The following is a 57671-nucleotide window of genomic DNA, read 5'->3' as shown; positions in this document are numbered from 1 at the left end:
GAATGCTGAACAGGCATTATTGGCTGATGCTATTGGTACAGTTGCAGGTGCTGCTTTAGGTACATCTACAGTTACAAGTTTTGTAGAATCAACATCAGGTGTTGAAGTTGGTGGAAAAACTGGCTTAACTGCATGTACTACAGGAGTGATGTTCTTTATTTCAATTTTGTTTGCGCCAATTATCTTATCTGCTGTCACAAATGCAGTAACTGCTCCAGCATTAGTTGTTGTTGGTATTTTAATGGCACAGCAGTTAAAAGGAATTGATTGGGAAGATTTCGTATATGGTACAGCAGGATTTGTTACCATTATCGCAATGATCCTTACATATTCTATTTCTAATGGTATCGCATTTGGATTTATTGCATATACAGTTGCAATGATTGCTAGTGGAAAAGCAAAAGAAATTCATGTAACGGTATGGGTATTGATTGTAATCTTCGTTATCTACTTTGCTCTGCCACAATTGATGTAAAAAAATATTTAAAAAACATAAAAAAAATGATATGATATGTAAGCAAAACCGGTACTACAAAAAGATATAAGTATCGGTTTCTTAACGAAAAGGAGGATGTACATGGCTGATAAAATTATCGTACTGGACTTCGGTAGTCAGTACAATCAGTTGATTGCTCGTCGTATTCGTGAATTTGGTGTATATTCTGAACTTCATGCCAATACAATGACACTTGATGAAATCAAAGCATTAGGTGATGTAAAAGGTATTATTTTCAGTGGAGGACCAAATAGCGTTTATGATGAAGATGCATTTAAATGCGACCCTGCAATATTTGAGGGTGGTATCCCCATTTTAGGTATCTGTTATGGAATGCAGATGACACATTATATGAATGGTGGAAACGTCAAAGCCTGCGAAACAAAAGAATACGGACGTACAGAAATTACAGTAGAAACAGATTCTCCATTATTCAAAGGGCTTCCTAAGAAACAGATTGTTTGGATGAGTCATGGTGATCAGGTAGATCAACTGGCTGATGGATTTGTGAAGGATGCATATAGTGATACTTGTACATATGCAGCAACAAGCAATGATGAAAAGAAAATTTATACATTGCAGTTTCATCCAGAAGTTCGTCATACGGATTATGGAAATGATATCCTGCGAAACTTCGTATTTGAAGTATGTCATGCTGAAAATAACTGGTCTATGCATAATTTCATTGATATGCAGATTGAAAAGATCAAAGAAACAGTTGGCAATGATAAAGTATTGTTAGGTTTAAGCGGTGGTGTTGATTCATCTGTTGTTGCGGCATTATTACATAAGGCAATTGGTGATCAGTTGATTTGTATGTTTATTGATCATGGTCTTCTTCGTAAAGGAGAAGGCGAAAGCGTTATGGAAACATTTGGTCGTGAGATGAATATCAACCTTGTAAAGATTGATGCGAAAGATCGTTTCTTAAGCAAGTTAGCTGGTGTAACAGATCCTGAACAAAAACGTAAGATTATTGGAAATGAGTTTGTTTATACATTTGATGAAGAAGTAAAGAAGCTAACTTCTGGTGAAGATATTAAATGGTTGGCTCAGGGTACATTGTATACTGATGTAATTGAATCAGGAACAAAAACTGCTCAGACAATCAAATCTCACCACAATGTTGGTGGATTGCCTGAAGATATGCAATTTAAGTTAATTGAACCATTAAATACATTATTCAAAGATGAAGTTCGTGCATTAGGTAGTGAACTTGGTCTACCAGAAGAAATGGTATGGCGCCAGCCATTCCCAGGACCTGGTTTGGGTATTCGTATCTTAAGTGATATCACAGAAGAAAAACTGGAAATCGTTCGTGAATCTGATTATATCCTTCGTGAAGAAATTGCGAAAGCAGGACTTCAAAGAGATATCTGGCAGTATTTCACTGCATTAACAAACATGCGTTCTGTTGGTGTTATGGGTGATCAGAGAACTTATGATTATGCTGTCGCTATTCGTGCTGTTACATCTATCGATGGAATGACAGCTGATTGGGCACAGATTCCTTATGATGTGCTTGCGACAATCTCTAGTAGAATTGTAAATGAGGTTCCTCATGTGAACAGAGTTCTGTTGGATATTACTAGTAAGCCACCAGGAACGATTGAGTTTGAATAGTATACAGAACTAAAAAAATGCCTTTTTCAGGGCATTTTTTTGTGTTTGTGGGAGTTTTTGATACCATTTTGATACAATGAATATAGATTAGGATTTATGTTGTATTCTAACTTAATGGTATAGGAAAAATAAATATATTAAAATATGGTAGGATGAAGCCACGATATATTAAAAAAAATTATTGCATTATATGATAGGGTGTTGGTTGATAGAAAATGGCAAAGATATACTATAGAAGAATTAAAAAAAAGGAAATCAAATATTGTGGATAAAAGAGATGAAAAAAATAGATGCAGGCATAAATGAAATTATCTATGCTGAATATATTTACAATTGAGAGCGAATAAACTCTTTTTTCTTTAGACAGAAATAAAAAAATGACACAGATAGGTCATTTGGAATTTGTTCGATTAACTAAGTAATCAATAGAGGTATTATAATAATCGGCAAGTTTAATCAATATTTGAATAGGAATATCTCTACCGCCTGTTTCATAATATGAGTATGTTCTTTGTGAAACATTTAGAAATTTAGCAAGCTCCGCTTGAGAAAGGTCATGATCTTCTCGTAAATCTCGTAGTCTTTTATATGTCACTTCTATCACCTCAAAAATTATATATTAGAACACTATGTTCTATTTTTTTAGAACATTTTGTGCTAAAACTATATTGATTATTCAAGGAGGATGAAGATTGTATGAAAAAAGATAAAGAACAGTTCAAATGTTTTCACGAAAAGCTGAATCAATAGTGTGAATAGCCGAATTAAAAATGCGTAAAGCGAAATGATTCATATCAGATTGTAAACAATGAACAAGAGTAGCGTAAAGAATTACAGGAAAATCAGGATTGATTATGCCATCCAAAGATTTAAGGAAAGAAAAAGTAGAAGAAAGAAAATAATTAGCAGAATTATGACCTAAATTAGGAAACATGTGATATACTATTCATACAAGGACCTCCCTTATGGCTGGTCCTAAGGAAAAGTAACAGACCAGCCTTTGTATATATCTTCAATATCACTATAGCAGAGTTTGTTACTTTTTTCTATCTCATAACTATTTTACTGTATCTTTACAATATCCATACTTGCAAACCTCTACTATATATGATAGAATAATGAACACAATAAATCTACAGACAATAAGTAACATTAGCTAAAGGTGGTGATTAAATGGCTAAAAAGGCTATAAACAAGATTATATATTTTGATAAAGAGACCATTCGTAATATTTTGCAAGAAAGAGATCATGGTGAACTGTCGAAAGTAACCGATATATCTTCTACTGCACAAGCTCAAGCCTCTTTCGCTACAGAGGCATCGGCAAAATTGAAGTTAGAGGTGCCTTTGGTTTCACGAATATCTTTTCTGTTTACAGGCAAAATTGATGCATCTTATGTTATCAAGAGGGACAGCACGACAACAATATCATCAACAGAAATTTCTGAGTTTGAAAAGCTAAAGCCACTTCTTGTGTCTATTCCTAATGTCCAACTTTCTGACATTGAAAATTCTTCAACATCGCTTAGAGTTGCTGGAGGATATCTTAAAATCGTCAAAGGCGGCATTGAGGGCTTAGATACAAAAGAATTCAAAACTGTAATGGATAGCTACGATGGATACGATACTTATAAGGTTGATGAAAAACATTATGTCCGCTTTAATAATTCGGCATTTGTAAGTAACTATAAGAGGAACGATCTGCTCACAACAACCATGACCCTATATTGTATACCTGTTGGCAGTTTTGACAAAATGCGTTTCGATTTTATCCAGGAGATAAGTAAAATGGAACGCCTAATATCAACTGCTGAACAGCCTCAAACTTTAGCTGATTTGTATCCACCAGAAATTGAAATTAAGAGTAAAACGGACACGGCAAATTCTCAGAAAGAAATTGAAAATGTAACACTTTACGACGTTTTATATGCCTGTGTTACTGCGGAGGCATCAAATGGAGGATAAGCGAAAATATCATATAATTATCGGTTCCAAAGCTTATTTTGATGCCTCTCTACCGGATTTTTCCGAAGAAGACGAGGTGGATACTTTTCTGGAGCTCGTAAAGCTTTCGGATGCAGCAAAACAGAGCCGTTACACCTTCGATCAATATGCAAATACGTTGATTGTCAAAAACAACAACTATCATGGAATTGTAGAGGCAGCACATGATCGTTTGGGTCCTCTGATTGAAGACCTAACAGCTGATGATGCAGAAATTTACATTCACAATCCACCACGTGTTCTTAAAGAATACTTGGAAGATCAACATAAGCGTTCACTTATCGAGTTGGATGTTAAATCAGAAGAATATGGAATAAAGCGTGATTCTGAAATGTTTGTCGAGAATATCACAAGCATATCATCGAATTTGTTTGGACAGGAAAATGCGATTGCGGAAATAAGCAAGAGTCTGTGGTATTTAACAACAGTCAAACGAGAGAAGCCATATGTAATAATGTTGTATGGTAACAGTAGCTTGGGTAAAACCGAATTGGTGAGGGAGATTTCCAAAAAATTCTTTGGCGACAAGTGCTTAGAAAAGCATTTGTCGATGTTCAAAAACAACAATTATTCAGAGTATTTTTTCGGAGATGCCCCCAATCGTAAAAGCCTTGGTTTTGATCTGCTTGAACGTGAATCATATTTGATATTCTTTGACGAGTTGGACAAATGTCCGGAACACTTTTTCTCAGCATTCTATACGCTGTTTGATAACACTCTTTTCAAAGATGCGACATATGATGTTGATGTGTCTGGCATTGTAATTATTCTAACATCCAATTATCAAACTAAGGATGAAATGAAAAAACAGCTCGGTCTTCCCATTTTTTATCGTATTGACAAGATGATTCATTTTGATGATTTTGGTTGCGATACGATATATGCGATTGTTAAGAGTGAAATCAAAGCCAGAGAAAGCGAGTACGAAGACAAGCTATCTCCAGAAATGGTTTATGCTGCTGTAAGCTCCTTGGTATCCGCTACTGGCGAAAATGCAAGAACTATAAAATATAAAGTTCAGCAAGTTATTGAAGAACTCTTATTCCAAGAAGTCGTACAAAAGATGGCAAAAAACTGAAGCAATTAAGATGCCGTGTAGACAAGATTAACTTGTGTTTTATGGCAACAGAATGGTAACAAAAAATCAGATAGCCTCTACTATCCGAATAATGAGAACAATATAAATAATTCGAGCTAATTCCCATAAGCATTTCTGTTTAAGATTAAATTACAGGGAGCGAGTTTGAATAGTATCAAATGATTTATGGGTATCCTTTAATGGATGCCTTTTTAGTTTCAGTGAAATCTACGAATTCTTTCAATACTTTAAAATATTATTATTTTTGAAAGTAGAAATTCGCATAATAGCGATGTAATGATGTTTATTAAAAATACTTACTATCTAATAGAGTTTCTAGTAAAATGAGCTTGTACCTATTTTAAATTCAGCACAATTAATAGATTTATTAAAGAAGTGACCAGTTAGAAATCCTATACAAAAGAAGATTCCTAGGTATTTTTGAGTATACGACATGATTACTTAACAATGTTAAGTATTAAGAATATGTTATAAAACTAGAAGGAAAGAGATCAAATGGGATAGATACATTTTTTGATTATAATTATTGTAGAGCATAAATCAATATCTTTATATGAATTTATACTTGAAATAATTATACTTTTGTGTAATATTAATGAAATAGCGATAGTTTATGTGCGTAATAAGAGTAACAAACAATGGAGGAAGGTATAAGCTATTTAAACAAAAAGTATATGATAAGTTACTTTAATGGGAAAGGGAGTACAAAGTAAATATGTATGCATAATGGAATTCGCATATTGAGTTGGAAGAACATGATTGCAGAATAATTTGCGTGCAATGAATATAGATCATATCAATATGTACACTTGAAATTTTTGATGATATAACTCAACTTAGGCAAGAACAAAAAGTAAAAGGATTTAAGGAACCTTAATTTTATATTAATCTACTTATGAATAAAAGAAGTTAAAAATGAATTCAAGAGAATTTTGGTTTATCAAACAAATAAAATGGAGAATATTTAGTTGATGAATTTCATTTATTTCTGCAGCTTCTGAGGAAAGCAATGAATGAACAGGAAGTAAAATAAAATAATCAAGAAGAGAACAAAGAAAATCCTCGCCTAATGATAAGCGGGGATTTTCTTTATCTAATAACATCACTTTTTCCATGTTCCATATAATACAGAATATCCTGTTTTGATAACACAGGGCTGTCACCATAAGTTGTATGTCCCAATACACCACTACAGGTCGCATATTCTTCTTGTGTAGAAGCATCTTCCATATGATATAGCGCATGAATCATACCAGCAGCAAACGCATCTCCACCACCAATACGATCATAAACATCAAAAGTGTGGACACGACTTTGATAAAAACCTTTCTCATTTAACAAATAACCCTGTAAACTACCTGTATCTGTATTACGATGAGTACAATATTTTAAAAATAAATGTATCGTATCAAACGTTTGTATTATTTAGATGGAAAACCATATATCTACTTTACACACTATCTACCAGGAAATATTAAATTAGATCATATTGAGGATGATAATGCCTTTTCTATCTATATGCAGCTTTATAAAAACAAACAATTTATCAGTAATTTCCATGATGAATTTTATATTGAAGAGCCAGAGGAATATATCTTAAAAGCATTAGAATTGGAAAAAGGGCCATTACTAGGAAGAAAACGTATGACATATAATGAAAATGGGGAAGTGATTGAGGTATCATTTGCGCAATATAATACAAAGATACATCATTATGTCATTGATTATCAGGCATAGATCAGATAAAAAGCACACAAATTTGTGTGCTTTTTGTTTAGTTTTTCTGTGATGGCATATCCCATCCAAAATGATCTGTATGAAGAAGTTTTTCAGCCTTTTCACTTAATGGATGTTCCAGATATTCCTGATATAGTTTCTGGATATCTGGGTTTTCATGAGAATGACGAATGGCTTCATGTTTATCTAATTGATATAATGCATTTGCACGTACAGCTGCCATTTCCTTTCCATCATGAATTGGCTGGCCACCACCGCCACTACATCCACCAGGGCATGCCATGACTTCCACAAAATCATAATGTACATCTCCTTTGCAAATTGCTTCAATCAGTTTTCTGGTATTCCCGAGACCACTAACAACAGCACAGGATAAACGCTGCCCATTTATGATAAAGCTTTGCGCCTTACAACCCTCCATGCCTCGTACACTTTCAAACATATCCGCATCAGGATTATTTCCTGTCACAAAATAATACGCACTACGAAGTGCTGCTTCCATAACACCTCCTGTAGCGCCAAATATAACACCGGCTCCACTTGCATGGGAAACAGGCTGATCTAATGGTTCATCACACAATGTTTCAATGGCTACATGTTCTGCGCGTAACATTCTGACAAATTCTCGTGTTGTAATCACAACATCTACATCTTTACCAGCACCTGCGTCATTGATATTAGGGATATCACATTCATGTTTTTTCGCAACACAAGGCATAATGCTCATGACAAAAATCTTATCAGGATCCACGCCCAGTTTTTCTGCAACATAAGTTTTGATAATGGCACCAAACATCTGATGCGGAGATTTTGACGTAGATAAATGGGATATCATATCCGGATACTGGCTCTTAAGGAAACGAACCCAACCAGGACAACAGGAAGTAAACATAGGCATTTCATTTGAATCAGCCCTCTTTAATCGCTCAATAAATTCACTGGCTTCTTCCATAATGGTTAAATCAGCACCAAAGTCTGTATCAAATACATAATCTACACCCATGCGACGTAATGCACACGCCATTTTTCCAACAGTTGCTTGATCACGTGATAAGCCAACACTTTCTCCCCAAGCAGCACGGACAGCTGGCGCAATCTGTGCAATACAGATTTTATCCGGATCATTTAAAGCATCAAATACAATTTCTGTATCATCTCTTGTATGGAGTCCATTTACTGGGCAGTGGGTAATACATTGTCCACATAAGGAACAATCAGCTTCTTCAATCTTACGATTTAACGATACATTGACAGTAGTACGTGAACCTGTGGAGCATACATCCCATACATTTAGATTTTGTACCTTATCACATATCTGTATACAACGCATACATTTGATACATTTATTGCTTTCTCTTTGTAATGGGAAGGCTTTATTCCAAGGCGTATAGGTAACATCTTTTTCGTAATTTAAAGATGTAATACCAAGATCATTAGCAATGGTTTGTAAAGAACAATTGCCACTTCTGGAACAATACGCACATTCACAATCATGTTGGGATAATAATAATTCCACATTCATACGTCTTGTTTCACGGACTTTAGGAGAATTTGTATATAACACCATTCCTTCCTGCACCTGTGTATTACAAGAGGTTACTAATTTATCTTTGCCTTCTACTTCTACCATGCAGATACGGCAAGCGCCAATTTCATTAATATCTTTCAGATAACATAAATGGGGAATATTGATATGATTCTGTTTGGCAGCCTCTAAAATCGTGATGCCTTCACTTACTTCAATCTGGTGATGATCTATTGTTAATGTTACCATTTCGTTGTCCTACCTCCTTTGAATACGCCAAAACCGTAATGATCACAACGTAGACATCTACTACATTCCTGCATAGCTTCTTCTTTGCTCATACTAAATTCTATAGGTTCAAAATCTTTTGAACGATCAATGGTATCGCGCTCTTTCAATTGTATACGGCCACATTTTGGGCGATCAGCATAATTTGCCGCAGGTATTTCTATATTTGTTGTAATTTCGTGGCGGAAGCCTAAATATTCATCAATATTAGCCGCTGCTACTTTCCCTGCTGCGATAGCACGAATGACAGTTGCAGGACCAGTTACACAATCACCACCCGCAAAGATACCAGACATGTTTTCCACACCGGAATGATCTAATGCATCAATAGTACCATGTTTGATAGGAATACCTTCATCTTTAAAGTGAGCAGATTCTATACCTTGACCAATTGCTACAACGACAATATCACATGGAATGCGTTTTTCTTCTACATCAGCATTGTTAGGAGAAGGTCTGCCTTTACGATCCTGCATCCCTATGATTTGAGGCTGTACCCATAAAGCAGCCACGTTTTGATTTTCATCTAGTTCAATTCGTTTTGGAGCTTGTAATTCAAATAATTCACAACCCTCCGCAAGTGCGCCTTCTACTTCATCTGGCAAAGCAGTCATATCTTCTTTTCTTCTTCGATATGCAATCCCAACCATAGAAGCACCCAAACGTTTTGCACTACGGGCAACATCCATTGCGACATTTCCTCCACCAATTACACAAACGCGTTTTCCATGGAAATCAGGTAAGATATCATCACCAATATTACGTAGCATTGTTACAGCACTGATTACATGATTACCTTCTTCTCCAGGAATTCCTACTTTTTTATCCGTTTGTGCACCAATAGATAAATATAATGCATCATATTGCGCATCTAATTCACACATGGTTATATCTTTTCCAATATCAACTTGCATGTGTACTTCTACACCCGTATTTAAGATTACCTGAATTTCCTGGTCTAATTTTTCTCTTGGTAAACGATAATTTGGAATACCATAACGAAGCATACCACCCAGTTTCTTACGCTTTTCATATATCACAGCTTGATGGCCCATCTGTTGAAGATAATATGCGGCCGATAGACCACCTGGACCACCACCAACGATGGCGATTTTCTTACCAGTAGATGGAGCGTTTTCTTTAGCAGGAACTGCACCTGCCTGTTCAACTGCATAACGTTTTAATCCCCGGATATTGATAGAATCATCCAGCATATTTCTACGACATCTTGCTTCACATGGATGCTCACAAATATATGCACATACGGTAGGGAAAGGATTATCTTTACGGATCAAACGTACAGCATCTTCATTTCTTCCTTCTTTAATTAATGCAATATAACCTGGGATATCCACACCAGCAGGGCATAAGGCAACACATGGTACGGGTTGATTTAATGATTGTGTACAACGACCATGTAGAATATGCTCCTCATAATCATCACGAAATCCACGAATACCTTTTAATACCATTTCCGCAGCTTCAATACCAATAGCACAATCCGCAGAATTACGAATATTGACAGCAGTCTTTTCTATTAAATCTAAAGTTTTTAAAGTGGCATTGCCATCTAAAACACTGTCAATCATCTTTTGTAACTGACCTAATCCTACACGGCAGGGAACACATTTTCCACATGTCTGTGCATGGCATAAACGTAAGAATGCACTCGCCATATCAACAGGGCATAATCCTGGGGGACTGGCGATGATTCTTCTTTCAAGATCTTTATATAAATCTTCAATGACACGCTGGGATTTGGTTTCACTCATAATTGTTAAACGACTCATGATTGTTATCCTCCATCTTTTTAACTACTTTCAGTATAAAGCATTTTACTTTGATTGCCAATATATTTTTTAAACGCTTACAAAGAGTTGGCGCAAATGAAACTTTAATAATAAAAAATTATGTGAGAAAAAAAGCTTCAAGTTTATTTAAGAAATTAGAATTAGCATGAGAAATGCTTCATGTTTTCCAGTGCTTTCCCAAAAGAAAAGACTATAGAAATATCAATATTCTATAGTCCGTGTCTGTTAGTTTGCGCTAAATGCTAGTTCATCATCTAAAGCATCTAACATATTTAAAGAGTTGAATTTTTCAATCAGCTTTTCAACAGTCAGTGTTTTCTTTTCTTCCTTACCAATATCCATAATAATCTGTCCTTTATGAAACATCAATAATCGATCGCCATATGTTATCGCATGTTTTAAGTTATGTGTAATCATGATGGTCGTCATTTTCTTTTCTTCGATCAAACGTTTTGTAAGGGAAATAATCAAATCACTGGTTTTTGGATCAAGTGCTGCAGTGTGTTCATCTAACAATAATAAATCAGGACGAACGATGGTTGCCATCAAAAGTGATAACGCCTGACGCTGTCCACCGCTTAATGCACCAACCAATACATCCATTTTTGATTCTAATCCCAGCTCCATTTTTGTTAATTCTTCTTTGAATAATGGAATCAGTTCCTTATCTACACCACTGGTTAAACCAAAGTGCTTACCTTTGTTGTAAGCCATCGCAAGATTTTGAGTGATGGTCAGAGAAGGGGCAGTTCCTTTTTGGGGATCCTGAAACACACGGCCAATAAACTGAGAACGTTTATGTTCTGGAATCTTGGAAACATCTTTATCACGGAAGAAAACTTTTCCACTGTCTTGTAAGATATTTCCACTAACGACATTGAAGAAAGTAGATTTTCCACTGCCGTTGGAACCAATGATAGTCACAAATTCTCCTTCTTGGATTTCAACGTTTAAATCTGTATACAAAACAACCTCATTGGCACTTCCTCTGTTGAAGGTCTTTGTTACATGTTCTAATTTCAACATATTCTTCACCTAACCTTTCATAGAGCGATGGAAGAATTTTCCTAAGATTCCATTGCCTAAAACCAACACGACAATGAAGATGAGTGACATGACAAGCTTCATGTAATTTGGTGGAAGTCCCAAATTTAATGCAAGTGCAATCGTTAAACGATAAGTGATTGCGCCAAGAATCACACTGGTTGTAAAACCAAAGAATTTGATTCGTTTAAATACAGTCAATCCAATGATTACAGAAGCAAGACCCATAACAATCATACCAGCACCTAACTGTACATCAAAGTATCGAAGCAGCTGAGAAACAACAGCACCTGATACACCAGCATATCCATTACTGATTGCAAGTCCATTCATTTTGATGTGACCTAGATCTTGTCCAAGAGAACTGATCAATTGTGGATTATCTCCGGCAATACGCATTAAGAAACCATATTTGGTATCTAAAAACCAGTCGATCAATAACTTCATTAAAATAACAATTACAAGCAAGATAAAGATTGGCCAGAGTTTCTTGATCCATATCGCAAGCTCTCCACTAAAGTTTTGTGATATTTTATCACCATAAGTGAAAATTGTGTCGTAAGTGAATAATACAATTCGGCTTTGATCCTGTGCAACAGCAAGATTAATAGAATAAAGTCCTGTCATTACCAAAATACCACTTAACAGGGAAGATATTTTACATTTTACATGTAAGAAGCCCGTTGCATAACCAGCCAGCATACCAGCAAAGAAAGCAACGATCAAAGATAAAAACGGATTGATGTTATGTGTGATACACATAGCGCCGGCAGCAGCACCAAGAGGGAAACTGCCTTCTACAGTCAAATCAGCGTAATCTAGAACCTGATACGTCAATAAGACACCGATAGCCAGAATACTGTACGCAAGTCCCTGCGATACAACATCAATTGTGAAATTCAATATATTCATATGCCATCACCAGCTTATTCGCCATAGAATGTAGCGCGTTTTTCTAATTCTGCAGGAATTTTAATACCTAGTTCATCTGCGACTTTACGATTGATTATCAAAGAAGTTTCAGAAGCTGTTTCTATATCGAAATCACCAGCTTTTTTGCCATTAAACAGGATATCTTCAGCGATTGCACCTGCTTGTTCACCAAGCTTTTCATAACTGATAGAATCACTTGCCAGTAAACCTGCTTCCATTTGTCCATCTTCAGCGGCAAATACAGGAATTTTATAAGCGTTTGCTTTATCTGTGATAGATGCTGTTGCATTTACGATCATGTTATCTGTGATATTGTAGAAACAATCAACTTTTCCAGCCAGCTGTTCAGCGGCAGTCGCAACATCTGTGGAAACACTGACACCCTGGGTTTCAATTGCAAAGTTATATTTACCTGCCAGTTTCTTTACCTGTTCAACCTGAAGTTTACCATTTGGTTCTCCGGTATTATAAATCATACCAATGGTTTTTGCTTCTGGAAGCATTGTACGAATAAGTTCTAATTGTTTTTCCAAAGGTGCTGCATCAGATACACCGGTAACATTGCCACCTGGTTTTTTATTACTCTTTACGATTTTTGCATCCACTGCATCCGTTACTGCATTAAAGACAACAGGGATTTCTGTATCTAATGTCGCATTTGCGGCACTTAAGCCAGCGTTTGTTCCAATCGCATATATCATATCAACTTTTTCATTTGCGAACTGACTGGCAATCGTATCTGCTGTACCATTGTCGTTTTGTGCGTTTTTTTCTACGAATTTTACTTTGGTTTCATCATATCCTTTTTCTTTCAGATAATTCTGAAGTCCTTTACTTGCACTTTCCAGTGCAGGATGATTTGCGTAAATCAGAATACCTACTGTTTTTACATCATTTTTTGTTTCTGGTTCTTTACTACCACATCCACTCATAGAAACCATCATCAAACAGGCCAAAAGCCCTCCTAATAATTTTTTCATAATCTCTCCTCTTTTCATTATAGTATGTATTGATGATATCGTCTTTTTGGAAATAAATCAATATTTTTCATTGATTATTTCATAAATTTTGCATATAATTTTCATTGTATGAATAAAAATGTGTAAGAGTTTACATAATGAATACAAAAAGCATTTAGGAAATGGAGGAAATAATGATGGCAATTGCATTAGTAAAAGAGTATTTAAAAGCATATGGAAAAGATCAGGATGTTATTGAACTTGAAGAAAGCAGTGCAACAGTAGAGCTTGCCGCAAAAGCACTAGGGATTGAAGGTGCGCGAATAGCGAAAACTTTGTCCTTTATGGGAAGTGATGGTGCTTTGGTTGTCGTATGTGCAGGAGATTGTAAAATAGATAATCATAAATACAAGGAAACTTTTGGTGTGAAGGCAAAAATGTTAAAAGCGGAAGAAGTAGAAACATATACCAATCATAGCATTGGCGGTGTTTGTCCCTTTGCATTACCAAAAGATACCAAGATTTATTTGGATGAATCCATGAAACGTTTTGATTATGTATACCCAGCATGTGGCAGTTCTAATTCTGCGATTAAATTAAGTCTGGAAGAACTGGCATCCATGGTCCCATATATGAAATGGGTGGATGTTTGTAAAGGCTGGAAATAAAAAAAGCTGATTGATTCAGCTTTTTCTATGCTTATTTATCTTTATTCTCTAAGCGTTCTAATGCTTTTATTGCATCTTCATATCCATGGTCTGCAGCTTTATGATAATACTCCAGCGCTTTTTCCATATCTTTTACAATGCCCCAGCCATTTTCATAACAATAGCCTAAACTGTATTGTGCGATATCAATATCCATATCAGCTGCCTCTTTATAATATTTTACAGCCATACGGAAATCTTTTTTTACACCACGCCCATGTTCATAACAATCTCCAATATTACATATAGCGATGCCATTTCCAAGCTGTGCAGAGCGGGTATAGTACGTAAATGCTTTGTTGTAGTCAATTTCATCTTCAGGCACTTCATTTTCATAGATATAGCCAAGATTGCATAAGGCATCACTATCGTCTTTTTCTGCGATGATCTCATATAATGCAATTGCTTTTTTAATATCTTTTGCTACACCACGTCCATGGTGATAACAATATGCAATACCAAACTGACCTAGTGGATATCCCTGATTGGCACACTGTTCATATAATTCAAAGGAACGTTTTTCATCCTTTTCAGCACCAATGCCACGCGCAAGATTCCATGCTAGATTATATTGTGCTCTGGCAAATCCCTGTACAGCACTTTTTTCAAACCACTCATTTGCCTGTTTATGATCTATTTCTACTCCAATACCATTATCGTAACAATAACCTAAGTTACATTGTGCACAATCATCTCCCTGATCTGCGGCCGCTTTATAAAGTTCTATTGCCTTCACAAGGTCTTTTTCTACGCCAATGCCTTTTTCATAAAATAAACCTAGATTACATTGTGCCCGTGGATAATTTTTATCTACTGCTTTTTGATAATAGGCGCAGGCAAGGGGAATGTTTTCTTCTACACCAATACCGTTTTCATAGAAATAAGCGATATTGGATAAGCCTCTGGGATACCCCTGATCGGCAGCTTTTAAGTACCAGTATGCTGCTTTTTCTTTATCCATTTCTGTGGCAATGCCACGTTCATAAAAATAACCCAAATTACATTGTCCGCATGGATCATTCTTTTCAGCGGATAGCTGATATAAGGAAAAGGCTTTTTGTATATCCTATTCTACACCCATGCCATTTTCATAATAGTATCCAAGTGTACATGCAGCAGCGCCATGTCCCTGGTCCGTGGCTTTTTCAAAATATTGGGCAGCCTGTGTTTCATCTTTTTCAACACCAATCCCATATTCATATAAATAACCAATTTCATATTGGGCATTCATCAGTCCCTGATCAGCAGCCAGCTTATAATATTTTGCGCAGGAATACGCATTGCGCTGTACACCAATTGCTTTTTCAAAACAATATCCTGCATAATATTGTGCCATCATATGACCAGCATCAGCAGCTTTGATAAACCATTGTGATGCATTGTAATTATTTTTTTGGAAACCATACATTCCATGGTAATAACATAACCCTAGTTGATACATGATTTCCACATTTCCTTGCTTAGCATCTTTAATCATTTGATTAACATCAGCGCCTGAACGTTTATATGTTTTTAAAAAATTATCTCTCATAACAAGCTCCATAAACATCCCCCTCTCACTGTATCCTTATATAGCCTTATGATAACACGTTTCAGGAAATTTTCAAGCAGCGTTACTGCTTTGTATTAGATTTTGTAAAGATTATTTATCTTTTTTATCTAAGCGCTTTAAAGCATCTATCGCATCTTCATATCCATGGTCTGCGGCTTTGCGATAATAAGCGATTGCCTTATTGATATCTTGTGCAACACCCCAGCCATTTTCATAACAATAACCTAAGCTGTATTGGGCAGAATCTACATCTTGATCAGCTGACATTTTGTAATATTCCACAGCTTTTTTATAATTTTGGGTTACACCATTGCCTTTTTCATAGCAGTCACCAATATTGCATAATGCGACAGCATCACCAAGTTTTGCGGCTTTCTCGTAATATGTAAATGCTAAATCATGATCAATGGCATCTGCTTCTAAATCATTACCATAAATATATCCTAGATTACATAACGCTTCTGCGTCATCTTGATCAGCCAATTCTTTATACAGAACGATTGCTTTTTGTAAATCTTTTTCTACCCCATGGCCATAATGATAGGCGTAAGCAATACAAAATTTCGCAGATGCATGTCCCTGCTTAGCTGCTTTTTCGTATAATGCAAATGCTTTTTTATAATCCTGTTTGGCACCGATTCCTCTTTCCAGATTCCATGCAAGATTATATTGTGATATAGCAAATCCCTGATTTGCACTTTTTTCATACCATTCATTCGCTTTGACAGGATCAAGAGCCACACTAATACCATTGTCATAATAATAGCCAACATTGCATTGTGCAACTTCATCGCCTTGTTCTGCGGCTTTTATGTATAACGCAAAAGCTTTATCAACGTTTTTTTCAACGCCATGCCCATTTGCATATAAAATCCCCAGGCAGCGCTGTGCACGAGGATAATTTTGTTTTGCAGCTTTCTTGTAATAGAACATCGCTAGCGAATAGTTTTGTGGAACACCTTTTCCATTTTCATATAAATGGGCAAGATTGCATTGTGCTCTTGCATACCCTTGTTTGGCAGCACGCTGGTATAGCTTTCTAGCTTTATCGAAATCTATTTCCACATGTATTCCATATTCATAAAAGTATCCTAAATTACATAAACCACCTGGATCATTACGATCTGATGCAAGCTGATAATACTCTACAGCTTTTGTTAAGTTTATAGGTACGCCAAGGCCTTTTTCATAGAAATATCCCAGACTACAGGCTGCTAGAGGATGTCCCTGATCACTGGCTAGTTGAAACATTTCCGCAGCTTTTTTTTCATCTTTTTCAATTCCAATACCATATTCATATAGATATCCCATTTCATATTGGGCATTCATAAAACCTTGTTGTGCCGCTAATCCATAATATTTTGCACGTTGTACAGCATCGCGAGGAACACCAATTGATTTTTCAAAACAGTACCCTGTATAGTATTGTGCTATCATATGACCAAGATTTGCGGCTTTGATAAACCAATCGAACGCTGTTTTATTGTTTTTTGGTACCCCATAATTGCCATAATAGTAACATAAGCCAAGCTGATACATCGCATTTTCATCACCGAGCACAGCCTTTTGTTTTATGCTATCCAAAAAAGAACTTTCTCTTCTATAGGTTCTTAAAAATTGATCTTTGATTGATTCTTCCATAAATATCCCCATTTCTTTTTGTCTTTCTATTATTATACATCATTCATCAATCAAGATGTGCACTCATTTTCTTCTCTTTCTAAATCTGTATGATCATAATCTTTTGAAAGCTTAACTTTTATGGTAGATATATTTTTTACTTTGCCTATTTTATCATATATATTTTCCTTATGTTGAAACATGGAAAGCATCGCATCAAATACATAGAATAGATAAATGGCAAGATATAGTGCAAATCCAGCATACCATACATATAACAAAGGGGAATCAACCTTCATAAAAATAAGGATAAATGCCAAAACAATATAAGGAAAAGGAAGAATCAATAAGTATGTTGGAAGAAAATGAAGCAGGTACTGATACCATTTTGCGTTCTGATTCTGAAAGTTTACCAATCGTATTTTTACCATCATTTTTCCCAGAGTCCTGCCTTTACTCAGACAAGGTACAATGAAATACAGCAGCAGTATTATGATAAGATAACCATAGAAATGAAAGCGTAGAGGAAGCAGGAAACTAATTATAATATAAAGAATTAAAGTTACGATAATATCGATTGCGAACGCAAACATTCTGCGCATCGCACTTACCCGCATTCCTTTATGATAACTTCTTTCATCCAGTTTTTCTCTGCTTGGTAGAAAATGAGCTACGATTGGTGTCAAGCCATATCCAATCACACCGCCAAGTGTATTCGTTATCAAATCATCTACATCAAATAATCGATAAGGACGAGGATAGATAAAGAATAATCCACTTAACTGCAGACATTCAAAAGATAAGGATAATAAAAAGCTGCACAGCATCGTTTTCTTAAAGGAATATTCAAAATAATAATGTAGATAGATTCCAAATGGTATAGTCATAAAAATATTAAACAAGACCTGTAATACGCTAAATTCATTTAATGCTCTCAGATATGTAGTAGGATCATCCCACACAAAAGAGGTGGTTAAGGAGATATCTTTTAAAGAAGCAAAAGGAATCAGCTGCATTTTTGGTGTTGTATAATGGGCAACTTCTTCAATTGGAGGCAATGGTAATGATACCAAAAAGTAACAGCATAATAAGTAAAAAATAAAAGAGAATACAATTAATATACGAAGTGGCAGGGTGGCGCCATAATGACGATATTGGTGTAATATATAAGGAATCGTCAGGATAACTGCTAAGATTGGAAATACAAATAATGCAGTTTGTATCGGTATCAGATAAAGTGACATATGATCATTTCCTTTCATTTATGGGTTTATTATATCATGGAATCTAATGTGCATTCATAATCTTACAAAAATGTTTGATAAATGATAGAAATTATAAATTTTCAAAGGAAATAACAGAAATAAAATGAGAAATCATCAAAAAATTCAATTTTTAAATACAATTTGATGATTTTTTTTACAAATTTTCTATTTTATGTTAAAATGCTTATGTTACATCAGATAAGACACGCATTTCGCTACGTGCCTTTTTTATGTCTTTTTCTGGTATAGCGGCGTTTAAAACCGTAAAACTATAGAAGGAGTGATGATTATGCATGAAGTATTATCATGGTTAAATGAATTTTTATACAGTAATATTTTATTAATATTATTGGCAGCAGCAGGGATATATTTTTCAATACGTACAAGGTTTGTACAGATACGTTTATTGAAAGAAGGTATTGTCTTATTAAAGGAAAAAGCCCACAATGAAGATGGCGTTTCTTCTTTTCAGGCATTGATGATATCTACAGCGAGTCGTGTTGGCACAGGGAATATTGCTGGTGTTGCGACTGCACTTGCGGCAGGTGGCGCTGGCGCTATTTTTTGGATGTGGGTAATGGCATTTGTTGGTGCTGCCAGTGCTTTTGTGGAATCCACACTTGCACAGATTTATAAAGAACGAGATGGAGAAGCGTTTCGTGGAGGGCCTGCTTACTATATTGAAAAAGCGTTAGGCAGTCGTTTTTTGGGAATCATCTTTGCGTTGTTATTGATTGCATGTTTTATCTTTGGTTTCAATGGCCTTCAATCTTATAATGTCAGCAGTGCACTGGCTTATTATTTTGATGATCAGCATTTAGCAGGTCTGCTTGTTGGTTGTATATTGACCATTGCCTCTGCGGCAGTTATCTTTGGTGGTGTTCATCGTATTGGTATCATTAGTTCTACAATTGTGCCTATTATGGCTGGTTTGTATATTATTTTAGGTATCTATATTACATTATCCAATGTTTCACAACTGCCTTCGATTTTTCAAATGATTTTTCAAAATGCATTTGATGTACAGGCAATCTTTGGTGGCTTTGCGGGATCTTGTGTCATGCATGGAATCAAACGTGGCTTATTCAGTAATGAGGCTGGTATGGGTTCTGCGCCTAATGCCGGAGCAACTGCGGATGTATCCCATCCAGTAAAACAAGGACTTGTACAGGTGATTTCAGTATTTATTGATACCATACTGGTTTGTACGACAACAGCATTTATTCTTTTAAATTATGGCATTGAAGATGGCTTGACTGGTATGCCTTATGTACAAATGGCAGTAAGTAAAGCATTTGGTGAATGGGGAATTCATTTTATTACCATTTCGATTTTCTTATTTGCGTTCAGTTCTTTAATAGGTAATTATTGTTATGCAGAAGGAAACTTAAAATTTATCAAAAATAATAAAACCTTATTATTTGTATTCCGTATCGTAACCTTGCTAGTGATCTTCTTTGGCGCACAGGCAGATTTTTCACTTGTATGGGATCTTGCGGATGTACTCATGGGATTTATGGCACTTATGAATATCATTGTGATATTATTGCTTGGAAAATATACTTTTATCGCTTTAAAAGATTACCAGAAACAGAAAAAAGAAGGGAAGGATCCAATATTTCATCCTGAACAACTGGGTATTCCAAATTGTGAATGCTGGGAAGAATTTGACGAAGATTTAAAATAAGGGACGGAAAACTATGCGATTTGCATAGTTTTTTAATTTCTTTTCAAAAAAACAAACTATTTCTATGAGATAATCGTTGTAATAAGTGTGATGGTGAGGAATAGATATGAATGAAAGATTTTTAGTATTAAAAGCAAAAAACGGAAATCAGGAAGCTTTGGAAGAATTGATAAAACTGAATTATCAATCCATTTATAAATATTTTGTAAGGACATGTGGAAATAGCGCTACCGCACTTGATCTTACACAAGATACCTTTATAAAGCTTGTACAGGCACTTCCAAATTATCAACCTTATAAAGATTTTTGTGCATACCTTTATACCATTGCATACCATGTAGGCATAGATTATTTAAAGAAGAAAAAAGAAATACTGTTAGAAAATGAATATCCTTTTGAGATGCAGGCTGCACCAACACATGAAAAAGATGAAAATTATTATCGTATGAGAAAAGTGCTTTATAAGATTCCAGAAAAACAACGGGAATGTTTGATATTGTATTACTATCAGGGCTTAAATTATCGCCAGATATCCACAATATTATCCATCCCAATATCAACCGCTAAGACCCGTGTACGCATTGGTTTACAAAGATGTCGTGATCTTTGGGAGGAAACGAAATGAAAGATATATTATCTTATTATGAAGTTGAAGATGCAGAAGAAAAACATGTGCAAGATTTAATACAACATTTACCTAAAGTAAAAAGAAAAACAAATGTATTTGCCCAAGTATATCTTCAATGGAAAATCACACCGTTTTATTTCTATATCATTTTTCTATTACTATTATGTGTTTGTATCACTCTGTTGCAGGGATATGATGTTAAAAAGCAAATTTTTAATATATATTTTACCATGTTTTTATATATGACATCTAATGTTTTATTGATGATTCCAGAAATGATGCGTAGCCAGATATATCAATGTACAGAAATCGAAAAAACATGTAAATATAATATGATACAGATTTTATGTTATCGTCTGATCTTGTTTACAACAATGCTTTTAGTTTCTGTATGCATGATTACATTTTATACTTCAAGGATATATCCATTATCATTTATCCGATTATTTGCTTTAATGATCTGTAACCTACAATTAACATTATTATTAACGGTTTGCTTATATTTGATGTGGAAAATAAATGATGTAAAAATAATGATATTAATTTATACAGGATGTTCATTACTCATTTCTTGTTTGATATTGCCAAAACTCATTATTTCATCAATATATGGAATTACTTTTTGCTTAATCATCAGTTTTATTTGTGTATGTATTTTGATAAAAAGACTATGGAAGGGGATTAAAAATTATGAAATTAACAGCGGAGCATCTTACAAAAATATTCATTCATAAAACAGCAGTGAATGATTTTTCTTATACCTTTACCAATGGCATCTATGGATTGCTGGGGCCAAATGGAAGTGGAAAATCAACGCTCATGCGTATGTTATGTGATATCTTAAAACCTAATCAGGGACATATTTATTTAGATGGTACCCTGATTCAAACAATGAATGAAGATTATCGTGATATCTTAGGCTATTTGCCACAGGATTTTGGATATTATCCACAATTTAATGCATATGATTTCTTAATGTATTTCGCAACTTTAAAAGGTTTTTCTAAAAAGGAAGCCAAAGACAGAGTAGAAATGGTATTAGAAATGGTAAATCTGACATCAGAAAAAAAGCATAAAATCAAAACGTTTTCTGGTGGGATGAAGCAAAGATTGGGAATCGCACAGGCGTTATTAAATGATCCTAAAATATTAATTGTAGATGAGCCAACAGCAGGACTGGATCCTAAAGAAAGAGCGAATTTCAAAAGCATTTTAGCACGCTGTGCAAATGATAAAATCGTTATCTTATCCACACATATTGTTTCTGATATTGAAACATTAGCTCAGCATATTTTAATCATGAAAGATGGTAAATTACACCAACATGGCACAAGAGAAAATTTATTATTGCCACTTCAAAATCATGTATATACATTCTTATGTGAGGAACAAGAAGTTGAAAAAATGTCCCAGGAAATGATCATAACAGCAATGATGCCAGTACAAAATAAAATGTAAATTAGAGCGATCATATCACAGCCAGCAAAAGAAGATATGAGAAGGGAAGAACCATCGTTAGAAGATTTATATTTATCGATATTCAAAGAGGCTGTATGATAAAATATGAAATAAAGAAACTTTGGAAAACACCAATTGTATGGTTTGTATTATTGGCAACACTATTGTTTCATATAGGTACGATCATCATAGATGCTCATGTTGTAAATACAAGTGAAACAGCTTCATATTATAAAAAATATCAAGGGCAGATAAATGATGCATGGATACATAAAATACGATTAGAATATCACGATTATATTATGCAGCCTAATCATCGATATACACAAAAGGAATTATTAGAACAGGGTGTAACAGAAAATAAAATAGAACAGTTACCTGATGATGACTTTACGTATATAAGAAATGAAGTTCTGCAAAATCCTGAATTTCAGGTATTATGTGAAGCATATAATGCTTCATACTTTAAAAAATCGTTAGATAATGATATCGCATTTTTCAAAAATATGTATCATATGAATGATTCAAATTTTGATGTATCTATAATTGATAAAGATTATGCAAAATTAAGTGAAAACTACCAAAAATTTGAATTTACCTCAATCAATAGTTATGCTTTCCTTCAAAAAGGAATCACCATCATGATCAGGACATTTACTATTTTTTTAAGTGTGTTATTATCTACGATTTTCACAAGAGAGCAAAACGATGGTGTTTTAGAATTGCAACTTGTATGTAAAAAGATGGAAAAAGTGAAGTATGCAAAATGGATTGCGGCATTTCTTAGTACGATTATATCATGGGTTATCTTCATCGTATTACAAATACTTTTCATTGCGATTACTTTAGGCTTTCATGGTGAAAATGGATATGTGATTGATTTTACATTTAACCATTGTCCTTATATGATCAACGCTTTACAATATACCCTCATACAAAGCTTCATTTCTTTATTGGGAAGTTTAGTGACTGCATCATGCATGATCGCAATTTCTTATCTAACTAAGAAAAATAGTACAGCAGTTATACTGTGCCTAATATTATTTGTAATGGTTCCATTATTGAATAATGCTGGAATGTTCAAAGAATTACTATATTATTATCCAGCGAATTTTATCGGTGGTAATTACTTGTTGTCTGTTGTGCATTATACAAAGATTGCCGGTATATATTTCCATGGAAGATGGCTTGCGATAATATCTGGTCTATTATATTTAACTTGTGCGAGCCTGTGCTTAATATTAAAGAAACAACAAGACTATGTGATTGATTGGAAAAGTTTGAAAGAATAAAAGGTGAAGATAATGAAAAATTTAATTACAACGGAATTGAAAAAATATATTTTATTGAAACGTGTTCTTATTGCATTTTTGTTTGTTATATCTATTTTTATAATTCAAATTTTTACGGTAAGTGCTACAACTGCCTCGCCTTATACACTAAGTATTGCTGAAAGAGGGAGTTTCCACAATATACAAGAAGAAATCAAACGAATCAAAACTATAACATTTTCTCAAACTGTCATTGATGAAAACTTTAAAGATGAATATGTTAAAGAATATAAAAGGTTTGTGGATAAAAATATCTTAGATAAAGAAAGTCTGATGGAAAATGCAAAAAATTTTAATATGGGATACGAAGAATTATATAAGGAGCGATATGATATTCAAGAAAGTGGGCTTATATTTAGTGAGAATATAAAATATAGTCAACAGATGAGCTTGTTTTTTGATAAATATGCGGCAATCTATAATAAAGAACATATGCTGGAACAGTGCATAAAAGCTACAAAACATATGGATGAAAACTATCTTACACAAAAACAAATAGAGGATTTAACATCCATCATCCAAAAGCATATGTCGAAGCCGTATATACAAGGATATCATTTAGGTTTTGATTATTTAATAGGCAATTTACAGTTTCTTCCTTTCACATTAGGTCTACTTCTCATCATATGTTTTTATGGAATGTTTGGTAGGGAAAAAGCTAGAAAAACAGACACCTTGATTCTAACAAGCAAGTTTGGTAAAAATGAATATATCAAGTCAAAAATGATAACGATATGGATTGTCGCAAGCATTGCATGGTTGACTTTTCAAATTGTAAATATCATAGGATGCTGGTTCATGTTTGGATTAGATGGTGCTCTTGTCAGTGTTTATAGTGATTCTTTTATATCACCTTATGGATTAAATTATATTCAGTATTATGGTATTCTTTTGATTGTAAGCTATTTTGGAACCTTACTATTTTCTTTACTTGTTTGCATAAGCTCACAACTATTGAAGTCAATTCCAACATTGTGTCTTGGTATTATATTTGTGATTACAACTGGCTGGCTAATTAATAGTTGTGGCAATGTTGGTTTATCATTATTCAATAAATTGATGTTGTTATTGCCAACCCAGATGATGTCCGCAAATACATTTTTATCTGAATACATTTCTATTCAGATAAGCAATTGGAATCTTCGTTTACCAATATTATATTCCATTGTATTAATCATAGGAATTCCACTGAGTGGATATATTTTATATAGGATTACAAAAAATCGACAGATCAAAAATTAATCAGCTATGAAATAATACTTCATAAATATTTTTTATGGATAACAATATATTTCATTTACTACAAGAAAGCATTCTACAAAATAAGTCTTAGAATATATAAAAAGGTGTTAACTAAAGCGAAGGTTGACACCTTTTGTTTTACTATTCATCATCCTTATTTTTTTGTAATTCGATAAGACTTATGAATTGAATAACAATTTATAAAGTGCTATACTAAGAAATGCGGGAAAACGCAATATATAAGAAAGAAGGTTGTCAATTATGACGAAAATTGATATTATCTCAGGATTTTTAGGTGCAGGTAAAACAACACTGATTAAAAAGTTGATCAAGGATGTTTTACACGAAGAAAAAATCGTTTTGATTGAAAATGAATTTGGTGAAATTGGAATCGATGGAGGATTTCTAAAAGATGCTGGTATTGAAATTCGTGAAATGAACAGTGGCTGTATCTGTTGCTCATTAGTTGGTGATTTTGCGGAAGCATTAAGCAAAGTATTAGAAGAATATCATCCAGATCGTATCGTAATTGAACCAAGCGGTGTTGGTAAATTAAGTGATGTTATCAAAGCAGTACAGGGAATTGATAACCATGAAATACAATTAAACAGCTTCACAACCGTCGCAGATGCACAAAAGTGTAAAATGTATATGAAAAACTTTGGAGAATTCTTCAATAATCAGGTTGAATATGCAGGTACGATTATTTTAAGCCGTACACAGAATCTAAGCGAAGATAAGTTAGAAGCAGTTGTACATGAACTGCGTCATCATAATGAAAATGCAACGATTATCACAACGCCATGGGATGAATTAGATGGTAAAGAAATCTTAGCCGCAATGGAAAAGAAAAATACATTGGAAAAAGAATTGATGGAAGAAAGTGAAATCTGCCCTGTATGTGGACACCATCATGATGAAGAACATCACCATGACCATGATCATGAAGAATGCTGCGAACATGAGCATCACCACGAGCATGAAGAACACCATCATCATGACCATGATGGAGAATGCTGTTGTGGACACGAGCATCACGACCATGACCACCATCACCACCACGCAGATGAAGTATTTACTAGCTGGGGTATGGAAACACCTAAGAAATATACAAAAGAAGAACTGGATGCCATCTTAAAAGAACTAAGTGAATCTGAGAAATATGGAATTATCCTTCGTGCCAAAGGTATGTTGCCAGACGCACAAGGAAATTGGATGTATTTTGATTTAGTACCTGAAGAATATGAAATACGTGTTGGTACACCAACATACACTGGAAGATTCTGTGTGATTGGCAGTAAGTTAAACGAAGAAGCTTTAAAAGAGCTGTTTCATATCGCATAAGGTGATATTATGACAATACCTGTTTATGTATTTACCGGGTTTCTGGAAAGTGGGAAAACCTCTTTAATCAAAGATACGCTGATGGATCCTGGTTTTAATGATGGCGAAAAAACATTATTATTGGTATGTGAAGAAGGCATGGAAGAATACGATGATGAATTCTTGAAAAAAGCCAATGCTTCAATTGTTACTATAGAAAAAGAAACAGATTTAAGCTATGCATTTATGAAACAATGCGATAGTTTGATAGAACCAGATCGTGTCATGATTGAATTCAATGGTACATGGAATTTTACCAAGTTCTTAGATGAAGAAATGCCATTTGACTGGCTGCTTGTTCAGATTTTATCTACAGTGGATGCTTCCACATTTGAGGTATATCTAAACAATATGCGTTCCTTAATTTATGAACAATTAGTACATAGTGAAACAATCATCTTTAATCGCTGTGATGAAAATACCAAAAAGCTTTATTTAAGAAACAATATCAAGGCAATCAATAAATCTGCCCAGATCATTTATGAATCAAAAGATGGAACGATTAATGATTTAAAAGATGATGAATTGCCATTTGATGTAAATGCAGATCATCTTGTTATTCAGGATGATGATTATGGTTTATGGTATATGGATGCTTTGGAACATCCAACAAAATATGAAGGCAAAATGATTACCATCAAAGGTAAAGTCATCAGTACGCATGTTGATGATATTCCTGAAGCCTTTGTATTTGGAAGATTTGCGATGGTTTGTTGCGCTGATGATACATCTTTGATTGGGCTTTTGTGTCATTACAAAAATTCAGTGGACCTTTTACCAAAAGAATGGGTAGAGGTACATGCGAAGATTGCGGTAGAGTATGATGAAGAATATCAAGGTGATGTTCCAATTCTGTATTGTGATCATGTGACATCTGTGGAACCACTGGAAGATGAATTGGTATATTTTACATAAAATTTGTTATTTCAAAAAAAATTATAATTTCTATTGAAACAGGATCAGCCAAAATTGATTCTGTTTTTTTATGAAAATTTGTTCATATTCATTAGATGCACAAGATGCATCTTTTTGTTTTATATAAATATCTAAAATATTGGATATGAACGATATCCTTCATTTAAAATTCATAATTCTGTTTTTTCAATATAAGATAGTCTTTTATAATGAACAATACAGAAATATTTATGAATGTAAATGATCTGTTAAAGATTGTTAACGATTGTTTAAAAGCGTTGTCATTGAAAACCAATGTTTCTATAATGTGGTTGTTTTCAAGGAATGAAAAGGAGAGATGAGAATGCTTCATATAGAAAATCTGAAGAAAGTTTATGGAAAAAACGTTATCTTAAATGGTATTTCCCTTGATATACAAGATGGAGAAATTGTATCTGTACTTGGACCAAGTGGAAGTGGGAAAACGACCTTATTAAATTGTATTTTAGGTATTACGAAAATTGATGGAGGACATTTGATATATAACAATGAAGATATTACAAATGTAGCAATGGAACAACGAGGCTTTAATATCGTATTTCAGGACTATGCATTGTTTCCCAATTTGAATGCCTATCAGAATATCATTTATGGCTTGAAAAACAAGCCTGAATTATCAAATGAAGAGGAAGTGCAGGAATTAATCGAATTATTAGGTCTAAAAGAACATTTGAACAAATCAATTGATCAATTGTCGGGTGGACAGAAGCAAAGAGTGGCACTTGCGAGAACACTGGTTATGAAACCGAAAATCTTATTATTAGATGAACCATTAAGCGCTTTAGATGGAGTGATCAAAGAGTCGATTAAAAATAAAATAAAAACGATTGCCAGGGAATTTCATTTAACAACCATTATTGTGACACATGATCCTGAAGAGGCTTTAACTTTAAGTGATCGTGTATTGATTATGAAAGATGGAAATATCTCGCAATATGCGAAGCCACAAGAAATTTTACATCAACCAGCATGTGTATTTGTGAAAGATTTTATTTTGAATCAATTGGAAATCAAGCGTAATAATATTTACGCATTATATCAAAACGCCTATGCTTCATAAACAAAAAGAATTGAAAGCCATATACATTACACTGATGTTATTGTTTGTAGTGTTTCTGTTTACACCAGTTGCATTGCTGTTTGCACAATCATTTCAAAATGAGCAGGGAATCACATTTTCTCATTATGCGGGCTTACTACAAGATAAAATTTTTTGGAAAGCATTTTTCAATAGTGTTATGGTTTCTGGATGTGCTGCTTTATGTACAACGATTCTTGCATTTTTATTAGGGTATACGATTCATTTCACGAATTTGAAATCGGTATGGAAAAAGCAAATACGTCATATCGCAACCATGCCCATGTTACTTCCAACCATCACCTATGGCTTTGCGATTATCTATACATTTGGAAAACAAGGCTTATTCACAAAGTTATTTGGCGTACAGTTATTTGATATTTATGGGTTCTGTGGCTTATTGATTGGATATATCATTTATACATTACCAATTGGATTTTTATTGATGGATAATACCATGAAATTTATTGATAAAAAATTTGATATTGTATCCAGAATTATGCAGGATACTAAATCAAAACGCTTATGGATGACCATCATAATGCCTATGATTCCTACCTTAGCTGCATCATTTATCCAGTCATTTTTTCTAAGCTTTACCGATTTTGGTATACCAGCCTCCGTTGGCGGAGAATATGATGTTGTCGCAACCTTGTTGTTTCAAAAAATGTTGGGATCTGTACCAGATTTTCACCAGGGTGCTTTGATTGCTGTTATGATGTTGCTGCCTAGTATATTCAGTATTTTTATACTTCGTTATCTTGAAAGATTTCAAATTAAATACAATAAATCAACAGTGATTGAATTACCAAAAAACAAATGCAGAGATTATCTTTGTTTTACGATATCTGTTTGTATTTCTATGTTTATACTCAGTATTTTTGCGGTAATCTTCTTACTTCCGTTCATGAATGCATGGCCATATGCGTGTTCTTTTACAATATCACATGTAATTGATACTTTATCTAACCAAAACCTGATTGGAATTTATCGTAATTCATTATTTGTATCATTACTTACCGCATTGTTTGGAACCATGATTGCATATAGTGCAGCATTAACAAATATACGCAGTCAACTGCCTAGTTGTATGAAGAAAAGCATGGATGTAATCCACAGTATTTCCAATACGATACCAGGAATGGTATTAGGGATTGCATATTTACTGGCATGGAAGAAAACACCCTTACAAAACACTTTTATATTAATCGTGATATGTAATATCATCCACTATTTTTCTACGCCTTATGTGATGGCGAAAAGTGCATTGGGAAAAATGAATGCAGGGTATGAAACTACTGGAATGTTAATGGGGGACAGCTGGTTTCAGACGATCCGCAGAGTGGTTGTGCCAAATTCTAAATCAACACTGTTAGAAATGTTTCGCTATTATTTTGTGAATGCGATGGTTACCATCAGTGCATTGATCTTTATTGTCGGCGCAAATACAGCTGTTTTAACAACCAAAATCAAAGAGCTTCAGCACTTTGCGAAATTCGATGAAATCTTTGTTTTATCGTTACTGATACTATTTACCAATTTTATTGTCACAAAAGTAATTTCATTATTATCACAACCTTGTGAGAAGATGCATATGAAAATAAAAAAAGGTGTGATTCTAATGATTAGTGGATGTATTCTGCTATTTACATTTGCCTATGCTGGAACGAAGGATGCGATTGTTATTTATTCTAATGGTGATGAAGAAGCATTGATGGCAATGAAGCATGCATTAGATGCCCATGGTTATGAAAATCAATATATTTTGCAATCTATATCTACAAGTGAACTTGGCGGTAAAATGATGGCAGAAGGCTTAGATATTGAGGCAGATATCATTACCATGAGTTCTTATTATATAGATAGTGTGCAACAACAAAATCACATGTTTGTGGATATAACATTTCCTATACAAAGCATACATGCAACCCCATCATATGCGTTGCCACTCACTGCATTAGAAGGAGCTATCATCATCAATACAAAAGTAATCAGGGAACAACATCTTCCAATACCTGCCTCCATCAAAGATTTAACAAAGGATATTTATAAAGGATACATATCGACACCAGATATAAATGCCAGTTCAACAGGATGGCTGCTTGTGCAATCTATTATTGAAGCATATGGAGAAACGCAAGGGAAACAGATATTACAGAAATTGTTAGATAATGTTGGACCGCATTTAGAATCCAGTGGGTCAGGGCCTGTGAAAAAGCTTCGTTCTGGAGAAGTTGCGATTGCATATGGATTAAGACATCAAGCACTGAAGGATAAAGAAAATAATCTGCCAATAGAAGTGATTGATCCAATAGAAGGAAATATGCAGTTAAGTGAATCGATTGCTGTATTAGATAAAGAACATCAGGAGCTGGCAATGGAAATGGCAAATTGTATACAAACATATGCGAGAAAGGAATTGATACAGATTTATCCAATTGCACTATATAAAGGAGAAACCGCAGACTTGAATCATGCAAGCCGTTATCCTAAACAATATCATGAGGCGTTATGTGTAGAGCTTTTAAAAGAACACCAGAAATTTTTCAAAGAATGTCAAAATAAATAAAGGAGAGAAGTATGATGAATACATATAAATTATTAACCCCAGGACCATTAACAACCACTGCCACAGTAAAAGAAGCGATGATGATTGATCATTGTACATGGGATGATGATTATAAACGGATTACACAGGATATACGAAAGGATCTATTAGGTTTTGCCCATGTGTCAGAAACTGAATATACGACGATTCTTATGCAGGGATCAGGGAGTTTTGGTGTAGAAAGTGTGATCAGTACTGTCATACCAAAAGATGGATGTCTGTTGTTGTTAAGCAATGGTGCTTATGGAGAACGTATCTATAAAATGTGCTGTTATCATCATATTGATTGTATGCATATGCGTTTTGCTTATGATGAAATTCCTGATCCAATAAAAGTAGAAGAAGTATTAAAGATAAATCCACAGATTACACATATTGCGATGATTCATAGTGAAACAACCAGTGGTATATTAAATGATATCGCTTCTATTGGAAAACTTTCTCATCAATATAAAAAAATTATGATCGTAGATGCAATGTCAAGTTTTGGCGCTATTGATATCAAAATGAAAGAATGGTATATTAATTTCCTAATCAGCTCTGCGAACAAATGTATTCAAGGAGTACCAGGTTTTTCCTTTATTATCGCAAATCGCGATAAACTAAAGCACTGTAAAGATCAGGCAAGAACCTTATCTTTGGATTTATATGATCAATGGGTCACAATGGAAAAAGATGGGAAATGGCGCTATACTTCACCTACCCATGTGGTTTTGGCGTTTTCCAAAGCGATACAGGAGTTAAAAGAGGAAGGTGGCGTATATGCACGTCATCAACGTTATCAACATAATATGAATTTACTTATTCAAAACTTTGAACAGTTAGGGTTTACTTTATATGTGGATAAAGCAAATCAGGGACCAATTATCGCAACATTCCTGTACCCCGAAGGAAAAAACTTTGATTTTCATGAAATGTATCAGTACATCAAAGCATGTGGATATGCAATATACCCAGGGAAACTCACAGATAAAGAAACTTTTCGAATTGGTGTGATTGGTGAAATATATGAAGAAGATATACAAAAACTAACAAAGATTATGAAAGAATATATGGAAAGGAAAGGGTAGAGAGAATATGAAAATTTCAGCAGTTATATTTGATTGGGCAGGGACAACTGTCGATTATGGATGTTTTGCGCCAGTACAGGCATTTATGGAAATCTTTCAATCATATGGCATTCATGTCACTATGGAAGAAACTAGAAAACCAATGGGATTATTAAAATGGGATCATATCAAAACAATGTTAGATATGCCTGAAATTAAAAGTCAATGGATCAAACGATATGGAAAAGAGCCAACAGATAAGGATGTTGATGCCATGCATACCCAGTTTACATTAAGCCTTTTAAAAATATTAGATCAATTTGTGGATATCAAACCATATGTTTTAGAAACAATACAGGAGTTAAGGAATATGGGGATCCGTATTGGCTCTACGACAGGATATACAGATGAAATGATGCAAATTGTTGTATCAAAGGCAAAAGAAAATGGATATAGCCCAGATTTCTGGATTACACCTAATCAGGTAAATAATTATGGCCGTCCATATCCCTATATGATATTTGAGAACATGAAGGCCTTACATATACCATCCGTATCTGAGGTGATAAAAGTTGGTGATACAATTTCTGATATCAAAGAAGGAGCAGCTGCAGGTGTTATTAGTGTTGGTATTCTGGAAGGAAGTTCTTTAATGGGGTTAACAAAGCAAGAATATGAACAGCTTTCTGAAACAGAAAAAGCAGAAAGAAAAAAGCAATTAACAAAAGAATATAAAGCTGCAGGCGCATCTTATGTCATTTCACATATGGGAGAATTGCCGGCTTTGATTAAAAAAATTGAAGCATATTAAAAAATGTGACAACTAGCGATTTGCTAATTGTCACAACTTTTTTTATATTAGAAATCTACTTCTGTATCGTAGTAGCAGCATTTCAGTAGTTTTACCATTTCTTCCTGAGATGGTTGACGTGGGTTACTTCCTGTACAAGCATCTAAGATTGCATTTGCGGCAATATCTTCTACTCTTTCAAGGAATACTTCTTCTGGTACAAATCCTGTTTCAGCAGGTAAACCATCAGCACCATAATGAGCGATACAGTGAGGAATATTTAAATCATCATTCATCTTACGTAAGTAAGCAATCAATAATGCAACTTTTTCATCATCATTATTTCCACCTAAGTGCATGTAGTCCGCAATGACACCATAACGTTTTTTCGCAGTTTCATCTTTTGCGTTAAATGCGATAACTTTAGGCAGATACATAGCATTTGCTGCACCATGAATAATGTGTGCACCACAATCCTGGAATACAGCACCAGTTTTGTGAGCCATAGAGTGAACGATACCTAATAAAGCATTAGAGAATGCCTGTCCAGCCAAACATTGTGCATCGTGCATTTTGTGACGGCAGTCCATATCTTTATTGTAAGATTTAACTAATGTTTTCTGAATCAATTCAATCGCGTGAATTGCCAAAGCATCTGTATATTCCATATTTGCTGTAGATACATAAGCTTCAATAGCATGTGTCATCGCATCCATACCTGTGTGTGCTACTAATTTTACTGGCATTGTTTCTGCTAAAGCAGGGTCTACGATAGCGATATCTGGTGTGATTTCAAAGTCAGCAATTGGGTATTTAATACCTTTTTTATAATCTGTGATGATTGAGAAAGCTGTAACTTCTGTTGCTGTACCACTTGTAGATGAGATTGCACAGAATTTAGCTTTTTTACGTAATTTAGGAATACCAAATACTTTACACATATCTTCAAATGTTAATTCTGGATATTCATATTTGATCCACATAGCTTTAGCGGCATCAATTGGAGAACCTCCACCGATTGCGACAATCCAGTCTGGTTCAAATTCAGCCATCACAGCAGCACCTTTCATAACAGTATCTACGGATGGATCTGGTTCAATACCTTCAAATAATTTTGTTTCCATTCCAGCTTCTTCAAGATAAGCAATAACTTTATCCAAGAAACCAAAACGTTTCATAGAACCACCGCCAACACATACGATAGCTTTCTTTCCTTCTAATGTTTTCAAGGCTTCCAGGGCGTTTTCGCCATGGTACAAATCTCTAGGTAATGTAAATCTTTGCATGTTTAAATGTCCTCCTTATTTTGTTGTAACCTCTTACTATTTAGTATTATACTACAAAAATAGTTCATTGTGATATTTTTCACGAATATTTTTAAAGAAATTTTTTTACATAATTTTTGATATAGTTTGAAAAAAGTAAAGAAAGAATATTCATAAATCAATACATCGTTTTGCTTTATTATTAAGTGTGAAAATTATGTGAAGTCTATAGGGGATTCTATACAAATACCATAAATGCCGTTATAATACCAGCGAAAGATTGTATGAGGGTAACGCATGAAAAATAAATTAATAAGTTTATTATGTATTTTAATGCTGGCAGGTTGTTATGGTAAAACAGAACCAGCAGCAAATGAAAATGATCGCTATTTTTTATTTGCCACACCACTACGTGATCATACGATATGGTTACAAGCGAAAGCAGGATTGAACAGCGCCTGTGATTTTTATCATGTCCATTGTGATTGGATTGGTCCCAATGTCATAGATACCGAAAAAATGAATGAAGTAATTGAAACAGGTATTCTACAACAGGCAGATGGCATCATTACACAAGGAGTTATTGATTCATCTTTGATACAAGAGGCGAAAGAAGATGGGATACCACTTATTTTGGTTGATAGCGATCAGCCGGATAGTGAACGATTTGCATATATGGGAAAAGATTTTAAACAACAGGCAGAACTGATGTTAAAGGATGTTGAAAAACATCTTGGAACCAAAGAGAAATTAAAGATTGCAATACAGGTCGCAGAATCTGATTTTTCTATCGCAAAACAACAGATTGAACAAATAAAATCCGTATTCCAACAACATCCGGGTGGTTATGAATTAGTGGATATCAGTGATTCTAAATCAGATATCGTTCGTGCAAAAAGAGAATGGAAAAATGTTTTAAGTCAATATCCGGATATCAATGTTGCGATAAATTTCGCGGCTGAATCCGCAGAACCATGTGCAGAAACAGCTAAAGAAATGAATATCCGTAAACATATTTTAATTTATGCCGTTGATGATATGCCGGCAACGATTTCGATGATTAAAAACGGAGATATCGATGGCAGTATTGTGACATCTTTTTATGATTATGGATATCAGAGTATCAAATTGATGATGGAATATCTGGATCATGGAAAAAAGCCGGAAAGTACTACTGTTTATCCTACACTTATGATGGTAACGAAGGAAAACGTGAATACATATAAAGGTGATTTAAATGAAAAAAAGTAAAAGTTTTAGAAAACGGATGCATTCCGCCAACTTTATATTGATTATCTGTATCTTAGTTTTCTTATTTGTATTCAATTCCATCAATTCCAATGTTTTACGAAAATACAATGATCTGCTTCAAGCTTATAATCTAATGTTAGAGTATTATGGAAATATGGAAGAAGCATCCACACATATCAAAGATTACTTATACACAGATAGTGAACAGGCTATGCAGAAATATGAAACATCCTATAATCAGGCATCTAATTGTTTAAAAAGTTTAGAAAAGAAAACCTATATTCAAGAATCATGGCGATTTTCCTTGTTGGAAAATATGAGTAAAAAATATGATCAGCTATGCCATAAGATTGCAAGAGATTTTGACAATGATAAACCTGATTATGAAGAAAATTATAATACGTTACAACAATATTATCGTTTGATTTTCAATACAAGCAGTGATTATTATCAAATGATCACCAAGTCTATGCAAAGTGAAGAGGTGAGGCTGAGTCAGTTAAAAACATTGACAACAGGTTTTAGCTTTTTATTGGTGTTGATTCTATCCATTTGGGTTCTATATTTCATGTATCATATTATGAATTCCTTAAGCAAGCCTTTGGATTTATTACTTCATAATATCAATAAGGTAAAAGAGGGAAAATATGATTTACGTTTAATTTCTGATAGTGGGCAGGAAATGGAAGAATTATGTTTAGCTTTAAATGATATGGCAGATCAGATTCAAAAGAATTTTGACGCAGAACGTCAGAAAGCCAATCTTGAAAAACGTTTATTGGCACAGGAAAACGAAAGTTTAAGAAAAGATGAATTGCTAATTCAAAGTGAATTACAAATGCTTCAAAATCAAATCAATCCACACTTCTTATTCAATACATTAAATATGATCAATCGATTAGTAGAGATTGGAGAAACACAAACGGCTTCTGATATGATTTTAAAAACCAGTCAGCTACTTCGATATGGGCTGGATATGCAGAATAAAATCAGTGATTTAAGAAAAGAATTAGAGGCAATTCGTGCATATATTGATATACAAAAACTTCGTTTAGGAGATCGTATTGATTTTATTGTTCATGTGGAACACGAAGATGAAATTAATGATATCAGAATACCTGGCATGATTTTACAACCACTTGTAGAAAACTCTTTAAAGCATGGATTATCCAATGTGATGCAGGATGGGGAAGTAGAAATTTTTATCACAAAAGAAGATCAGATTATCACGATATCCGTATCTGATAATGGGGAAGGAATGTCACAGGATAAATTAAATGAATTTATCAAAAACAGTTATCAAAAAGATGATGGTAAAAATCATCTTGGTTTATACAATGTTGTCAAACGTTTAGAGATGTTTTATAGAGAACATATTGAAATACAAATTGAAAGTGATATTGATTGTGGCTTTTCTTTTACCGCAAGAATTAACACAGCTAATTTATAAAAGAGAAAGGAAAAAGATATGGATTTATTAATTGCAGAAGATGAAAAAATAGAGCGTGACTATCTGAAAATGATGATAGAAAAAGCAGATTTACCAATTGAACATATTTATACAGCAGCCAATGGGCAAGAGGCTATTCAGATTTATAGTGAGCATCCTTGCGATATTATATTAATGGATATCAATATGCCAATGAAAAGTGGCTTGGAAGCATTAAAAGAAATTCGTGCAATGAAAGTAAAAGACAGTATCTGTTTTATTCTTACTTCCTATGACTATTTTTCTTATGCGAAAGAAGCTATTCGTTTACATGTAGAGGACTTCATTTTAAAGCCGGCAGATATTCATATCATTATTGAAAACTTATCAAAAGCAGTCGGTATCTTAAAAAGCCACAAGAACCAGCAGATGCAGACTTCTGCCTTAGTGGAAAAAATTAATCATACAAAGCCATTTCTTTTAAATGAGTGCGCACATTTAATTCTAACTGGACAGGATGAAATCATGATTCAGCAGCATTTAAAACTCTTGAATATTCAGTTTTCTTCTGGCTTTTGTATAATTGTGGATAAAAGTGATGATCAGTATTTAAAATTTGTCATACAGGAAATTGAGGATTCTGGCTTATCGGTTTTAAAAACAGAAATGAAAAATGATATTATTTTATTCATTATCGCAAATCATGAAATGTTAGATAAAAATGTTGATGATCTTCTTCAAATATTTAATCGTCATCATATTAGCAAATATGGAATCGGCAGTATTCAAAATGATCTGGAGCAGTTATATGTGTCTTATACCCATGCGATTATCAATCGTTCAATTGATAAAGAGGAACAAGTATATAGTGAAAATAAAAAAGAACACGAAATCAATTTCTTTATCAGTGAGTGGTTAGATTATCTTGAAAATGATGAAGAAAAGATATTGAAGGAGGCGCTAAAAAACTTTGCGGTTGCATGTATCCAGAAGGAAAAATTGAATATAGGAGGTGGACAACAATTCTTAAACGATGCATTGCATGTGCTATCAGATAAACTTCATTTTCAATATGGCATTACCCCAGATGATGTCAAAGTTACAATTGATTTCCACCATCCTCATCAAACAATTGAAATGGAAGTTGTTTACCGCTTTTATAATATTTTACGTTCAGCAAAATTGATGAAATATCAGAAGCTGGATCATATTTCAAAAAAAGCAATTGATTATATCAAAGCAAATTATATGAAACAAATCAGCTTGAATGAGGTGGCGGAAGAATTAGATGTATCACCTTCTTATTTAAGCCGTATGCTAAGCAATAATAATGGAAAAAGTTTTGTGGAAATATTAAATGATATTCGTATCAAAGAAGCGAAAAAGCTGATACGGCAGGGTATTATTTTAAAAGAAGTCGCATTTCATGTGGGCTTTCGCTCTCAAAGTTATTTTGCGAAAGCATTTAAAAAAGCAGTTGGCATGTCACCAAAGGAGTATCGTAACCTCTTTTAAAAGCGACTGCTTTTTTTTGCAAAATTTTGACAAAAATAACAAAAATGTACAATTTCTTTTCGTATACAATTATCATGTTGAAAGAGTAGGGCTTTCAAAATGTATAGTTGAATACATGAAAGGAGCAAGTATGAAAAAAGTATTAGAAAAAAGTTCTAAACTAATTCTAACTGGTTGTGTTGCATTCAGTATGTTTGCAGGGCAACTCGAATTTTTGAGCGCAAAAGAAGTTGAGGTGAATGTCGCAAAAGATGCAGAAGTCATCACAGATGGTGAAGATACTGTTTATGGTGGTCTAGCAAAAAATATCAATGATGGGGATGATACAACAGCATGGGCACTGGGAAGAAGTGAATTTCCAACAGATGTAACATTAAAATTAGAAAAATCTACATCCGTAAATAAAGTTGTAGTAAAACTAGGATCAGCTGATTGGGCAGATAAAGCAGCAGTTGATGTAGAAATTTTATATGCAATCAATGGGATTACAGATACAGAAAGTGATTGGCGTTCTTTTTCTACCAAAAAAGAAGCACAACCTTTAGGCAGTACTGTTGAGTTTGATGCAACTGAAGTTAAAAGTATCTCACATGTTTTAGTTAGATTATCTAAGGTACAAAGAACAGATGGATCAACAGAGGGAATTACTTTATGGCCATCTATTCGTGAAATTGAAGCATATGAAACTCAAGAAGAAAAAATATCAAGCTATAACAATATCGCTTCACAGGCAACAATATCTACAGATGGAGTGGATCCACAAAATCCAGAAAATTTAACTGATAATGATCCATCTACTTTATATAAATTTCATAATGATCAGCAAAGTGATGAACGCAATATTGATTTAAGCTTTGATGATGCACGTACCATTGATGCATTTGATATCTATTTTGAACATGTTGATGAAGAACAATATGACTATAAATTTGAATATAGTATTTTAGGTAAAAATGGTAAAGATGGCGAATATCAAACATTAGTTGATCATCAAACAGCAAATCGTACAGATAATTTCTATCAGGAATATCAAATTGAAGCAGCACAATATAGTGATATCCGTATTGTAATGCATAAAACAACAAATGCAATTGATGGTGTTGCTGGTAATGGCTGGCCAGCTATTGCAGAATTTGGTATATATGGTAGTGAGAAAGAAGTTGTAGATACAGAAAGTATCGCTTATAAAAAACCAGTACATACCAATTCAAATCGTTCAAAAGCAAGCAGTATTGTTGATGGTAACACAAAAACTGTATGGAATGGTACTTCTTATCCAGGTTATGCGGATATTGATTTAGAAGCAAATTATAATTTAAGTGGTATCGAGGTATATACACCTGAAAAAGGATATTCACAATATGAAATCTTCACAAGTTTAAATGGTCGTGATTTCACAAAATTAGCTGAAAAATCAAGTACTGAAGCTTGTGGTGAAAATGGTGAGAAATATGATGCTACAGGTACTGAAGCACGTTATGTTCGTATTTATGTAACATATAATTCTGCAAGTGCTGCTTCATCTATAAACGAAGTACGTGTATTTGGTGAAAAGAGTAACACTGCTCTACAGGAAACTCCAGCAGTCAATGTAGCAAGTTATGCTGATACAAATTATGCTGCGCAATTAGCAAATATCACGAATCAAGATACATATGATGAAGTTTATGGAATTATCGAACGTCGTTTAGGCGCTGAATATAAAGACTGGTTTACATTAGAAATCGCTGAAAATCCTAAAGGACATGATTATGATTATTATGAATTATCTAACGTAAACGGTAAAATCCATATCAAAGGTAACAATGGTGTATCTTTGGCAATGGGATTAAATGAATACTTAAAATATGACTGTTATGTAAATATTTCTCAGGTTGGAGATCAGGTAGTTATGCCTGAATCAATTGTTGCAGTTGATGGAACAGTATTTAAAGAAACAAAAGCGAAAGTACGTTATGCATATAACTACTGTACATTATCATATTCTATGCCTTTCTATGGTGTCGATGAATGGCGTGCTGAAATGGATTGGTTAGCATTAAACGGTGTTAACGTTGTATTGGATGCGACTGGTCAGGAAGAAGTATGGAGAAGATTCCTTGGTAAAGTTGGTTATGAGCATCAGGATATCAAAGACTTTATCGCTGGGCCTGCTTATTACGCATGGGCTTATATGGGGAACTTATCTGGATTTGGTGGACCAGTTCATGATTCTTGGTTTGAACAGAGAACAGAACTAGCAAGACAAAATCAATTATCTATGAGAAAACTTGGTATGCAGCCAGTTTTACAAGGATATAGTGGTATGGTACCAAATGATTTAGCAGAACATGATGCTGATGCTGCAAATGATGTTATCAAACAGGGAACATGGTGTAGCTTCCAACGTCCGGATATGTTAAAAACGGATTCTGAAACATATGCAAAATATGCAAAACTATTCTATGAGTCACAAAAAGAAGTTTATGGTGATATTACACAATATTATGCAACAGATCCATTCCATGAAGGTGGAATTACAGGTGGTATGTCAACACAAACTGTTGCAAGCAAAGTATTAGATTCTATGCTTGATTTTGATAATGATGCTGTATGGATCATTCAATCATGGCAGGGAAATCCTTCATCTGGATTATTAGATGGTATTGATGGAAGAGAAGAACATGCATTAATTCTTGATTTATATGCAGATAAAACACCACATTATGCTGATAATGGTGGAGGATCTTATGGTAATGATCCAGAATTTGATGGAAAACCATGGGTATTCTGTATGTTAAATAACTTTGGTGGTCGTTTAGGGTTACATGGTCATTTAGATAACTTGGCTAATAATATTCCTAAGGTATTCAATACTCAAAAATATGTACAGGGTATTGGTATTACACCAGAAGCAAGTGTAAATAATCCATTATTATATGATTTCTTATTTGAAACTGTATGGACAGACGATGCTACAAAAGATTTAAAAGTTATTGATTTAGATACTTGGTTAAATGATTATGCAACACGTCGTTATGGTGCAGAAAGTAAATCAGCACAAGAAGCATTGAAGATTTTAAAAGATACAGTATACAAAGCAAGCCTGAATCAAAAAGGTCAGGGTGCACCTGAATCTGTTGCAAATTCACGTCCTGCATTCAATATTAGTGCTGCCTCTACATGGGGAAATGCTGAGATTGATTATAACAAGGAAGACCTTGAAAAAGCAGCACAACTATTAATGGAAGATTATGATAAATTAAAAGACAGTGAAGGATATCGTTATGATTTAGCAACTGTACTAGAACAGGTATTGAGTAATAGTGCACAAGAATCTTTGAAAACAATGAAAGCAGCTTACGATAGTGGAAGTTTAGAAAAATTCACTGAAGCTAGTAATACATTCCTTTCTATCATTGATCACATGGATAAAGTCACAAGCACCAGTAAATATTACTTACTAGGAACTTGGGTAAATCAGGCGAAAAGACTTGCGGATGGTACGGATGATTTCACAAAAGAATTATATGAATTAAATGCGAAGTCTTTAATCACTACTTGGGGATCTATTAATCAGTCAGAAAGTGGTGGATTACATGATTATTCTAACCGTCAATGGTCAGGATTAATTAATGATTTCTATAAAGCACGTTGGCAGATTTGGATTGATAATCGCTCAACAGAATTAGAAACTGGTGAAAGTGTATCTGATCCAAATTGGTTTACATGGGAATGGACATGGGCACGTGGTGATGATGAATATACGTCTACACCAACCAATTTAAATTTAAAAGATTTAGGTGCTAATATTCTTGAAAACTTCTCTGTTAAAAACTTCAAAAGTCCTGCAGAAGATACATCAAAAGATATAGATGTGAAAACGATTTCTGTAGAAGCAGGGGATTATGAAAAAACACGAGGCGAAGAATATGGTGAAGGCAGCCCGGATAAAGTATTAGATGGGAATACTGGTACAAAATGGCACACAACATATGGTGGTTCTGATCGTGCTAAACACTATTTAACATTTACATTAAATGATGAACAGATGGTAAGTGGATTAAGATATTTACCAAGAACTGATGGTGGAAATGGTACGATTACAAAATATGAAGTCTATATTAAAAATTCTGAATCTGATGATTGGACAAAAGTTATTACTGATGGAAAATTAGATGCGAATGATAATGGATGGCAGATTCTTAAGTTTGATGATCAAAAAGAATATATGGCAAAACAAGTGAAATTTGTTGTATTAGATGCTGTGAGTACAGAAGAAGGCAACGATTATGCAGCATTAACCGAAATGCGTATTCTTAAGGGTGGTATAATTGAAGCGGATTTAACAGAATTGAATGCAGCGATTGCAAATGCAGAAAAATTGAATAAAGCTGATTATACAACTGAAACATGGGCAATATTGGAAACAGCATTAAAAGAAGCAAAAGCAATCACAAAAGATCAGACACAAAAAGAAGTAGATGCAGCATTATCTAAATTAAATGATGCAGTAAAAGGCTTAAAAGAGGTTGAAAAAGTAGATTTTACAGCTTTGGAAGCTGCCATAACAGCTGCTGAAAAACTGAATAAAGTAGATTATACAGCCGAAACATGGGCAACATTGGAAACAGCATTAAAAGAAGCAAAAGCAATTACAAAAGAAAATACACAAAAAGAAGTAGATGCAGCATTATCTAAATTAAATGATGCAGTGAAAGGCTTAAAAGAAGTTGAAAAAATAGATTTAACAAAATTAAATGCAGCAATAGCAACTGCTGAAAAACTGAATAAAGCTGATTATACAGCTGAAACATGGACAACATTGGAAGCAGCATTAAAAGATGCGAAAACAGTACTAGCAGATAAAAATGCAGATCAAAAAACAATTGATAAAGCTGTATTAGCATTGGAAAATGCGATGAATGGATTGTTGAAAGCTGAAGAAGAAAAACCAGTTGAACCAGAAAAGCCAACTGAACCAGATACTCCTACAACACCAGATAATAATGAAGATAAAAATGTTATCACAAATCATACAGAAACTATTAGTGTGATTGGCAAAGTTGAAGCTGGCACACAGCTGATAACTAAGGAATATTCTGAAACAGAGGTTAAAGAGTTAACTGAAATTATCAAGGATAAAGATTTATTGAAGAACTTTACAATTGAAAAAGCGTTTGATATTTCACTTGTAAAAGATGGAACAATCGTGAAACCTGATGGTACGATTTCTGTACGTATTAAAGTAAGTGCTGATATCTTGTCAAAAGATGTAAAAGTGGTATTTATTGACGATAAAGGAAATGTTACAGATATGGTTACTCGTAAGGGCAGTGATTATATTGAATTTGATACCAATCATAATTCAACATATGCGATCGTTTCAAATAATGCAGCACATAGTAATGGTGCTGATACAGGTGATACAACAAATGTAGGCATGATTTTCACATTATTAATGCTAAGTGGCGGTATAATGGTAGTTATGCTGAAAAAGAAAAAAGCATAAAACATTTGAAAGAACTCATCAATTTCAGATGTATATGGTAAAAAGACTGTTGAAAATACAGTCTTTTTAAATGGTTTTGATATATTTTTTATAGTATGTTGAATGTGTAATGGAATCAATGATATACTGTTACAAAAGGGAGGAGATCAAATGGCTCAACAAGCTTGTTTAACACTTTATAATGCAATAAAAGACAGTACTAAAATTATTGATGCAATGAAACATCATTTTGAAGCAATCGCTACTACCTATACAGCAACTGCAGACGGTATTCAGATTCAACTATTCGATGAATCTGTTGTTGAAGTTCATATCATGAATGATATGAAGGAAGTAAATCCACAGATTGCCGGAATGCAAAATTATTTTGCACAGGCACCATGTAATAACAAAGAATTAATGGAAAAGGTGATGCTGCAAATATCATTATTCAATTGTATTACGGGAATCACATTTGCAGTTGATGAACAGGAGGATCGCACCAATGCGATTATTGGGCGTATTTATGCAGTCGCAAATGATTGTGCTTGTATCATTTTATATCCAGATATGTCCATGTATACAGCAGATGGTAAATTATTGTTATCTATAGAAGGAAATAGTGATTTAAATGCATATAATCCGATTGCTTATCAGGATTTTGTGATGGAAGAACCAGATTTTCAAGAAGAAGATATCCAGCGTTATGAAAATATCAAAGCAGAATTAGAAGCACATGGTTATCCATGTATTTCACATATCATGTCTACACAATTAACAAAGGCATCCTTATATGTTCCAGAAATCAAGGAAATCGCTAAACGTGCGGTTGCTATTTTTGCATGTGCAGTATGTGCAGAGGGAACGTTAATGGAAAATGGCAGTCGTAAAATTGGATTACGTGAATTTAAAGCCATGGATAAACAGTTCCATTGTAAAGACTTTTTGAGCAAAAAAGAACGTGCATTTATTGAGGCAAGAAAAGTAGATGAGTCCACAAGTATTCAGTTTTCATGGCGTTATGAATGCTGTGCTGTTATGCTATGGGCATTAGGTTTTATGGAATTAAATGACTTTGATTCAATTTGTGATGTCGCAGGTATGGCAACAATAATCAGAAGCTTTGATTCTATTGAGGATATGTGTAAAGCCGCAAACAGAAGAAGCGATGATGAATTATTAGATATGCATACCAGAGTATTATATTATGACTGGTCATGCGTAAATGCAAGGATCCATCAAAAAGAAATGGAAGGCATTGATCCAGGTGTTGTACAAGAACATCATTATGCATTCAACTGGTTATGTGGTGCTAATCATACAGATGACTGGGATCAGATACAGCCAAATACCTAAAAAAAAAGCTGATATGCAAAATTGAAATGTTAATGCATACCAGCTTTTTTTATGATAAAGAATGTCAAAATTCAGAAAAAATGTGCAGAAATGATAGGAAAAATTCAGAAAAATGTGTAAAAATAGGGAAAAAAATACAGAAAAACGTGCAATAATCCATATTGAAACACAGGAATCATGTTTTTTGACTAATATAATAACCTTTATTTTAAGAACATCGGATACAATTTTATGTGTATTAATCACTTAAATATTTCGTATTACATTCATATTATAAAAATCAGTCAGGAAAAAATCTAAAATAAGCTGATTTACAAAAGATCATACCCTTTGTAGATCAGCTTTTTTTCATCTGTGTCATTTCATTACGGCTTTCATAGCTTCATTGATTGTATTACGATATTTTTCACCAATTGGAATATGGATATCCTGTTCTAGAATCAGTTCATTACCTGCTATTTCTTTTACATATGCAAAGTTCACGATATAGGATTTATGCACTTGAATCAGTTTTAAATATTCATGATCAATCACATAATTACGCAAGCTTCCACGAATTTTTAACTGCATTTTCTTTGTATGAAGATAAATATCATGACGGTAAGATTCGATATATAAGACATGCATAGGATGAATATCAAAGTTTAAAAATCCAGAATGATAATGATACATACTTTGTGCCATCGTGATGACTTTTTTCAAAACAGGATATAATTTTTGAAAATTTTCAGATAGATTGGAATAATCGATATAGCCAAGTGCATGTAGTGCATATCCATCATAAACATACGTATGATCAGGATACATCAATATGATTTCAGTATGTTCATTTTGGTATTTTACATTTTCTAAAAGGGAAATATCCTTTTTATCTTTTAATTCATAAAACAACAGGCTACATTGTTCTTGCAAAGTTATATCATCTTGAAATGTAGATATTGCATATTTCATTTGCATAGAGTCACAGAACTGTTTGACTTCATTACATACGGCATCCAGAAATTGATCATTTGCTTTTACATAGAACTGTATCATAAGGAATTTCCTCTATTCAGGTAGTCATTCACAGATTCATGATTACGTAATACATCTAACAGTCCTTGTTTATCTTCAATTAGAATACCATGGCTTTGTAAATAATCAATACCATCGACAGCATTTTCTTTGCGAGGATCAATCCAGTTACAGATTGTGAAAGATGTGCCATCATTTACCGCAAATTTTAATAAGACTTTATGGCCTGGTTCACCAAATAATTCTCCAACTTTTTTCTCTTTTACAGCATATACTTTTACGTATGCGATATCTTTTAAAGAAACGACTGCAGAAGGTGTTTGAGGGTGTAAATGTTTTTGCCAGATTGTGGTATCCATTACCTGAACATTTTCTGAATCAATCGTGATATAGTGGTACTTCAAAGATGTGAAAAGGTAAATCAAACCAAAGGTGATAATCAAAAATAATAAATAAATCAAGATATTTTGAAACAGATGAAATGTAAAATACTGCTGAATCACAAGATTTGCGAACAGATATAATACAAGAGAACTTACAACAGCAACAAGTGTAATAACAAATACAAAGTGTTTTGGTTCGTTTCCATCATTACCGATAATGACAGACTGCGCATTTTTCATAATTTCTTTTTTCATATGTGACCATCCTTTCTTTGTTCACCGTCATTATAATTTGGCAATGGATGAATTACTATAAGTATGACACGAAACGCCTTTTTTTGACATCACTTTATAAAAATATTAAAACATTATTAGATTTTTGTAAATCATTTCATGCTTTTATAGCATTATCACATAATCTTGAACATTCCTAATGTTTACATTATTTCCAATCCATGATAAAGAAAATAATAAGCAGTATGATGGTGATATGTATGGTATTTGGCTTATCTGTATCTGATATTCATGCGGAAAAAGAAACTGAATTCTTAAGATTACAAAACTTTATAAAAGAAGCATAAATGAACGATTTTTTATGTATTTTGCTAATGAAAACGATTATATTTTATATATATTGCGCACGTTTTTTAGAAAATGGTATTGTTTTGCATTTGTAGTTATGCTAAAATAGTTTCACATAGCCAAAATATGGAAATTCCATATGCGAGAAAGTGAGGAAAAAAAGTGAAAAACAAACAAGGATTGGCATTAGCATTTGCAATTGCATTCGGTTTAGCAAGTATTCCTAATATGGTGACGATTAACGCAGAAGAAGCACAGGTATCAACAAGTAATGGAGGAGAAACTATTCCAGTTGATGCACAACATTTTCCGGATTCAGAATTTTTAAGATATGTGAAACACAATTATATGGATGAAAATGGAAATCTAAGTGAAAAAGCAGTTATCGAAGATGATTTGGTATTAAATACATTTACTACAGGGTCTATTCATGTAGATGTAAAGGATTTAGAAGGAGTCGCGTATTTTCCAAACATAGAAAGAATTACTTATGTTAATTCTAAAACTTTTCAAACAGTTGATTTAAGTAAAAACACGAATTTAACGTGTATTGTTTTTTATAATGATAAGATAGATTCTATTAAGTTCGCAGATAATAATCGTATCGTAACGCTTAATTTATATCAAAACGAATTAAAAGGATTGGATGTATCTAATTTTAAAAACTTGGAAACGCTTATTATTGCAGAAAACCCATTATTATATCTAAACGTAGGAGAACAGACAATTAATTTTTTACGTTATGAAAAGAATAAACCAGTAGATATCGTAACCACTGATGGAACGATTGATTTAGAAAAAGAAGCGCCTGGTATCACCGCAAGTAAAATCAAATATACATCAAAAGATGGTGTGAAACTTGATGGTACAAAGTTTAGTGGTGTTACAAAAGATATGGTCATTCATTATGATTATCAAATTACTGAAAACGATGTATTGCCAGTGACAATTAATGTTATATATAAAGCACCAACAGAAGATAACAGTAAAGTGAATGAGCCAGCGAACACAGTAGATTTAGATAAAAAGGATACACCTCATAAAGCTGAAGTACCATCTATATCCGATAAATCAAATGTACCTAAAACAACAGATCAACAAGAAAAAGCTAAAACAGATGTTATTAAAGATACAGCAGTATCTTATTCAGTTAACCATCCTGTTAAAGGCTTGCTTGCTACCTTCGTGATGTTAGCAGGTGGTGTTGCAGTAATAGAAAAAAAAGAAAAATAATCAAAAATAATAAAATCAGGTTGTGAGTAATCACACCTTTTTTTGTCATATTACATTTTTTTAAACTATGACTGTACAAGAAGAGAAAATGGTGTTAAAATCAAACATAGCGAAAGAAGGTGGACAATATGATGAATAAAAATAATCAATACAATCTTAATACACAGAAGTCATATTGTTCCATCTTGTAATATTTGGATATTAAAGCAGGAAATTGTTTATATGCACTTCTGTAGAACAGAGGTGTTTTTTTATAGTGGGAAAAATAGATAATAAGGAGAAAATAATTTATGATAGAAATAAAAGGAAGTTATACAACTGCGGTTGTATACACAGAGGAACTGGATGATGCCAGTATTTCACAGATTTTTCAGATCTGTAATCAAAAAAGTATGGAAGGCTGTCATATCGCCATTATGCCAGATGTACACATGGGATCTTCTTGTTGTGTAGGTACAACAATTGCTTTAAAGGATAAAGTGATACCTAGTCTTGTAGGTGTGGATATTGGTTGTGGTATGGAAGTTGTGAAGTTGAAAGAAAAGCATATAGAGCTTGCCAGACTAGATAAATTCATACGTACTGAGATACCATCAGGCTGTAATATTAGAAACAAGATTCATAAAAAAGCAGCAAAGTTGAATTTAAGAAACCTATATTGTTTTCATGCCATAGATGAATTAAGATCAGAGAAAAGTTTAGGTACGCTTGGAGGAGGAAACCATTTCATTGAAATTGATACAGATGAAGATGGCTGTTTATATCTGGTCATTCATTCTGGAAGCAGGCATTTAGGCGTGGAAGTCGCAAGTTATTATCAGAAGCTGGCATATGATCATTTAAATGGTTGTGATGAAGAAAGTTTAAAGGCTTTAAAAGAAAGCTTGAAGAAACAAGGCAGGGAACAACAATATGCTGCCGTCGCAAAAACATTGAAGAATACAAAGAAAACAGATATTCCTTATCTAATGTCTTACTTAGAAGGAAAGTATAAAGATGCATATCTGCATGATATCAAAATCATTCAGGAGTTTGCGGATATATCAAGACAGGCAATGGCCGAAGATATCATGAAGTATATGAAACTACATGCTGAAGAACGATTTACGACCATGCATAATTATATTGATGAACAACAGGTATTAAGGAAAGGCGCTATTCGCGCTGGTAAAGATGAAATCGTATGGATTCCATTAAATATGCGGGATGGGGCATTATTATGTAAAGGAAAAGGTAATTCTGCATGGAATGCCTCAGCTCCTCATGGGGCTGGTAGAGCAATGAGCAGAAGTGAAGCAAAACAAAGCTTTACACTTTCTGAATATAAAAAAGAAATGAAAGGGATTTTTACATCATCTGTCATAAAATCAACGATTGATGAGTGTCCTATGGCTTATAAACCTGCGGATATGATCATTTCTCAGATCGAAGAAAGCGTGGAAATCTTAAAAAAAGTAACACCAATTTATAACTTTAAAGCAGGCGAGGATGAATAATCTTCGCTTTTCTTTTAAATCATACATAAAAATATATGGTTATGAACAGTGTGTGAAAATCATAAGATTTACCTTGACATGATAAAAAAACAGGTATATATTTAGCATGCTAATAATTAGCTATCTAACTATTGAGGTGATGAATATGCAGACTTCGTTTCATTTTCTAGTATTTAAAGCGTTTCACGCACAACGCAATAAAATCAGACATAATATGGATGCCTATGGTTTATATCCCGGACAGCCAAAGGTTCTGCGTTATATTGCGGTAAATTCTAACTGTAAGCTAAAGGATATCGCAAAAGAATGTGATGTAGAGTGTGCGACTGTCAGCAAACTGCTTAACAGCCTGGAAGAGAAAGGCATGCTGACCCGTCATGTTGATCAAAAAAATAAGCGTGCTTTACAGGTAAATATTACAGAAAAGGGAAAGAAAGCGCTAGAACAATGGAATGCACATTGCCTTGAAGTTGAAGAACTGTCACTACAGGGCTTTTCTGAAGAAGAACGTGCGCAATTTGAAAACTATTTATGTCGCATGTATCAGAATTTGAGTGGTAAGACAATAGAATAGATGGGAGGGATTCTTATGCTCAAACGGTTATTCCCTTATATGAAAACGTATCAGAGATATCTGGTGCTGGCTTGTTTTTGTGTAATCGCAGAAACAATATTTGAATTGATCATACCAATTTTAATGGCGGATATCATTGATGTTGGTGTGGCGAATGCAGATAAAGAATATATTATTATGAAAGGTGCACAGATGATTGTGTGCGCATTATTGGCATTGGTACTTGGTGTTTTATATGCCAGATATGCCGCAACAGCAGGACAGGGTTTTGGAGCTGAATTAAGAAAAGATGAATTCAAGAAGGTACAAAATTTTTCCTTTGCGAATACCGATCACTTTTCAACTTCATCTTTGATTACCCGTTTAACAAGTGATGTTACCATCCTGCAAACAGCGGTCAGTAATGGTGTTAGACCACTTGTCCGCTCACCGGTCATGTTGTTGACAGCCCTTGTATTGACTTTTACAATCAACGCAAAGCTAGCGGTTGTCTTTATGATTGCCATTCCAATTTTAGGTGTCGGCTTGTTTATTATCGTTAGAAAAGTTGGACCATTATATCGTCTGATGCAAAGCAGTATCGATAAAGTCAACACCATCGTTCAGGAAAACTTAAACGCAATCAGAGTGGTAAAGTCTTATGTAAGAGGCACATATGAAGAAGAAAAATTTGCGGATGTAAATGAATCATTACGTGTCGCAAGTTTAAAGGCATTCTCTACTTCTGTTTGGAATATGCCATTATTTCAAATCGTAATGTACGCAACCATTGTATGTATCGTTTGGTTTGGTGGCAATATGATATTTATTGGAGATATGAAAGTTGGAGAGCTTACTGGATTTTTAAGTTATGTTATGCAGATTTTAAATTCACTAATGATGATTTCAGCGGTATTCTTAATGATTACCCGATCCATTGCAAGTTGTGAACGTATCATTGAGGTATTGGATGAAAAACCAGATATCAATGATCATGATGCAAAAGAAGTCATGGTAGAAGAAGGCAGTATTGACTTTGACCATGTATATTTCAAATATAAAGCTTCTGCGGAAGAATATGTATTATCCGATATCACATTGCATATTCCAAAGGGTTCTACAGTTGGTATATTAGGTGGTACGGGTTCTGCGAAAACAACCCTTGTACAGCTGATCCCAAGACTATATGATGTCAGTGAAGGGGAAGTACGCATTGATGGAAGAAATGTAAAGGAATATTCTATTGAACATTTGCGTGATGCTGTAGGTATGGTGCTTCAAAAGAATACCTTATTTAGTGGTACGATAAGAGAAAACCTGTTATGGGGAGATGAACACGCAAGTGATGAAGATATCGAATGGGCATGTCATATCGCAGCCGTGGATGAATTTATCGGTAATTTCCCTAAAGGGTATGATACAGATTTAGGACAGGGTGGTGTCAATGTATCTGGTGGACAAAAACAACGTTTATGTATTGCCAGAGCATTATTGAAAAAGCCTCGTGTATTGATATTTGATGACAGTACCAGTGCGGTGGATACTGCGACAGAAGCAAGTATTCGTGAAGGACTGGCTTCCTTAAAAGATACCACAAAGATTATCATCGCCCAGCGTGTCAGCTCTTTACAGCACGCAGACCAGATCGTCATTTTGGATGATGGAAAGATTCATGCAATCGGAACACATGAAGAATTATTGAAAAATGATCCGATTTATCAGGATATCTACACATCTCAACAGGAAGGAGCTGGTTTATAATGGCAAGACAGATTACAGGTAAAAAACCTAAAAATATGAAAAAGACCATGAAGAATTTTCTGGCCTATCTTGGAATGCATAAATTTGCTTTGATACTTGTTGGCGTTTTGGCAATATTTAGTGCCGGTGCTAATCTGTTTGGTACGTATCTGTTGCAGCCAATCATTGATAATTACATCGTTCCTAAAGATTATGATGGATTATTCACGGCAGTGGTTTTCATGGGAATCATGTATGCCTGTGGTGCTGTATGTACCGCTGTATATAAACAGCTGATGACCCGCACTTCACAAAAAATCGTTAAAGAAATCAGACAGGATTTGTTTGATAAAATGCAATCACTCCCACTTCGTTTCTTTGATACGAATACCCATGGGGATGTCATGAGTCATTTCACCAACGATTTGGATACTGTACAGGATGCCATGAACAACTGTTTTGATAACCTGATTCAAAGCTTTACTATGATCACTGGTACTTTGATTGCTATCTTTATATTAAATTGGAAGTTATCATTGATCGTTATGATTTCTATGATCTCCATGTATCTTATGATTCAGTATTACAGTAAGCGTAGTAAATATTATTTCTCTCATCAGCAGGCAGCTATGGGAAATCTGAATGGCTTTATTGAAGAAATGGTGGATGGTGTCAAAGTTGTTAAAGTGTTTAATCATGAACAAAAAAACTTTGAAGAATTTGAACGAAGAAATGAACGTCTGCGTATTGCTTCTACCAACGCATTAACTTATAGTGGACGTACCATTCCAACAGTTGTTTCCATGTCTTATCTGAATTATGCAATCGTTGCATGTATTGGTGGTTTCTTTGCAATTGCAGGCAATATCGGACTTGGCGCATTAGCATCTTATCTGGTATATGTAAGACAGACAGCAGCACCAATCAACCAATTCACACAACAGTTAAACTTCATGCTTGCCGCAATGGCAGGTGCTGAACGTATTTTCACCATGATGGATGAAAGTGAAGAAATTGATGAAGGAAAAGTTACACTTGCACGTGTACGTATCTTGGAAGATGGAACCATGCAGGAATGTAAAGAAAACACAGGACACTGGGCATGGCGTCACCCACATGATGGTCAAATTGAATTGGTACCATTACGTGGAGATGTTCGTTTTCATGATGTTGTCTTTGGCTATGAACCAGGTGTAACAATTCTGAAAGGTATCAATCTTTACGCAAAACCAGGACAAAAGATTGCATTTGTAGGAAGTACTGGAGCTGGTAAAACAACCATTACCAATCTGATCAATCGTTTCTATGATATCGAAAGTGGCAGTATCACTTATGATGGCATTGATGTAAAACTGATCAAAAAAGATGATTTACGACGTTCTATATCTGTGGTGTTACAGGATACCCATTTATTTACCGGAACCATCGCAGATAATATTCGTTATGGGAATTTACATGCGGATATGGATGATGTAATTGAAGCCGCAAAACTTGCGAATGCTCATTCATTTATCAAGCGTCTGCCTAATGGCTATGATACGATGTTGACTGGAGATGGCGCAAATTTATCTCAGGGACAACGACAGCTGTTAGCAATTGCCAGAGCAGCTATTGCCAATCCACCTGTATTGATTTTAGATGAAGCCACAAGCTCCATCGATACCCGTACAGAGAAATTAATTGAAAAAGGAATGGATCGTTTGATGGAAAATCGTACAGTCTTTGTGATCGCCCATCGTTTAAGCACTGTACGTAACAGTAAAGCAATTATGGTTTTAGATCATGGTGAAATCATTGAACGTGGAAGTCATGATGAATTAATTGCCCAGAAAGGCCGTTATTATCAGTTATATACTGGACAATTTGAATTAGATTAATATTATGGATAGAAAGGTGAGGCATCTTTCTATCCTTTTTTTGTCTGTTTTTTACAATTCCTTTTTTTATTCAGATGGTAGGATATAATCGAGGTGATCAATATGATAGAATCAAGATGTGGCATCGTATGCAGTGAATGCCAGTTTTTAAAGGATGGGGTATGTGAAGGATGTACAAAGATCACAAAACCTTTCTGGGGAGATGTTTGTGTAATCAAGCAATCTTGTGAAAAGAAAGGGCACGATCATTGTGGACAATGCCAATCATTTCCTTGTGCACAATTAACAGCATTTTCCTATGATCAAAAGCAGGGAGATAATGGAAAACGCATAAGACAGTGTGAGAAATGGATGAATGAAGAAAAATAAAAAAATGATATGAATTAAGATAAAACGGCAGCTTTATTTAAGAAACAGCCGTTTTATCGCATCTTATTCAAGTCTTAGTATCCTCATATCAAAAATAAATATAAGTAGTTTCTGAAACTAGATTGACTAATCATCTTAATTAGAATATACTATGTATGTGATTGATGTGGAGGTAACAAAAATGAATAAACAGAAAACAGCAATTCTGACGGATACATGTTGTAATGTACCAGAAGCTTATGCGAAAAAATATGATATGTATGTCATTCCTTTAAAGGTAATTTATAAAGATAGAGAATACTTAGATGGCGTAGATATTACACCGGAAGAAGTATATGAAAGCTTATCAAAAGAAATTCCAAAGTCCAGTTTGCCTGATGGAGAAGCTATTCTTTCTATCTTCGACAAGATCAAAGCTGATGGATATGAAAATGTGATTGCGATAACATTATCCAGTGGATTAAGTGGCACAAATAATATGATTCATTTATTATCAAAAGATTATGAAGGATTAAATTTCTTTATTTTGGATACAAAAAATATTTCTATTGGCGGTGGCTTCCATGCGATTCAGGCAGGCCGCTATCTAGAAGATGGTATGTCTTTTGAAAATATATGTGAAAAACTTCAAAATGAAGTATATAAGTGTAAAGTATTCTTCGTTGTGGAAACTTTAGAATATCTTCAAAAGGGTGGAAGAATTGGTTTGGTCGCATCTTTATTTGGGAATGCATTAAATTTAAAACCAATCATTTCATGTAACGATGAAGGCATTTATTATACAGTCGCAAAAGTACGTGGTAGAAAACAATCTATCTCAAAAACAATTGAGCTTGCGTTAAAACTGGCAGGTGATCATAAGCGTTACAATGTTGCGATTATGAATGGAGCCGCAAAAGAACTTGCCGCAGATATCAAAAAAGAAATTCTGCCAAAACTTCCAAATGTAGATATCTTCATTGAAGAGCAGGTAACACCAGTATTAGGTGTTCATACAGGACCTGGCACTATCGGCATTGGTGTACAGATTCTTGAAGATTAAGGAGGCAGAAGCTTATGGAACAGCAATCCATGAAAGATATGTTTAAATTAGAATTTGGAGAAGAAGTTGCTAACTGTGTCACACATGGGGTTATGGCCTTGTTGTGTTTGTTTGCACTTCCGTGTGTTGCTGTTTATGGCTATATACAGGCAGGCATGCTAAAAGCAATCGGAGATGCCATCTTTGTGATTAGTTTATTTCTGATGTTTATCGTTTCTACGCTGTATCATTCCATGCCATTTGGCACAACACATAAATATGTATTTCGTAAATTGGATCATATTTGTATCTATTTTGCGATAGCAGGAAGTTATACACCAATTGCATTAACTGTTATTGGTGGCACAAAAGGATTTGTTATTATCGCTATAGAATGGCTGGCAGTACTTGGCGGTATTTTATTGAAAAGTATTAGTTCCCATGCATTTCCAAAGCTGTCTATGGCAATCTATATGATTATGGGATGGGTTGCAATCCTGTTTATTCCTGATTTAGTCAGAGGCAGTTCTATCTTGTTTATATCATTAATTGTGGCGGGTGGTTTAATGTATACCATTGGCGCAATCTTCTATAAACATCCAGAGAAAAAATATTATCATTCCATTTGGCATATATGTATTAATATTGCCAGTATATTTCATTTTATCGCCATTATCTTTCTTATTTGACCAGTTCCATATCGAGCTGGTTTTATTTTTTTTATACAATCACATCATCATCCAATGTTCAAGAATATTCAAGAATTCATCACATATGAGTTTTGTATATTCATTTCTGATAAAATGTAAGCGTATTAATTATGTTTTGTTCGGGTTAACCGAAAGAAAGGTAAAAGAAATAATATGGAAAAAAGAAATGAAAAAAAAAGCAGTTGTATGTGCATTATGCTTAGGATTGGCATGTAGTAGTAACTTGGGGATGTTGGATATTCACGCAGTTGAAACAAAAGCACCTGAAACAGTTGTGACAAAGAGTGATGAAACACAAGAAACTTGGGTTAATGTAATAGAATTTTCAAATGAAATAATTGCCTCTACGAAAGGCATATATGGAGAAACTAATTTCAATGATCAAGGCCAAATGAGAGTTGATAATGTTAAACAAGTATCAATATCAAATACACCAATCACAAATTTAAATAAGAGTTTAAAGGGAATTGATAAGTTGCAAAATGTGGTAGAATTATATTTGACTAATAGTGGTCTATCAGGTGATATTACTATACCTAAATTAGACAATTTAACATATTTGGAGATTGCATACAATAATATAAAAAATTTAAATTTAGAAAATACACCTAAATTAAAAGAATTAATTGCTCAAAACAATGGTGTTTTAGAATCTATTAATTTGAATAATAACACAGACTTAACTAACTTAAATGTTTCTAATAATTCACTAACTATTTTGGATATATCAAATAATACAAAATTGGAAACAGTTAATGCACAAAATGATGGACAAAAAGGATTATTAAAGGAAATAAAGTTAGGTAGTGAATATCCTAATTTAACAAGTTTGTCTTTTTATAACAACAATGTAGAGTCTTTTGATTTTAGCAAACTTACAAGTGATAAAAAGATTACGGTAAATGGAAAATACAATAAGCTTAAATACGCTGATTTATCAGGTATACAATCTAAAAACAAAAGTACAAACTTTGACTTGTCAGGAAATAATTTACTAGGTTATGATTTAGGAGAAAATTTTAATGGTATGGTAAATATTACTGGATAGCTGCCAACAGATGTTGAAATGAATGAGAAGGGTGAAGTGAATTTAGCTGATTATGGATTGACAACAAAAGATTTTAAGAGTGTCAAAAACGTAAATGGTAATTGTGATTATAATAGTGAAACAGGAATATTTAGTAATATAAAGGATTCTGAAATTATTTATAACTTTGAAAGTTCTGGAAAAAGTATGGAAGTCACTATGTATGTAACACAAAAATCATATATAAATTCATGGGTGAAGGAACCTAATATTGCTAGCTATAATCTTTTAGAAGAGCCACAACCAAAAGCAGAAGCAAAATATGGTAAGGTTGAATTCAAATATAGCAAAGATAATGAAACATTTGATTCTAATAAACCTAATTCTGCAGGAACATGGTATATGAAGGCTTATGTAAAAGCTGGAGAAAGCTATACTGGACTAGAAAGTGAATCTAAGAATTTTGAAGTAAAAAAGGCAAATGGATCTGCTACTGTAGAAATTGAAGG

At 34.0% G+C, this 57671-nt stretch carries 49 protein-coding genes (2 of these 49 only partly in view); 34 read left to right on the top strand and 15 right to left on the bottom strand.

The features are described from left to right. A protein-coding gene (locus tag DW761_RS10755; protein ID WP_117453762.1) for an NCS2 family permease crosses the window boundary here: on the top strand, positions 1-475 show its 3' portion. The gene continues 860 nt to the left of window position 1, outside the view; only the last 475 of its 1335 coding nucleotides appear in the window; its start codon lies off the left edge, out of view; its stop codon occupies positions 473-475. Positions 476-577: 102 nt separating this feature from the next. Beyond that, positions 578-2119, top strand: coding sequence for a glutamine-hydrolyzing GMP synthase (gene guaA, locus DW761_RS10750; protein WP_117453763.1), 1542 nt, complete (start codon positions 578-580; stop codon positions 2117-2119). A 391-nt stretch (positions 2120-2510) separates the two neighbouring features. On the opposite strand, the gene DW761_RS10745 is transcribed toward guaA, so the two are convergent. Then, on the bottom strand, positions 2511-2720 hold the full coding sequence (locus DW761_RS10745; protein ID WP_394336424.1) for a helix-turn-helix domain-containing protein: 210 nt from the start codon (positions 2718-2720) through the stop codon (positions 2511-2513). A 572-nt stretch (positions 2721-3292) separates the two neighbouring features. Here DW761_RS10745 and DW761_RS10735 point away from each other — a divergent pair. Beyond that, entirely contained in the window at positions 3293-4084 is a 792-nt protein-coding gene (locus DW761_RS10735; RefSeq protein ID WP_117453766.1) for a DUF6414 family protein, read from the top strand. Further along, positions 4074-5201, top strand: a complete 1128-nt coding sequence (locus DW761_RS10730) for an AAA family ATPase (protein WP_117518129.1) — start codon at positions 4074-4076, stop codon at positions 5199-5201. The genes DW761_RS10735 and DW761_RS10730 overlap by 11 nt, the downstream gene beginning before the upstream one ends. 914 nt (positions 5202-6115) lie before the next feature. On the opposite strand, the gene DW761_RS21430 is transcribed toward DW761_RS10730, so the two are convergent. Continuing rightward, positions 6116-6337: a hypothetical protein gene (locus DW761_RS21430; RefSeq protein WP_178695056.1), complete on the bottom strand. Its 222-nt coding sequence runs from the start codon at positions 6335-6337 to the stop codon at positions 6116-6118. Next, on the bottom strand, positions 6312-6563 hold the full coding sequence (locus tag DW761_RS10725) for a hypothetical protein (protein ID WP_117453768.1): 252 nt from the start codon (positions 6561-6563) through the stop codon (positions 6312-6314). The genes DW761_RS21430 and DW761_RS10725 overlap by 26 nt, the downstream gene beginning before the upstream one ends. Positions 6564-6620: 57 nt before the next feature. On the opposite strand from DW761_RS10725, the gene DW761_RS10720 reads away from it, so the two are divergent. After that, a complete protein-coding gene (locus DW761_RS10720; RefSeq protein ID WP_117453769.1) occupies positions 6621-6959 on the top strand; it encodes a UTRA domain-containing protein in 339 nt (112 codons plus the stop codon). Between the two features lie 37 nt (positions 6960-6996). On the opposite strand, the gene DW761_RS10715 is transcribed toward DW761_RS10720, so the two are convergent. The 5 genes from DW761_RS10715 to DW761_RS10695 all read right to left on the bottom strand — a co-directional run bounded on the left by DW761_RS10715 (position 6997) and on the right by DW761_RS10695 (position 13540). After that, positions 6997-8733, bottom strand: coding sequence for a [FeFe] hydrogenase, group A (locus DW761_RS10715; protein WP_117518127.1), 1737 nt, complete (start codon positions 8731-8733; stop codon positions 6997-6999). Beyond that, positions 8727-10562, bottom strand: a complete 1836-nt coding sequence (locus tag DW761_RS10710) for an NAD(P)-binding protein (RefSeq protein ID WP_117518125.1) — start codon at positions 10560-10562, stop codon at positions 8727-8729. The genes DW761_RS10715 and DW761_RS10710 overlap by 7 nt, the downstream gene beginning before the upstream one ends. A 246-nt stretch (positions 10563-10808) precedes the next feature. Then, entirely contained in the window at positions 10809-11609 is an 801-nt protein-coding gene (locus tag DW761_RS10705) for an ABC transporter ATP-binding protein (protein WP_117453772.1), read from the bottom strand. Between the two features lie 9 nt (positions 11610-11618). Next, complete coding sequence (locus DW761_RS10700; protein WP_233509477.1) at positions 11619-12539, bottom strand: ABC transporter permease; 921 nt, start codon at positions 12537-12539, stop codon at positions 11619-11621. Between the two features lie 14 nt (positions 12540-12553). Then, a complete protein-coding gene (locus DW761_RS10695; protein ID WP_233513083.1) occupies positions 12554-13540 on the bottom strand; it encodes an ABC transporter substrate-binding protein in 987 nt (328 codons plus the stop codon). 176 nt (positions 13541-13716) lie between these two features. Here DW761_RS10695 and DW761_RS10690 point away from each other — a divergent pair, with 176 nt between their 5' ends. Further along, positions 13717-14187 carry a YbaK/EbsC family protein gene (locus DW761_RS10690; protein WP_117518135.1) on the top strand — a complete coding sequence of 157 codons (471 nt, stop codon included), beginning with the start codon at positions 13717-13719 and terminating at the stop codon, positions 14185-14187. Between the two features lie 31 nt (positions 14188-14218). Here the strand turns inward: DW761_RS10690 and DW761_RS10685 are convergent, their stop codons facing one another. The 4 genes from DW761_RS10685 to DW761_RS10670 form a co-directional block, all read right to left on the bottom strand. Continuing rightward, a complete protein-coding gene (locus tag DW761_RS10685) occupies positions 14219-15223 on the bottom strand; it encodes a tetratricopeptide repeat protein (protein WP_117518123.1) in 1005 nt (334 codons plus the stop codon). Between the two features lie 69 nt (positions 15224-15292). Next, positions 15293-15769 carry a tetratricopeptide repeat protein gene (locus tag DW761_RS10680; protein WP_158553792.1) on the bottom strand — a complete coding sequence of 159 codons (477 nt, stop codon included), beginning with the start codon at positions 15767-15769 and terminating at the stop codon, positions 15293-15295. A gap of 99 nt (positions 15770-15868) precedes the next feature. After that, positions 15869-17419 (bottom strand): tetratricopeptide repeat protein, encoded by a 1551-nt coding sequence (locus tag DW761_RS10675; protein WP_158553791.1) that lies wholly within the window; start codon positions 17417-17419, stop codon positions 15869-15871. Between the two features lie 50 nt (positions 17420-17469). After that, a complete protein-coding gene (locus DW761_RS10670; RefSeq protein WP_233513082.1) occupies positions 17470-18660 on the bottom strand; it encodes a VanZ family protein in 1191 nt (396 codons plus the stop codon). Positions 18661-18952: 292 nt separating this feature from the next. On the opposite strand from DW761_RS10670, the gene DW761_RS10665 reads away from it, so the two are divergent. From DW761_RS10665 to phnX, 12 genes are all read left to right on the top strand, one after another. Continuing rightward, positions 18953-20350: an alanine/glycine:cation symporter family protein gene (locus DW761_RS10665; RefSeq protein WP_117518115.1), complete on the top strand. Its 1398-nt coding sequence runs from the start codon at positions 18953-18955 to the stop codon at positions 20348-20350. 106 nt (positions 20351-20456) lie between these two features. Further along, positions 20457-20975, top strand: coding sequence for an RNA polymerase sigma factor (locus tag DW761_RS10660; protein WP_117518113.1), 519 nt, complete (start codon positions 20457-20459; stop codon positions 20973-20975). Further along, positions 20972-21712 carry a hypothetical protein gene (locus tag DW761_RS10655; protein ID WP_117518111.1) on the top strand — a complete coding sequence of 247 codons (741 nt, stop codon included), beginning with the start codon at positions 20972-20974 and terminating at the stop codon, positions 21710-21712. The genes DW761_RS10660 and DW761_RS10655 overlap by 4 nt, the downstream gene beginning before the upstream one ends. Further along, positions 21669-22436, top strand: coding sequence for an ABC transporter ATP-binding protein (locus DW761_RS10650; protein WP_117518109.1), 768 nt, complete (start codon positions 21669-21671; stop codon positions 22434-22436). Before DW761_RS10655 ends, DW761_RS10650 begins: the two co-directional genes overlap by 44 nt. Positions 22437-22531: 95 nt before the next feature. Then, a complete protein-coding gene (locus DW761_RS10645; protein ID WP_117518107.1) occupies positions 22532-23728 on the top strand; it encodes an ABC transporter permease subunit in 1197 nt (398 codons plus the stop codon). Between the two features lie 12 nt (positions 23729-23740). Next, positions 23741-25009, top strand: coding sequence for a hypothetical protein (locus DW761_RS10640; RefSeq protein ID WP_117518105.1), 1269 nt, complete (start codon positions 23741-23743; stop codon positions 25007-25009). Positions 25010-25270: 261 nt separating this feature from the next. Continuing rightward, on the top strand, positions 25271-26353 hold the full coding sequence (locus tag DW761_RS10635; RefSeq protein ID WP_117518103.1) for a CobW family GTP-binding protein: 1083 nt from the start codon (positions 25271-25273) through the stop codon (positions 26351-26353). A 9-nt stretch (positions 26354-26362) separates the two neighbouring features. After that, positions 26363-27307, top strand: a complete 945-nt coding sequence (locus tag DW761_RS10630) for a GTP-binding protein (RefSeq protein ID WP_117518101.1) — start codon at positions 26363-26365, stop codon at positions 27305-27307. A gap of 343 nt (positions 27308-27650) precedes the next feature. Then, positions 27651-28406: an ABC transporter ATP-binding protein gene (locus DW761_RS10625; RefSeq protein WP_117453786.1), complete on the top strand. Its 756-nt coding sequence runs from the start codon at positions 27651-27653 to the stop codon at positions 28404-28406. Beyond that, entirely contained in the window at positions 28396-30993 is a 2598-nt protein-coding gene (locus tag DW761_RS10620; RefSeq protein WP_117518099.1) for an ABC transporter permease subunit, read from the top strand. Before DW761_RS10625 ends, DW761_RS10620 begins: the two co-directional genes overlap by 11 nt. Before the next feature lie 14 nt (positions 30994-31007). Beyond that, positions 31008-32102 (top strand): 2-aminoethylphosphonate--pyruvate transaminase, encoded by a 1095-nt coding sequence (gene phnW, locus DW761_RS10615; RefSeq protein WP_117518133.1) that lies wholly within the window; start codon positions 31008-31010, stop codon positions 32100-32102. 7 nt (positions 32103-32109) lie between these two features. Then, positions 32110-32892, top strand: a complete 783-nt coding sequence (gene phnX / locus DW761_RS10610) for a phosphonoacetaldehyde hydrolase (RefSeq protein WP_117518097.1) — start codon at positions 32110-32112, stop codon at positions 32890-32892. Positions 32893-32939: 47 nt separating this feature from the next. On the opposite strand, the gene DW761_RS10605 is transcribed toward phnX, so the two are convergent. Further along, positions 32940-34157 (bottom strand): iron-containing alcohol dehydrogenase, encoded by a 1218-nt coding sequence (locus DW761_RS10605; protein ID WP_117453788.1) that lies wholly within the window; start codon positions 34155-34157, stop codon positions 32940-32942. Between the two features lie 276 nt (positions 34158-34433). On the opposite strand from DW761_RS10605, the gene DW761_RS10600 reads away from it, so the two are divergent. The 5 genes from DW761_RS10600 (at position 34434) to DW761_RS10580 (ending at position 45157) form a co-directional block, all read left to right on the top strand. Continuing rightward, the gene (locus DW761_RS10600; protein ID WP_117518096.1) at positions 34434-35387 is read left to right on the top strand and encodes a sugar ABC transporter substrate-binding protein; all 954 of its coding nucleotides are present in this window, start codon (positions 34434-34436) and stop codon (positions 35385-35387) included. Then, entirely contained in the window at positions 35374-36837 is a 1464-nt protein-coding gene (locus DW761_RS10595; protein WP_117518094.1) for a sensor histidine kinase, read from the top strand. The genes DW761_RS10600 and DW761_RS10595 overlap by 14 nt, the downstream gene beginning before the upstream one ends. Positions 36838-36855: 18 nt before the next feature. Then, complete coding sequence (locus tag DW761_RS10590; protein WP_117518092.1) at positions 36856-38331, top strand: helix-turn-helix domain-containing protein; 1476 nt, start codon at positions 36856-36858, stop codon at positions 38329-38331. A 130-nt stretch (positions 38332-38461) separates the two neighbouring features. Next, positions 38462-43822: an alpha-N-acetylglucosaminidase TIM-barrel domain-containing protein gene (locus tag DW761_RS10585; RefSeq protein ID WP_158553790.1), complete on the top strand. Its 5361-nt coding sequence runs from the start codon at positions 38462-38464 to the stop codon at positions 43820-43822. Positions 43823-43972: 150 nt separating this feature from the next. Then, on the top strand, positions 43973-45157 hold the full coding sequence (locus DW761_RS10580) for a DUF4272 domain-containing protein (RefSeq protein ID WP_158553789.1): 1185 nt from the start codon (positions 43973-43975) through the stop codon (positions 45155-45157). A 357-nt stretch (positions 45158-45514) separates the two neighbouring features. On the opposite strand, the gene DW761_RS10575 is transcribed toward DW761_RS10580, so the two are convergent. Together DW761_RS10575 and DW761_RS10570 are read right to left on the bottom strand one after the other, a co-directional pair. Continuing rightward, entirely contained in the window at positions 45515-46192 is a 678-nt protein-coding gene (locus DW761_RS10575) for a LytR/AlgR family response regulator transcription factor (protein WP_117518086.1), read from the bottom strand. Continuing rightward, positions 46189-46809 carry a hypothetical protein gene (locus DW761_RS10570; protein WP_117518084.1) on the bottom strand — a complete coding sequence of 207 codons (621 nt, stop codon included), beginning with the start codon at positions 46807-46809 and terminating at the stop codon, positions 46189-46191. Before DW761_RS10570 ends, DW761_RS10575 begins: the two co-directional genes overlap by 4 nt. A 200-nt stretch (positions 46810-47009) precedes the next feature. Here DW761_RS10570 and DW761_RS21645 point away from each other — a divergent pair, with 200 nt between their 5' ends. The 11 genes from DW761_RS21645 to DW761_RS10520 form a co-directional block, all read left to right on the top strand. Further along, on the top strand, positions 47010-47135 hold the full coding sequence (locus tag DW761_RS21645) for a hypothetical protein (protein WP_255412386.1): 126 nt from the start codon (positions 47010-47012) through the stop codon (positions 47133-47135). A 163-nt stretch (positions 47136-47298) separates the two neighbouring features. Continuing rightward, entirely contained in the window at positions 47299-48369 is a 1071-nt protein-coding gene (locus DW761_RS10565) for a hypothetical protein (RefSeq protein WP_117518082.1), read from the top strand. 290 nt (positions 48370-48659) lie between these two features. Continuing rightward, positions 48660-49865 (top strand): RtcB family protein, encoded by a 1206-nt coding sequence (locus tag DW761_RS10560; RefSeq protein WP_117518080.1) that lies wholly within the window; start codon positions 48660-48662, stop codon positions 49863-49865. A gap of 145 nt (positions 49866-50010) precedes the next feature. Then, positions 50011-50439, top strand: a complete 429-nt coding sequence (locus DW761_RS10555) for a MarR family winged helix-turn-helix transcriptional regulator (RefSeq protein WP_117453800.1) — start codon at positions 50011-50013, stop codon at positions 50437-50439. A 15-nt stretch (positions 50440-50454) separates the two neighbouring features. After that, positions 50455-52179, top strand: coding sequence for an ABC transporter ATP-binding protein (locus DW761_RS10550; protein ID WP_117453801.1), 1725 nt, complete (start codon positions 50455-50457; stop codon positions 52177-52179). Next, the gene (locus tag DW761_RS10545; protein WP_117453802.1) at positions 52179-54035 is read left to right on the top strand and encodes an ABC transporter ATP-binding protein; all 1857 of its coding nucleotides are present in this window, start codon (positions 52179-52181) and stop codon (positions 54033-54035) included. The genes DW761_RS10550 and DW761_RS10545 overlap by 1 nt, the downstream gene beginning before the upstream one ends. Before the next feature lie 102 nt (positions 54036-54137). Then, entirely contained in the window at positions 54138-54404 is a 267-nt protein-coding gene (locus DW761_RS10540) for a DUF3795 domain-containing protein (RefSeq protein ID WP_117518078.1), read from the top strand. A gap of 181 nt (positions 54405-54585) precedes the next feature. Continuing rightward, the gene (locus tag DW761_RS10535; protein WP_117453803.1) at positions 54586-55446 is read left to right on the top strand and encodes a DegV family protein; all 861 of its coding nucleotides are present in this window, start codon (positions 54586-54588) and stop codon (positions 55444-55446) included. 14 nt (positions 55447-55460) lie between these two features. After that, a complete protein-coding gene (trhA, locus tag DW761_RS10530) occupies positions 55461-56114 on the top strand; it encodes a PAQR family membrane homeostasis protein TrhA (protein WP_117518077.1) in 654 nt (217 codons plus the stop codon). A 187-nt stretch (positions 56115-56301) separates the two neighbouring features. Next, a complete protein-coding gene (locus DW761_RS10525; RefSeq protein WP_147323324.1) occupies positions 56302-57183 on the top strand; it encodes a hypothetical protein in 882 nt (293 codons plus the stop codon). 18 nt (positions 57184-57201) lie between these two features. Further along, positions 57202-57671, top strand: the 5' portion of a protein-coding gene (locus DW761_RS10520) for a hypothetical protein (RefSeq protein ID WP_117518073.1). Its footprint extends 901 nt past the window's final position; only the first 470 of its 1371 coding nucleotides appear in the window; it begins with the start codon at positions 57202-57204; its stop codon lies off the right edge, out of view.

Source organism: Absiella sp. AM29-15, assembly GCF_003434225.1.
In the GTDB taxonomy this organism is placed as follows: domain Bacteria; phylum Bacillota_I; class Bacilli_A; order Erysipelotrichales; family Erysipelotrichaceae; genus Hoskinsella; species Hoskinsella hominis.
The sequence above is the reverse complement of the archived record's forward strand: the minus strand, read 5'-3'. Positions and strand labels throughout refer to the sequence as shown.

Bases quoted from the DNA above. Each gene is read 5' to 3' on its own strand.
- DW761_RS10710 (WP_117518125.1), bottom strand. From the start codon at position 10,562: ATGAGTCGTTTAACAATTATGAGTGAAACCAAATCCCAGCGTGTCATT.
- DW761_RS10665 (WP_117518115.1), top strand. From the start codon at position 18,953: ATGCATGAAGTATTATCATGGTTAAATGAATTTTTATACAGTAATATT.
- DW761_RS10730 (WP_117518129.1), top strand. From the start codon at position 4,074: ATGGAGGATAAGCGAAAATATCATATAATTATCGGTTCCAAAGCTTAT.
- DW761_RS10600 (WP_117518096.1), top strand. From the start codon at position 34,434: ATGAAAAATAAATTAATAAGTTTATTATGTATTTTAATGCTGGCAGGT.
- DW761_RS10580 (WP_158553789.1), top strand. From the start codon at position 43,973: ATGGCTCAACAAGCTTGTTTAACACTTTATAATGCAATAAAAGACAGT.
- DW761_RS10715 (WP_117518127.1), bottom strand. From the start codon at position 8,733: ATGGTAACATTAACAATAGATCATCACCAGATTGAAGTAAGTGAAGGC.
- DW761_RS10650 (WP_117518109.1), top strand. From the start codon at position 21,669: ATGAAATTAACAGCGGAGCATCTTACAAAAATATTCATTCATAAAACA.
- trhA (WP_117518077.1), top strand. From the start codon at position 55,461: ATGGAACAGCAATCCATGAAAGATATGTTTAAATTAGAATTTGGAGAA.
- DW761_RS10645 (WP_117518107.1), top strand. From the start codon at position 22,532: ATGATAAAATATGAAATAAAGAAACTTTGGAAAACACCAATTGTATGG.
- DW761_RS10735 (WP_117453766.1), top strand. From the start codon at position 3,293: ATGGCTAAAAAGGCTATAAACAAGATTATATATTTTGATAAAGAGACC.
- DW761_RS10640 (WP_117518105.1), top strand. From the start codon at position 23,741: ATGAAAAATTTAATTACAACGGAATTGAAAAAATATATTTTATTGAAA.
- DW761_RS10545 (WP_117453802.1), top strand. From the start codon at position 52,179: ATGGCAAGACAGATTACAGGTAAAAAACCTAAAAATATGAAAAAGACC.
- guaA (WP_117453763.1), top strand. From the start codon at position 578: ATGGCTGATAAAATTATCGTACTGGACTTCGGTAGTCAGTACAATCAG.
- DW761_RS10720 (WP_117453769.1), top strand. From the start codon at position 6,621: ATGTATCGTATCAAACGTTTGTATTATTTAGATGGAAAACCATATATC.
- DW761_RS10675 (WP_158553791.1), bottom strand. From the start codon at position 17,419: ATGGAAGAATCAATCAAAGATCAATTTTTAAGAACCTATAGAAGAGAA.
- DW761_RS10560 (WP_117518080.1), top strand. From the start codon at position 48,660: ATGATAGAAATAAAAGGAAGTTATACAACTGCGGTTGTATACACAGAG.
- DW761_RS10660 (WP_117518113.1), top strand. From the start codon at position 20,457: ATGAATGAAAGATTTTTAGTATTAAAAGCAAAAAACGGAAATCAGGAA.
- DW761_RS10585 (WP_158553790.1), top strand. From the start codon at position 38,462: ATGAAAAAAGTATTAGAAAAAAGTTCTAAACTAATTCTAACTGGTTGT.
- DW761_RS10670 (WP_233513082.1), bottom strand. From the start codon at position 18,660: ATGAAAGGAAATGATCATATGTCACTTTATCTGATACCGATACAAACT.
- DW761_RS21645 (WP_255412386.1), top strand. From the start codon at position 47,010: ATGATAAAGAAAATAATAAGCAGTATGATGGTGATATGTATGGTATTT.
- DW761_RS10690 (WP_117518135.1), top strand. From the start codon at position 13,717: ATGGCAATTGCATTAGTAAAAGAGTATTTAAAAGCATATGGAAAAGAT.
- DW761_RS10595 (WP_117518094.1), top strand. From the start codon at position 35,374: ATGAAAAAAAGTAAAAGTTTTAGAAAACGGATGCATTCCGCCAACTTT.
- DW761_RS10655 (WP_117518111.1), top strand. From the start codon at position 20,972: ATGAAAGATATATTATCTTATTATGAAGTTGAAGATGCAGAAGAAAAA.
- DW761_RS10635 (WP_117518103.1), top strand. From the start codon at position 25,271: ATGACGAAAATTGATATTATCTCAGGATTTTTAGGTGCAGGTAAAACA.
- phnX (WP_117518097.1), top strand. From the start codon at position 32,110: ATGAAAATTTCAGCAGTTATATTTGATTGGGCAGGGACAACTGTCGAT.
- DW761_RS10620 (WP_117518099.1), top strand. From the start codon at position 28,396: ATGCTTCATAAACAAAAAGAATTGAAAGCCATATACATTACACTGATG.
- DW761_RS10570 (WP_117518084.1), bottom strand. From the start codon at position 46,809: ATGAAAAAAGAAATTATGAAAAATGCGCAGTCTGTCATTATCGGTAAT.
- DW761_RS10555 (WP_117453800.1), top strand. From the start codon at position 50,011: ATGCAGACTTCGTTTCATTTTCTAGTATTTAAAGCGTTTCACGCACAA.
- DW761_RS10625 (WP_117453786.1), top strand. From the start codon at position 27,651: ATGCTTCATATAGAAAATCTGAAGAAAGTTTATGGAAAAAACGTTATC.
- DW761_RS10575 (WP_117518086.1), bottom strand. From the start codon at position 46,192: ATGATACAGTTCTATGTAAAAGCAAATGATCAATTTCTGGATGCCGTA.
- DW761_RS10540 (WP_117518078.1), top strand. From the start codon at position 54,138: ATGATAGAATCAAGATGTGGCATCGTATGCAGTGAATGCCAGTTTTTA.
- DW761_RS10705 (WP_117453772.1), bottom strand. From the start codon at position 11,609: ATGTTGAAATTAGAACATGTAACAAAGACCTTCAACAGAGGAAGTGCC.
- phnW (WP_117518133.1), top strand. From the start codon at position 31,008: ATGAATACATATAAATTATTAACCCCAGGACCATTAACAACCACTGCC.
- DW761_RS10590 (WP_117518092.1), top strand. From the start codon at position 36,856: ATGGATTTATTAATTGCAGAAGATGAAAAAATAGAGCGTGACTATCTG.
- DW761_RS10630 (WP_117518101.1), top strand. From the start codon at position 26,363: ATGACAATACCTGTTTATGTATTTACCGGGTTTCTGGAAAGTGGGAAA.
- DW761_RS10695 (WP_233513083.1), bottom strand. From the start codon at position 13,540: ATGAAAAAATTATTAGGAGGGCTTTTGGCCTGTTTGATGATGGTTTCT.
- DW761_RS10535 (WP_117453803.1), top strand. From the start codon at position 54,586: ATGAATAAACAGAAAACAGCAATTCTGACGGATACATGTTGTAATGTA.
- DW761_RS10700 (WP_233509477.1), bottom strand. From the start codon at position 12,539: ATGAATATATTGAATTTCACAATTGATGTTGTATCGCAGGGACTTGCG.
- DW761_RS10680 (WP_158553792.1), bottom strand. From the start codon at position 15,769: ATGGAGCTTGTTATGAGAGATAATTTTTTAAAAACATATAAACGTTCA.
- DW761_RS21430 (WP_178695056.1), bottom strand. From the start codon at position 6,337: ATGGAAAAAGTGATGTTATTAGATAAAGAAAATCCCCGCTTATCATTA.
- DW761_RS10605 (WP_117453788.1), bottom strand. From the start codon at position 34,157: ATGCAAAGATTTACATTACCTAGAGATTTGTACCATGGCGAAAACGCC.
- DW761_RS10525 (WP_147323324.1), top strand. From the start codon at position 56,302: ATGAAAAAAAAAGCAGTTGTATGTGCATTATGCTTAGGATTGGCATGT.
- DW761_RS10550 (WP_117453801.1), top strand. From the start codon at position 50,455: ATGCTCAAACGGTTATTCCCTTATATGAAAACGTATCAGAGATATCTG.